Source organism: Gemmatimonadaceae bacterium (assembly GCA_036273715.1).
In the GTDB taxonomy this organism is placed as follows: domain Bacteria; phylum Gemmatimonadota; class Gemmatimonadetes; order Gemmatimonadales; family Gemmatimonadaceae; genus JADGGM01.
On sequence record DASUHB010000064.1, the window covers coordinates 1 to 57,671 of the forward strand.

At 66.5% G+C, this 57,671-nt stretch carries 51 protein-coding genes and 1 riboswitch (1 of these 52 running past the window's edge); of the genes, 23 read left to right on the forward strand and 28 right to left on the reverse strand.

The genetic code is table 11. The annotated features are described in order from the left end of the window. The 3 genes from VFW04_13725 to VFW04_13735 all read right to left on the reverse strand — a co-directional run. On the reverse strand, positions 1 to 710 hold a 710-nt coding region (locus VFW04_13725), incomplete at its 3' end, for a hypothetical protein (protein ID HEX5180389.1). 58 nt (positions 711 to 768) lie between these two features. Next, positions 769 to 1,374 (reverse strand): isoamylase early set domain-containing protein, encoded by a 606-nt coding sequence (locus tag VFW04_13730; GenBank protein ID HEX5180390.1) that lies wholly within the window; start codon positions 1,372 to 1,374, stop codon positions 769 to 771. Then, positions 1,371 to 1,919 carry an RNA polymerase sigma factor gene (locus tag VFW04_13735; GenBank protein HEX5180391.1) on the reverse strand — a complete coding sequence of 183 codons (549 nt, stop codon included), beginning with the start codon at positions 1,917 to 1,919 and terminating at the stop codon, positions 1,371 to 1,373. Before VFW04_13735 ends, VFW04_13730 begins: the two co-directional genes overlap by 4 nt. A 556-nt stretch (positions 1,920 to 2,475) precedes the next feature. On the opposite strand from VFW04_13735, the gene VFW04_13740 reads away from it, so the two are divergent. The 3 genes from VFW04_13740 (at position 2,476) to VFW04_13750 (ending at position 7,126) form a co-directional block, all read left to right on the forward strand. After that, on the forward strand, positions 2,476 to 3,831 hold the full coding sequence (locus VFW04_13740) for a M28 family peptidase (GenBank protein ID HEX5180392.1): 1,356 nt from the start codon (positions 2,476 to 2,478) through the stop codon (positions 3,829 to 3,831). Between the two features lie 60 nt (positions 3,832 to 3,891). Further along, entirely contained in the window at positions 3,892 to 5,535 is a 1,644-nt protein-coding gene (locus tag VFW04_13745; protein ID HEX5180393.1) for a D-aminoacylase, read from the forward strand. Between the two features lie 400 nt (positions 5,536 to 5,935). Beyond that, positions 5,936 to 7,126 (forward strand): serine hydrolase domain-containing protein, encoded by a 1,191-nt coding sequence (locus tag VFW04_13750; GenBank protein HEX5180394.1) that lies wholly within the window; start codon positions 5,936 to 5,938, stop codon positions 7,124 to 7,126. Positions 7,127 to 7,131: 5 nt separating this feature from the next. On the opposite strand, the gene VFW04_13755 is transcribed toward VFW04_13750, so the two are convergent. The 3 genes from VFW04_13755 to VFW04_13765 all read right to left on the reverse strand — a co-directional run bounded on the left by VFW04_13755 (position 7,132) and on the right by VFW04_13765 (position 9,486). After that, positions 7,132 to 7,716, reverse strand: a complete 585-nt coding sequence (locus tag VFW04_13755; protein ID HEX5180395.1) for a hydrolase — start codon at positions 7,714 to 7,716, stop codon at positions 7,132 to 7,134. A gap of 11 nt (positions 7,717 to 7,727) precedes the next feature. Then, positions 7,728 to 8,351, reverse strand: a complete 624-nt coding sequence (locus VFW04_13760; GenBank protein ID HEX5180396.1) for a ferric reductase-like transmembrane domain-containing protein — start codon at positions 8,349 to 8,351, stop codon at positions 7,728 to 7,730. A gap of 79 nt (positions 8,352 to 8,430) precedes the next feature. Then, positions 8,431 to 9,486 (reverse strand): class I SAM-dependent methyltransferase, encoded by a 1,056-nt coding sequence (locus VFW04_13765; GenBank protein ID HEX5180397.1) that lies wholly within the window; start codon positions 9,484 to 9,486, stop codon positions 8,431 to 8,433. 209 nt (positions 9,487 to 9,695) lie between these two features. Here VFW04_13765 and VFW04_13770 point away from each other — a divergent pair, with 209 nt between their 5' ends. The 5 genes from VFW04_13770 to VFW04_13790 all read left to right on the forward strand — a co-directional run bounded on the left by VFW04_13770 (position 9,696) and on the right by VFW04_13790 (position 14,205). Continuing rightward, complete coding sequence (locus VFW04_13770) at positions 9,696 to 10,397, forward strand: hypothetical protein (GenBank protein HEX5180398.1); 702 nt, start codon at positions 9,696 to 9,698, stop codon at positions 10,395 to 10,397. Positions 10,398 to 10,410: 13 nt separating this feature from the next. After that, on the forward strand, positions 10,411 to 12,171 hold the full coding sequence (locus VFW04_13775; protein ID HEX5180399.1) for a PQQ-binding-like beta-propeller repeat protein: 1,761 nt from the start codon (positions 10,411 to 10,413) through the stop codon (positions 12,169 to 12,171). Next, positions 12,168 to 12,782 (forward strand): c-type cytochrome, encoded by a 615-nt coding sequence (locus VFW04_13780; GenBank protein HEX5180400.1) that lies wholly within the window; start codon positions 12,168 to 12,170, stop codon positions 12,780 to 12,782. Before VFW04_13775 ends, VFW04_13780 begins: the two co-directional genes overlap by 4 nt. Next, complete coding sequence (locus VFW04_13785) at positions 12,783 to 13,199, forward strand: c-type cytochrome (GenBank protein HEX5180401.1); 417 nt, start codon at positions 12,783 to 12,785, stop codon at positions 13,197 to 13,199. Positions 13,200 to 13,296: 97 nt separating this feature from the next. Next, positions 13,297 to 14,205, forward strand: coding sequence for an SDR family oxidoreductase (locus VFW04_13790; GenBank protein ID HEX5180402.1), 909 nt, complete (start codon positions 13,297 to 13,299; stop codon positions 14,203 to 14,205). Between the two features lie 589 nt (positions 14,206 to 14,794). Here the strand turns inward: VFW04_13790 and VFW04_13795 are convergent. Together VFW04_13795 and VFW04_13800 are read right to left on the reverse strand one after the other, a co-directional pair. After that, entirely contained in the window at positions 14,795 to 16,243 is a 1,449-nt protein-coding gene (locus tag VFW04_13795) for a RagB/SusD family nutrient uptake outer membrane protein (protein ID HEX5180403.1), read from the reverse strand. Between the two features lie 2 nt (positions 16,244 to 16,245). Then, positions 16,246 to 19,218: a SusC/RagA family TonB-linked outer membrane protein gene (locus tag VFW04_13800; GenBank protein HEX5180404.1), complete on the reverse strand. Its 2,973-nt coding sequence runs from the start codon at positions 19,216 to 19,218 to the stop codon at positions 16,246 to 16,248. 283 nt (positions 19,219 to 19,501) lie between these two features. On the opposite strand from VFW04_13800, the gene VFW04_13805 reads away from it, so the two are divergent. Further along, positions 19,502 to 21,178 carry an alpha/beta hydrolase-fold protein gene (locus VFW04_13805; GenBank protein HEX5180405.1) on the forward strand — a complete coding sequence of 559 codons (1,677 nt, stop codon included), beginning with the start codon at positions 19,502 to 19,504 and terminating at the stop codon, positions 21,176 to 21,178. A gap of 299 nt (positions 21,179 to 21,477) precedes the next feature. Further along, positions 21,478 to 21,990 (forward strand): DinB family protein, encoded by a 513-nt coding sequence (locus VFW04_13810; protein ID HEX5180406.1) that lies wholly within the window; start codon positions 21,478 to 21,480, stop codon positions 21,988 to 21,990. 42 nt (positions 21,991 to 22,032) lie between these two features. Here the strand turns inward: VFW04_13810 and VFW04_13815 are convergent, their stop codons facing one another. Then, complete coding sequence (locus VFW04_13815; protein HEX5180407.1) at positions 22,033 to 23,538, reverse strand: S8 family serine peptidase; 1,506 nt, start codon at positions 23,536 to 23,538, stop codon at positions 22,033 to 22,035. A gap of 139 nt (positions 23,539 to 23,677) precedes the next feature. Here VFW04_13815 and VFW04_13820 point away from each other — a divergent pair, with 139 nt between their 5' ends. Beyond that, positions 23,678 to 24,394: a hypothetical protein gene (locus tag VFW04_13820; protein ID HEX5180408.1), complete on the forward strand. Its 717-nt coding sequence runs from the start codon at positions 23,678 to 23,680 to the stop codon at positions 24,392 to 24,394. An 85-nt stretch (positions 24,395 to 24,479) separates the two neighbouring features. Here the strand turns inward: VFW04_13820 and VFW04_13825 are convergent, their stop codons facing one another. After that, positions 24,480 to 26,141 (reverse strand): M1 family metallopeptidase, encoded by a 1,662-nt coding sequence (locus VFW04_13825; GenBank protein ID HEX5180409.1) that lies wholly within the window; start codon positions 26,139 to 26,141, stop codon positions 24,480 to 24,482. Between the two features lie 109 nt (positions 26,142 to 26,250). Between VFW04_13825 and VFW04_13830 the strand changes: the two genes are divergently transcribed. Next, entirely contained in the window at positions 26,251 to 27,231 is a 981-nt protein-coding gene (locus tag VFW04_13830; protein HEX5180410.1) for an amidohydrolase family protein, read from the forward strand. Between the two features lie 326 nt (positions 27,232 to 27,557). On the opposite strand, the gene VFW04_13835 is transcribed toward VFW04_13830, so the two are convergent. From VFW04_13835 to VFW04_13850, 4 genes are all read right to left on the reverse strand, one after another. Next, positions 27,558 to 28,346, reverse strand: coding sequence for an ATP-binding cassette domain-containing protein (locus VFW04_13835; GenBank protein ID HEX5180411.1), 789 nt, complete (start codon positions 28,344 to 28,346; stop codon positions 27,558 to 27,560). Further along, on the reverse strand, positions 28,339 to 29,433 hold the full coding sequence (locus VFW04_13840; protein ID HEX5180412.1) for an iron ABC transporter permease: 1,095 nt from the start codon (positions 29,431 to 29,433) through the stop codon (positions 28,339 to 28,341). Before VFW04_13840 ends, VFW04_13835 begins: the two co-directional genes overlap by 8 nt. A gap of 1 nt (position 29,434) precedes the next feature. After that, positions 29,435 to 30,205 carry an ABC transporter substrate-binding protein gene (locus VFW04_13845; protein HEX5180413.1) on the reverse strand — a complete coding sequence of 257 codons (771 nt, stop codon included), beginning with the start codon at positions 30,203 to 30,205 and terminating at the stop codon, positions 29,435 to 29,437. A 311-nt stretch (positions 30,206 to 30,516) separates the two neighbouring features. Then, the gene (locus VFW04_13850) at positions 30,517 to 31,110 is read right to left on the reverse strand and encodes an arsinothricin resistance N-acetyltransferase ArsN1 family B (protein HEX5180414.1); all 594 of its coding nucleotides are present in this window, start codon (positions 31,108 to 31,110) and stop codon (positions 30,517 to 30,519) included. Between the two features lie 97 nt (positions 31,111 to 31,207). On the opposite strand from VFW04_13850, the gene VFW04_13855 reads away from it, so the two are divergent. Then, a complete protein-coding gene (locus VFW04_13855; protein ID HEX5180415.1) occupies positions 31,208 to 34,006 on the forward strand; it encodes an ABC transporter permease in 2,799 nt (932 codons plus the stop codon). Between the two features lie 27 nt (positions 34,007 to 34,033). Here VFW04_13855 and mscL read toward each other — a convergent pair whose 3' ends face one another. From mscL to VFW04_13870, 3 genes are read right to left on the reverse strand one after another with little or no spacing between them, the layout of a single operon-like run. Continuing rightward, positions 34,034 to 34,486: a large-conductance mechanosensitive channel protein MscL gene (gene mscL / locus VFW04_13860; protein HEX5180416.1), complete on the reverse strand. Its 453-nt coding sequence runs from the start codon at positions 34,484 to 34,486 to the stop codon at positions 34,034 to 34,036. Between the two features lie 32 nt (positions 34,487 to 34,518). Further along, positions 34,519 to 35,577, reverse strand: a complete 1,059-nt coding sequence (locus VFW04_13865; protein HEX5180417.1) for an FTR1 family protein — start codon at positions 35,575 to 35,577, stop codon at positions 34,519 to 34,521. A 52-nt stretch (positions 35,578 to 35,629) separates the two neighbouring features. Beyond that, the gene (locus tag VFW04_13870) at positions 35,630 to 36,589 is read right to left on the reverse strand and encodes a helix-turn-helix domain-containing GNAT family N-acetyltransferase (GenBank protein ID HEX5180418.1); all 960 of its coding nucleotides are present in this window, start codon (positions 36,587 to 36,589) and stop codon (positions 35,630 to 35,632) included. Between the two features lie 71 nt (positions 36,590 to 36,660). Between VFW04_13870 and VFW04_13875 the strand changes: the two genes are divergently transcribed. Continuing rightward, a complete protein-coding gene (locus tag VFW04_13875) occupies positions 36,661 to 37,527 on the forward strand; it encodes an SDR family NAD(P)-dependent oxidoreductase (protein HEX5180419.1) in 867 nt (288 codons plus the stop codon). A gap of 12 nt (positions 37,528 to 37,539) precedes the next feature. On the opposite strand, the gene msrA is transcribed toward VFW04_13875, so the two are convergent. Further along, positions 37,540 to 38,235, reverse strand: a complete 696-nt coding sequence (gene msrA, locus VFW04_13880) for a peptide-methionine (S)-S-oxide reductase MsrA (protein ID HEX5180420.1) — start codon at positions 38,233 to 38,235, stop codon at positions 37,540 to 37,542. A gap of 176 nt (positions 38,236 to 38,411) precedes the next feature. On the opposite strand from msrA, the gene VFW04_13885 reads away from it, so the two are divergent. Continuing rightward, positions 38,412 to 39,149 (forward strand): DUF481 domain-containing protein, encoded by a 738-nt coding sequence (locus VFW04_13885; GenBank protein HEX5180421.1) that lies wholly within the window; start codon positions 38,412 to 38,414, stop codon positions 39,147 to 39,149. A 52-nt stretch (positions 39,150 to 39,201) separates the two neighbouring features. Here the strand turns inward: VFW04_13885 and VFW04_13890 are convergent, their stop codons facing one another. Genes VFW04_13890 through VFW04_13900 form a run of 3 tightly spaced genes read right to left on the reverse strand, consistent with a single transcriptional unit; the run spans position 39,202 to position 41,164 of the window. Continuing rightward, positions 39,202 to 39,978, reverse strand: coding sequence for a hypothetical protein (locus tag VFW04_13890; GenBank protein ID HEX5180422.1), 777 nt, complete (start codon positions 39,976 to 39,978; stop codon positions 39,202 to 39,204). A gap of 10 nt (positions 39,979 to 39,988) precedes the next feature. After that, a complete protein-coding gene (locus VFW04_13895; GenBank protein ID HEX5180423.1) occupies positions 39,989 to 40,780 on the reverse strand; it encodes an SDR family oxidoreductase in 792 nt (263 codons plus the stop codon). A 3-nt stretch (positions 40,781 to 40,783) separates the two neighbouring features. Next, entirely contained in the window at positions 40,784 to 41,164 is a 381-nt protein-coding gene (locus VFW04_13900) for a cupin domain-containing protein (protein HEX5180424.1), read from the reverse strand. Between the two features lie 249 nt (positions 41,165 to 41,413). Between VFW04_13900 and tatA the strand changes: the two genes are divergently transcribed. After that, complete coding sequence (tatA, locus tag VFW04_13905; protein HEX5180425.1) at positions 41,414 to 41,659, forward strand: twin-arginine translocase TatA/TatE family subunit; 246 nt, start codon at positions 41,414 to 41,416, stop codon at positions 41,657 to 41,659. A 1-nt stretch (position 41,660) separates the two neighbouring features. Then, positions 41,661 to 42,716, forward strand: coding sequence for a HoxN/HupN/NixA family nickel/cobalt transporter (locus VFW04_13910; GenBank protein HEX5180426.1), 1,056 nt, complete (start codon positions 41,661 to 41,663; stop codon positions 42,714 to 42,716). Between the two features lie 30 nt (positions 42,717 to 42,746). Here VFW04_13910 and VFW04_13915 read toward each other — a convergent pair whose 3' ends face one another. Beyond that, positions 42,747 to 43,772: a YncE family protein gene (locus VFW04_13915; GenBank protein ID HEX5180427.1), complete on the reverse strand. Its 1,026-nt coding sequence runs from the start codon at positions 43,770 to 43,772 to the stop codon at positions 42,747 to 42,749. A 212-nt stretch (positions 43,773 to 43,984) separates the two neighbouring features. On the opposite strand from VFW04_13915, the gene VFW04_13920 reads away from it, so the two are divergent. The 4 genes from VFW04_13920 to VFW04_13935 all read left to right on the forward strand — a co-directional run bounded on the left by VFW04_13920 (position 43,985) and on the right by VFW04_13935 (position 48,828). Continuing rightward, positions 43,985 to 45,352 (forward strand): Nramp family divalent metal transporter, encoded by a 1,368-nt coding sequence (locus VFW04_13920; protein HEX5180428.1) that lies wholly within the window; start codon positions 43,985 to 43,987, stop codon positions 45,350 to 45,352. Beyond that, entirely contained in the window at positions 45,352 to 46,077 is a 726-nt protein-coding gene (locus tag VFW04_13925; protein HEX5180429.1) for a metal-dependent transcriptional regulator, read from the forward strand. The genes VFW04_13920 and VFW04_13925 overlap by 1 nt, the downstream gene beginning before the upstream one ends. Positions 46,078 to 46,177: 100 nt before the next feature. Then, the gene (locus tag VFW04_13930) at positions 46,178 to 46,654 is read left to right on the forward strand and encodes a (2Fe-2S)-binding protein (protein HEX5180430.1); all 477 of its coding nucleotides are present in this window, start codon (positions 46,178 to 46,180) and stop codon (positions 46,652 to 46,654) included. Further along, a complete protein-coding gene (locus VFW04_13935) occupies positions 46,651 to 48,828 on the forward strand; it encodes a molybdopterin cofactor-binding domain-containing protein (protein ID HEX5180431.1) in 2,178 nt (725 codons plus the stop codon). Before VFW04_13930 ends, VFW04_13935 begins: the two co-directional genes overlap by 4 nt. A 9-nt stretch (positions 48,829 to 48,837) precedes the next feature. Here the strand turns inward: VFW04_13935 and VFW04_13940 are convergent, their stop codons facing one another. From VFW04_13940 to VFW04_13955, 4 genes are all read right to left on the reverse strand, one after another. Next, the gene (locus VFW04_13940) at positions 48,838 to 49,302 is read right to left on the reverse strand and encodes a hypothetical protein (GenBank protein ID HEX5180432.1); all 465 of its coding nucleotides are present in this window, start codon (positions 49,300 to 49,302) and stop codon (positions 48,838 to 48,840) included. Then, entirely contained in the window at positions 49,299 to 49,688 is a 390-nt protein-coding gene (locus VFW04_13945; GenBank protein ID HEX5180433.1) for a hypothetical protein, read from the reverse strand. Before VFW04_13945 ends, VFW04_13940 begins: the two co-directional genes overlap by 4 nt. Then, positions 49,681 to 50,289, reverse strand: a complete 609-nt coding sequence (locus VFW04_13950; protein HEX5180434.1) for a sigma-70 family RNA polymerase sigma factor — start codon at positions 50,287 to 50,289, stop codon at positions 49,681 to 49,683. Before VFW04_13950 ends, VFW04_13945 begins: the two co-directional genes overlap by 8 nt. A gap of 152 nt (positions 50,290 to 50,441) precedes the next feature. Then, positions 50,442 to 50,981 carry a hypothetical protein gene (locus VFW04_13955; protein ID HEX5180435.1) on the reverse strand — a complete coding sequence of 180 codons (540 nt, stop codon included), beginning with the start codon at positions 50,979 to 50,981 and terminating at the stop codon, positions 50,442 to 50,444. 163 nt (positions 50,982 to 51,144) lie between these two features. After that, a riboswitch (M-box (ykoK) riboswitch) is annotated at positions 51,145 to 51,325 on the forward strand. 103 nt (positions 51,326 to 51,428) lie between these two features. Here VFW04_13955 and mgtA point away from each other — a divergent pair. Continuing rightward, positions 51,429 to 54,155 (forward strand): magnesium-translocating P-type ATPase, encoded by a 2,727-nt coding sequence (gene mgtA / locus VFW04_13960; protein ID HEX5180436.1) that lies wholly within the window; start codon positions 51,429 to 51,431, stop codon positions 54,153 to 54,155. A 19-nt stretch (positions 54,156 to 54,174) separates the two neighbouring features. Beyond that, positions 54,175 to 55,212, forward strand: a complete 1,038-nt coding sequence (locus VFW04_13965) for a proline racemase family protein (protein ID HEX5180437.1) — start codon at positions 54,175 to 54,177, stop codon at positions 55,210 to 55,212. An 8-nt stretch (positions 55,213 to 55,220) separates the two neighbouring features. Here the strand turns inward: VFW04_13965 and VFW04_13970 are convergent, their stop codons facing one another. Both VFW04_13970 and VFW04_13975 read right to left on the reverse strand, forming a co-directional pair. Then, entirely contained in the window at positions 55,221 to 57,026 is a 1,806-nt protein-coding gene (locus VFW04_13970; GenBank protein HEX5180438.1) for a hypothetical protein, read from the reverse strand. A 22-nt stretch (positions 57,027 to 57,048) separates the two neighbouring features. After that, positions 57,049 to 57,671: the 3' end of a beta-L-arabinofuranosidase domain-containing protein gene (locus tag VFW04_13975; GenBank protein HEX5180439.1), read on the reverse strand. It continues 1,315 nt past the right edge of the window; the window shows 623 of its 1,938 coding nt (coding positions 1,316–1,938); its start codon lies off the right edge, out of view — the gene reads right to left on this strand; it ends in the stop codon at positions 57,049 to 57,051.

A 57,671-nucleotide genomic window follows, 5' to 3' on the forward strand; every position in this document is an offset into this window, starting at 1 on the left:
GGCGGATAGAGTCCGGCATCGGCGGAGATCCCGACGCGCGGCGCAACCCAGAACACCGCGCCGGCGGCGCCCCAGGCGCGGCCGTTCGTCACCGCGGCAAGCGCGTGTCCCGCGCGCGCGCCGAGCGATGCGCGCAGCTCGAGGCGTCCGCGCGCCCAACGTGCGGCCGCCTCGAAGTCCGTGTACGTGATGCTGTCGTCGATCTCGGTCGGCGTCGCACTGAGGCTGGCGGTGAGCGCGTCGCGGCTGAGCCAGACGCCGGCGTCGGCCAATGCGAGGCTGTGTCCCGCGAATCCATCCCATGCGCGGCCGGCGCCGCCGCCTAACCATGCGCCCCACGCGGCGTGCACCAGGTCGGCGCGCGCCAACGCCTGCAGCTGGCCGGTGCGCGCGCCGCCCTGGCGGTCCGACCCGGCGGCGTCCACCGCGAGCTCGCCGCGCAGCGCGCCTAACGCCGGGGTGTAGAACGAGCCGCCTAACGAACCCTGCGCCGCCCAATCGCCGCTGTTCAACTGGGCGACGCTCGCTACGGCGCCCACGTCGAGGGCGCGCGTCGCGAGGCGGAGGCTCGGCGACAGCACGGCCGCTGCCGCGTCGATCGAATCGTTATAGCGGATGCCCGCGGCGCCGGCATCCAGGGTGGCGTCGATGCGTTGCGCGGCGGCCGTCCGGGTGACAGCCGCCGCGATGCACACCAGCACGAGCACCACACGCGGGTCTACCCGCGCCGATGCGCCAATCGATATCCGGTGCCGATGGGCGGACCGGTCAGGTCGCGTCACCGACGGCAATGACGGACGTCGTCGTGCCGAAGTCGTCGGTCACGGTCGTGGAGGTGGCGGGATCGGGAGTCCAACGCGTTCCGTCGACGATGAAGGCATACTGGTGGAGACCGCGCGGAAGCGGCAGCGACACAGCCCACACACCGGCGGCGCCGGCTGGGCGGAGCGGCGTGGCGTCCCGCTGCCAGTCGTTGAAGTCGCCGACGATCGAGACGCTCGACGCCGATGGCGCAAGGAGCACGAAGCGCACGATGTGCACCGTGTCTGCCCTCACCGGGGCCGACGCGAGCGTCCGCGCGTCTACGCCCGGGCGCGACACCGCGCGCCCAACGATCGCGCCGACGACTGCGATCACCAGCGCGGCGGCGATGGCGCCGACGGCTGAAAACGAGAGATGGATCGTGCGTCGGCGCGTCCACCACCCGCGGGCGGCCGAGTGCGAACGGCGCGCGTCGAAATGCACGAGGTGCATCACCCGCTCGGTGAGATCGGGGCGCGCCGGCTCGGCCGAACGCAGCGCGTCGGCGACGCCGCGGATGAACGCGTCGTCCCGGCCGCCGTCGTTCAGGTCTCGATCATCGTGATCCGTCATGAATGAATCCCCTCTCGTTTGAGGAGCTTCCGCAGCTGCGCGCACGCGCGACTCACCCGCATCTTGAGCGCCGGAACGCTGGCGCCCGTGAGCGACGACATCTCGTCGTAGCTCAGCTCCTCCACGTACTTGAGCAGAAACGCTTCCCGTTGGTCCAACTCGATCTTGTCGAGCGCGAACTGAATTTCTTCGAGCATCGCCGTTGTCTCGGCGGGTTGCTCGATCGGCGCGTTGTTCAACTCGTCGTCGTCGCGGACGAAGCGCTGTGCCCGCTTGGCGCGGCGACCGGCAATCGTGCGGCACTCGTTGCGCACGATCTGGAGCAGCCACGCCGAAAGGTGGTCGCGGTTCCGACATCCCGCGAGTCCCCGGAACGCACGCACGAACGCAGACTGCAGTGCTTCATCCGCATCGTCGCGATCGCCGAGGAGTCGTACGGCGAACCGATAACAGCGGTCGCGATGACGATCGACGAGGATTGCGTACGCGTCGGAATGCCCAGCGAGCACCTGGGCGATGAGGTCTGCGTCCGAACGTGTCTCCACTAGTAAAGGACTGTCGATGCCCCGGGTCGCGTCACGGGGTCGCCCGCTCTCTGTTGAGGTATTCGGGGACTCCGGGAAACGTGGCCGCAAAGAAAATGGAACGAACGATAGAAAATGGATCGTGAGGCAGCTTGGGCGGGCGGAGTACTACGCTCATGAAGACGCTGACAAAGCAGGACACAACGGACAAAGCACCGAAAAAAAATCAACGCCTTGGTGATGCTGGTGTCGTGTCCGCTGTGTTCGTTCTGTGTCCGCGTCTTCATGAACGGAGATACATGACATGAGAAAACGGCATCCGATCCGCTAGCGCAGGAGAAGAGACCGCCGGTGGTATTATCTTCGACCCTGTGTTAGGGTCCAGCACCGCCGCGCTTCCCGGAAATTCCCGGTATAACCCTTCTTGCAGTATCCGGCCTTGTCCCGCCTTGTCCCGCCTTGTCCCGCCTTGTCCGCCTTCCGCCTTGTCCGCCTTCCGCCTTGTCCGCCCTTCGTGATCGGGAGATTTATGGGTCAGAGTACTCCGGCGCCACTGCGCCTTGGTGGCGCGGGGCGCATGTTGCGCGCCTGGCGCGTGGTCCTCGCAGGCGCGGTGTGTGGGGGGCTCATCTGTGCGGTGCCGGCGGGAGCCGCCGCGCAGGTGGGAACGGCCGGACACGCCATCGGGCGCACGGCGGGCCTGGTGAAAAATCCCACGCTGGCGCTGGCGGTGAAGGACATCTCGGCGGCGAACATCCGGCGCACGGACTCGGTGTTGGCGTCGTTCGGGACGCGGCACACGTTGAGCGACACGACGAGTGAGACTCGCGGCATCGGCGCCGCGCGACGCTACATCTACACGACGCTCAGCGCCATCAGCGCGAAGTGCGGCGGGTGTCTCAGGGTGGAATACGATCCGGCCATGGTGCCGCTGCCGCGGGCGCCTAACCATCCGCCGGTGAAGGTGGTGAACGTTCTGGCGTGGCTGCCGGGGCGCGACACCTCGCGCGTGGTGGTGCTCACGGGGCATTACGATTCGTGTCGCTGCGCGCTCGACCCGATGGACTCGGTGGGCGACGCGCCGGGCGCGGACGATGATGCATCGGGCACGTCGGACGTGATCGAGCTGGCGCGGGTATTCTCGCGCCGCTTCCCGAAAGGCCTGGATGCGACAGTGCTCTTCGCCGCGGTGGCGGGGGAAGAGCAGGGCTTGTTGGGCTCGTCGCACCTGGCGCGGCGGCTGCACGATGCGGGGTATCGCGTGTCGGCCGACATGTCGGACGATCTCGACGGCAATGTCGCGGCGGACAACGGGCGCACGGATTCGACGAACATGCGGATCTACAGCGGCGACCCGGACAACAGCCCGGGCCGCGAGCTGGCGCGCTACGCGGGTGCGTTAGGCGCGCTCTACCATCCGGGCATCGCGATCATGCAGGTGTACCGCATCGACCGCATCGGGCGCGGCACCGACCACGAGCCGTTTGTTGCGTTAGGCGAGCCCGGCATCCGCACCACCGAGCGCATGGAAGCGCTCGATCGCCAGCACACGCCGAACGACGTTTTCTCGCATGTCAATTTCGGCTACGCGGCCAACATCGCGCGGGTGAACGCGCTGGTGTTGGGCGCGGTGGGCGCGGCGCCGGCGCCGCCGGACAGCGTGCGGATCGAGCGCGTGCGTCCGTACGGGCAGACGTGGCGCCTCACGTGGAAGCCCGTGGCCGGCGCCGCCGCGTACGAGATCCTGCTGCGCTCCACGACGTCGCCGGCCTGGCAGCGCGTGGTGGCGGCGGGTGACAGCACGTCGGTGGTGGTGGATGCGCAACTCGATGACCTGTGGGCCGGTGTGCGAAGCATCGGGCCGCACGGCGCGCGGTCGCCGGCGACGGTGGTGCCGGAGCCGCGCCCGCCCCGCCGCGCGGCGCAGCGTTAGGCATGCACGCGTCCGCCTTGGCGGCGCGGCGCGGAAACTCAGCCGGGAGTCGGCTCCCCGTTGCCTAACCGTCGCCAGTTTCTCGTCGAATCGGCCGCCGCCGCGGCGCTGGTGCTCGCCGGCTGCGCGCCGGCGATTCGTGCGCCGGGCCGGCGGCGGTTCGACCTCATCATTCGCGGCGGCACGGTGTTCGACGGCACCGGCGCGGACGGCATCGAGCGCGACGTCGGCATCGCGGGCGGGCGGATCACCGCCGTGGCTCGCTCGTTGGGCGACGACGCTCGCGACCTGATCGACGCGCGCGGGCTCGCCGTCGCGCCGGGCTTCATCGACATCCACTCCCACGCCGACGACGGGCTGTTCGTGGACCCGCTCGCCGAATCCATCATCCGGCAGGGCGTGACGACGGTCATCGTTGGGCAGGATGGCTCATCGCGCGCGCCCACGCGGACCGGCGAAGCGGGCGAACCCGCGTACGCCACGATGCGCGGCTTCTTTGCCGCTATCGACGCACTGCCGAGCGCCGTGAACGTGGCGAGCATGCTCGGGCTCGGAACCGTCCGGCACGTGGTCGTGGGCGACGACGACCGGCCCGCGACACGCGACGAGCTGCGTCGCATGACCGCGCTCGTCGAGGCCGCGCTCGCCGACGGCGCGTGCGGCGTGTCGTCGGGCCTCGAGTACATCCCGGGACAATTTGCTCCGTTAGGCGAGCTGATCGCCCTCTCGCGCCCGTGCGCGCGGCGCCGGCTGCCGTACGCCACGCACATGCGCAACGAAGACGACCGATTGCTCGAGGCGCTGGACGAAGCGATCGCCGTGGCGGGCGGCGCGGGCTGCCCGCTCGAAGTGTCGCACCTCAAGACGGAAGGCCGGCGCAATTGGAACAAGATCGACGAAGTGCTCCGGCGCATCCACGGCGCGCGCGTGTCGGGTCTCGACGTCACGTTCGATCGCTATCCGTACATCGCGTATCAGACCGACTTGGGCAACCTGTTCCCGGCCTGGAGCAAGGACGGCGGCAACGATGCCTTCGTTGGGCGGCTGTCGCAGCCGGATCTCGCGCCCAAGCTGCGGGCGGCGGCGGCCGAGAAGATTCAATTGTTAGGCGGATGGGACAACGTGCTCATCTCGTCCGTCGCGGCCGACGACGATCGCAAGGTGGAAGGACAGCGCATGGGCCAGTACGCGTCTTCGATCGGACGGGATCCGTTCGACGCGGCGGTGGGGCTGCTCGTGCGAAGCCATGGCGACGTGGGCATGGTGGGTTTCGCCATGAGCGAGACGAATCTCGAACGCTTTCTCGCCGATCCGTTGTGCACGATTTGCAGTGACGGCGGCGCAGTCGCGATTTCCGGCCCGGGTCGTTCCGGTCACCCGCACCCGCGCTCGCTCGGAACGTTCGCACGCATCCTCGGCCACTACGTGCGCGAGCGCCACGTGCTCACCCTGCCGCAGGCGATTCACAAAATGTCGGCGCAAACAGCGGCCCGCATGCGACTGCCGAATCGCGGACGAATCGCGCCCGGATACGCAGCCGACGTCGTGGTGTTCGATCCATCGACGGTGAGCGACCGGGCAACGTTCGCTGATCCGTTTCAGTACGCAGTCGGGGTCTCAGCGGTGGTCGTGAATGGCGGAATAGCGCTTCGCGACGGACAACGCGGGCCGAGGACGGGTCGGTCGATAGCGCTCCGGGCGTAGCCGAGCCGGCGTTTGGAGGGGCCAGTCCTATACTATAGATGGTTGGCCTGTGTGAGGCGGCTGGAAGGTCTCTACGCTCATGAAGACGCGGACAAAGCACGGACAGAACGGACAAAGCACGGGTCGCTCGGCTGCACAGGAACAACGCCTTGTTTTTTTGTGAAACAGAACAGTTTGTTCGTTCTCTCACAACAGAGCCATCCTGTTCAGCCGAGCGATCCGTGCTTTGTCCGTTCCGTCCGTGCTTTGTCCGCGTCTTCATGAGCGTAGAGACCCGCACGCGAGCCTCCCGCTCTTCCGCGTATTGACACCGATGCTATTACAAGGAGTGACCTCTCTGATTGATGTCGCGCGGTGCCGGGCGATGCCGCTTTCGCGGTCCAGCGTCAGTCGCGCGCTGGTGACTGCTCTCGCCGCGTCGGTCGTCGCCGCGCCTGGAGCGCGCGCCCAACACAAGGAATCGGTCGCCGAACCGGCCGCGTGGCGCGGGTTCGCAAATCTGTTCGACAGCGCGGCGCACAGCGACAGCATCGTCGGAGCCGCGGTGCTGCTCATGCGCGACGGACGCGTCGTGGCGCACCACGAATATGGTTGGGCGGATCGTGCACGCGGTCAGCGCGTCACGCAGAACACGATCTTTCACTACGGATCGATCACCAAGCAGCTCACCGCAATCTCGATCATGCAGCTGCGCGATCGAGGCAAGCTGGCGTTGGACGATCGCGTGACGAGCTACATCCCTGAACTGCGGCAGGTGCACGACCCGTTCGGGTCGATGGACAGCATCACCATCCACATGCTGATGTCGCACTCCGCCGGGTTTCAGAACCCGACGTGGCCGTACAAGCAGGGCTTGCCGTGGGAACCGTTCGAGCCGACGACGTGGTCGCAGCTCGTTGCGATGATGCCCTACCAGCAGATCTACTTCAAACCGGGATCGAAATACAGCTACTCGAACCCCGGTTTCATCTATCTGGGCCGCATCATCAGCGAGCTGACCGACGATCCCTGGGAGACGTACGTCCAGAAGAACATTCTGTCTCCGTTAGGCCTGACGCGCAGCTACTTCAACACGACGCCCTACTACCTGGCTGACGATCGCTCGGCGAACTACACTGTGGTGCACGACACGGCGACCGGCGGCGTGCACGTGCAGGACAACGGGCGCGAGTTCGACCCGGGGATCACGATCCCGAACGGCGGCTGGAACGCGCCGCTGGCGGATCTGGCGACGTACCTGGCGTTCCTCACCGACGCGTCGCGCGGCGATCCGGCGCTCGAGCGGCGATACGGATACGTGCTGTCGCGCAAATCGCTCGAAGAGATGTGGCATCCGCTGTATCTGACGACGCCCGACAGCGCCGCGCACCCGGAATGGATGGGACTCTCGTTCTTCGTGCTGCCGCGCGGCACGTCGACGCTCATCGGCCACACCGGAAGCCAGGCCGGGTTCCTGGCGTTCATGTACTTCAATCCGGCCACCAAGGCGGCCGTCGTGGCCGCGTTCAACACCAACGATGACGCGAACGAGGACGGAAAGCCGAGCGCGTTCGAGGTGATCCGGCAGGCGGCGCTCACGCTCATCCAGTAAGCTGCCTAACCGAGCGCGTCGAGCACCTCGAGCACCTCCCGCGCCGACCGCACGCGGCCGATGGTCGGAAAATACCGAGTGACCGGAAAGGTGTGCAGATCCGCCTCGCGCGCAGCCATCGCATCTTCGACGAACACGAAGTTGTATCCGAGGTCGTAGCCGGCGCGCGCCGTCGACTCGACGCCGACGTTGGTCGAGATTCCGCCCATCACGATCGTGTCCACGCGATGCCGGCGCAGCTGCAGATCGAGATCCGTGCCGTGGAACGCACCCGGCTGATGCTTGGTGATGCGGACGTCCGACTCGGCGGCATTGAGCTCGGGCACGATCTCAGACCAGTCGCGCGGCGCGTCGAATGGCGGACGAGGCCGGTCGACGATCGGTCGCGGAAACAATACGCCGTGCGGTCCCGGGTCCACGTTCACGAGCACGACCATGGAACCGCGCTTCCGAAATCCGGCTGCGAGCTGCGCGGCGCGCGCAATCACGTCCGCTGCGGCGTGCGGCTGGGTGGCTGTGGACGCGATGCCGCGCTGCAAGTCGATGAGGACGAGCGCGGTGCTCGATGGATCCAGCGTGAGAGACGTCATATCGGGTTCCGTCAGGAGGCGCCGGCGCCGGACGCCGAGACCGGCGCGGCCGGGAGCGCGCGCGCGCTGCCTAACGACCGACGCTTCGCGTGCACCATGCCCCACTTCACGCGATACGCCGATGCCGCGGCGATCAGCAGCACGCACAGTTCGATGTACACCTTCTCGCCGTCCAACCAGTCGACCGGTTGGCCCTTGAGCGTCGGATCAGAGAACAGCGAGTGGGCGAAGAAAAACGCGGCCGACACGTACGCCACGTAATGCAGCAGCTTCCACCTGTGGCGGGTCATCCGATGCCGGACGTACGATGTGACAACCACCAGCGCCAACGTGTAGAGACCGATCGCGCCCAACGAGTTGACCAGCGGTTGCTTGGGCGACTGCACAGGTACGACGATGTCGAACACGCGGAAGTTCGCGGTGGCGGAAAACAACACGATCACAGGGTGCAGCGCCGAGACCCCGAGCGCGATGTATCCTGTCCAGTTGTGGATGCGAAAATAGTTGAAGCGCCGGTGGGGCCAGTGCGTCCACGGGTTGTACCGCATGGACAGGAGGAGGCCCAGGAGGATGTTGAGCGTGAGGAGGCCGCAGGCCGCGAGACCAACGTCGCTCGATAGGTCGATAGCGCTCACGCGGGGCAGGGAAGCTGGTGGTCGAGGCGTGCCATCCTTGCAATACGTCTTTCAACGGAAGCCTGTTGGAGCGGAGCCGTCAAGGCGCCGCCGCGGCCACCGGCCGGCGGCCGCCCGGCTCGACGCCGCGCTTCGCGTAGAGCTCGACCCAGGGGGCGCGCCAGCCGCGTTCGACGATGCGTTCGAAGGCCTTCACGCCGCGCTCCTCGAGCTCGCCTAACCAGGTGGTCCACCGGTCCGCCACGGGCACCAGCGTGTCGCCGACGACGCGCACGGTGGTGAACCCGGCGCGGTCGAGCAGCAGGGACAGCGAGCGTTCGCTGAACGCCTGGCGATACGGGAAGCTCAGCAGGTTGTTGTGCGCGAGGAGGCGGACCGCGAGGGCGGCGAGCGGGCCGCGCAGGCGGGCGCGCCAGCGCCGGTAGAACGTTCCGTTAGGCACGCGGAGCGACAGCACGCCGCCGGGCCGGAGCACACGGTGTGCCGATCGCAGCACCGCCGCCGGATCGTACAGCTGCTCGAACGTGTTGTACACGACCACCGCGTCGTAGGGCCGCGCCGGACGAATGTCGTCGATCCCGCCGAGCGTGACACGCAGGCCGTGCGCGGCCGCGAAGGCAACGGCGTCGCAACTGATGTCGACGCCCTCGAACGACCACGCGGTGTTCTGCATGGCCGAGAGAAATGCGCCGACGTAGCTGCCCACCTCGAGGCCGCGGCCCGTGCGTCCTGCCGTGTCGACCAGCCGTCGCGCCTGCGTCAGGAAGGCCGCGCGCTGCATGCGATACAGGTGCTCGAAGGAGACGCTCGCGGACTGCGCGTCCTGATACGCGCGCTCCAGCGCTTCGCGCCGCTCCGAGGGATTGCGATACACGTGCGCGCACCGCTCGCACGCCACGAGCCGCAGGGGAGGGCGCTGGGAGAACACGACGCGGTCCAACAAGCGATGCACGGGCGTCTGATCGTCGAGGCGGCGCCCCTGAAACACCCACAATCGTTCGACTTCGGCGCGGATGTCGTCCGCGTCGGCGACCACCGAGGCCGCCACGGCGCCGCAGATCGGGCACGGAGTGAACTCGTACGACACATCGCTCACGATGGACCCGTGAAGCGCAACATCCGATCCCGCGCTCATGTGATCCGCTCAGATCGGACGCGTTCGCCGAGCGCGTGCATAGCGCCGGGGGGCGCGGCGAGCGCTGCGTTGCGGCATCGGCAATTACATGGGACCCCATAAACGTGGCGCGTGGATTGCGAAACAGGGTGGATGTCGTCTGGAATGGGGTTGTTATGGGCTCGGGAGCTCGGACACGGGGTGCGTCGATCGCTCTGTTGGCGGTCGCAGTGCTGGCCACGCGCGCAACTGCGCAAGACTCGACACAGAAAAAGGACACGACCACCTGCAAGGCGATCTGCAAGCCACAGCTGCTGCTTCAGCCCGGGCTCATCCGGACGCACGTCATCAACGGGCCGCGCGTCAAATCGCTGTCGACCGGCGCCATTACGAGAATTCCGGGGCAGACCAGCAGCCTGATCGTGCTCACGGGCACGGCGAAGACGGCGATTCCGCTGACGTCGGTCTTCTTCAACGTGTCGTGGTTGCCTAACGCAACGGCGCACGCCAATCCATACACCCAGTACACGGCCAGCGAAGTCGGCGCGCAGAACATCCGCGCCAACTCACCCGCCGTCGACATGGGCGCCTTCGTCTCCGTGCTGCCCAAAACGAAGACCGACGGCTTGCTGACGATCAATCTGCAGGTGGCGGACCAGTTCAGCGCGGCCGCGCAGCCGAACGATCAGAGCGGCTACACGCACAAGCTCGATCTCACGGCGATCGGGGATTGGAGCCTCTTTTCGAGGCTCGGCATCCCGTATCTCAAGAACGTGGACGTGTTGACGGTGTTCGACTACGTGGCGACCGGCCTGCCGAAGAAGGGCGACGAAGTGCCGCTCGGCGAACGCGTCTTTCTCGACAATGCCCACTCGGCGTCGCTCGAGCTCCAGTTGTCGTTCCCGTTAGCACCGCTCTTCCCCAAGTCATGACGAGGCTCGAGCGATGACACGATCGGGACCGGGACTTCCAACGAGTCGTTGGGCAGCCGCCCTGGCCATCGCGTCCCTGTTCGCGTGCTCGAACAACACGCCGCAGAAGGCCCACGCGGGCGAGACGTCGCACTTCGATGCCGCAGGCGCCCAACGGACCAAGAATGCAAGAATGCGCGATTCGACGCAATGGGCGGCGTACGGGAAGGACTACACGAACCGGCGCTGGTCCACGCTCGCGTCGATCAACACGACGAACGTCTCGAAGCTGCGTCCGGCGTGGATCCACCACTCGGGCATTCCGCACGCATCGGAAACGAATCCGATCGTCATCGACAGCGTGATGTATTTCACGACCGCGCTCAACAACGTGTTTGCCGTCGACGCGCGCAGCGGGAAAACGCTGTGGCACTACGCGTATCCGTACCTCGGACACACGGTCGTCGATTGCTGCTCGACCAACAACAAAGGCGTAGCCGTGTACGGCGGACGCGTGTTCATGGCGACGCTCGACGCCCGGCTCGTCGCCCTCGACGCGAGAAACGGTCATCCGATCTGGACGGTGCAGGTGGGGAACAATGAAGCCGGCTATCACATGACGGGTGCGCCGACGGTGGTGAACGGATTGGTGATCACCGGCGTGAGCGGCGGCGAACAAGGATGCCGGTGTTACGTGGACGCGTACGACGCAGGCGATGGGCATCGCGTGTGGCGGTGGTACACGGTGCCGAGTCCGCAGGAAGGCGGGTGGTGGGGCAAGTGGCGCGCGACCGATGACTGGGGGATGTCGTTCGCGCGCGACTTGAAGCGCGAGCACGCCGACAGCGCCAAATACGCGGACTCGTGGCGTCACGGCGGCGCGCCGATGTGGCAGCATCCGGCATACGACCCGGAGACAGGCTTGCTGTTCCTCGATATCGGGAACCCGGCGCCGGACATCGACGCATCGATACGGCCGGGGGACAATCTCTACAGCGACTGCATCGTCGCGCTCGATGCGAAAACGGGCAAGCTCAAGTGGTATTTCCAGGAAGTGTCGCACGATGTATGGGACTACGATGCAACGACGCCGCCCGTGCTGGCGGACCTGCCCGACAGCAGCGGCCACGTGACGAAGGTGGTCGCCGAAGCGGGGAAGGATGGATACGTGTACGTGCTCGACCGCGAGACCGGGAAACCGATCCGCAAGAGCGCCCCGTTCGTGCCGTTCCTCAACTACATGAAGCGGCCCGATACCGCCGGCGTGGTGGTCAACCCCGGTCCGTTAGGCGGCTCGGACTGGAGCCCGACCGCGTTCAGCCCGGCGACGAACTACCTGTACGTGGACGGCAACTACCTGCCGCACAAGTACTGGTTGCAGCACATGACGCTCAAGCAGCCGGCGCAATGGTGGGGCGGGACGGTGGAAGCGAAACCGACGGGCGTGTACGGCGTGTTCAGCGCCGTCGATCTCCGCACCGGGAAGATTGCCTGGAAGGACAGCGTCTCGAAGCCGATCATCAGCGGTGTGTTGGCCACCGCGGGCGGCGTGGTGTTCACGGGATCGTCAGACAAGCAGCTCCTGGCGTTCGATGCTCGCACCGGACGCAAGCTCTGGAGCTACAAGACCGATGCCGCGATCAACGCGCCGCCGATCAGCTACGCCGTCGACGGCAAACAGTACATCGCCGTCGCCGTCACGGGGAGCCAGACGCTCGACACGCCGCGCGGCGACGAGATGATCGCGTTTGCATTGCCTAACGATTCATCGGCGGCGGGAGCGCCGGCCCGATGAGACGCCCCGCGTGGTGCATCGCAGCGGCGGCGGCCGCCGCGCTCTGGCTCGTGTCGCCGCTGGACGCGCAGGCGGGACACAACGCCCCGCACGAGAGCAACCAGCCGCCGGCGTCGAAGATGCCGAAGGTAAAAACGCACGACGATCTGCAACCGGACACGCTGCCCACGCTGCCCGCGGGCATGACGACGCAGATGCTCGTCGAGGGCGACAGCATCTTTCACAACCAGGGGCACTGCTTCGCCTGTCACGGGCAGGAGGCGGAAGGCATGCCGGCGATGGGCGACGCATTGACGGCCGGCCTCAACTGGGCGCAGCCTAACTGGCAGTCCATCGATTCGCTGATCAAGACGGGCATGCCGCAGGATCTGACCCGCAGCCCCATCGCCATGCCGCCGCGCGGCGGGCGATCGGATCTCACGGATGCGCAGGTGCACCTCGTCGCCGCGTACGTGTGGGCGATCAGCCAGGCGCGCGGCGAACCGTGGCCGGGCGGGCACCAGTCGCACAATCCTCTTGTGCCTAACGCAATGCCGGCGACGGCCGCCAAGACAAAGCCGGCGCACGGGGCCGCGCACGCCGCGCACCGCGGCGCCCACTCGGAGGAATGAATGCGTACTGTCCAACGATTCGCCGCGACTCGTAGCCGCCGGACGCTCGGCGTCGTCGCCCTCCTGGCGGCGGCCGCGATCGTGTCCGCGTGCAACAAGACCGCCGACGCCGCCGAACCGTCGCAGACCATCGTCGGCGCCGATCCGCAGCGCGGCGCACAGGACATCGTCGCCGCGGGGTGTGGAACGTGTCACATGATTCCAGGCATCAAGGACGCGCAGGGACTCGTGGGACCGCCCTTGATTCACTGGTCGCGCCGCACGTACATCGCGGGCGAGGCGCCGAACACGCCGACGATGCTCATTCGCTGGATCGAAACACCGCAGGCGATCGAGCCGAGCACCGCCATGCCCAACCTCGGCATCACGGAGCAAAAGGCGCGCGACATCGCCGCATATCTGTACACGCTGCGATAGGCTGAACGACGCGGGCTGACTGACCCGGGCACGCGAGGACTGCTTCTTGCCCTGCACGCGAATTCCCGTTGCGTGCAGGTGGACCGTGCCGAAGTCGATGAAGAAAACGAAGCGCGCCGCGCCCAAGATGCAGGCGCATGGCGGCAAACGACCCAAGCCGCCGTTCCCCAAACAGAGTCAACCGCGGCCGGGCATCGAGGCGAAGATGAAACCTCGTCCGGCGTTCATGGCGCCGGCCTATCACGGAGCCGGTCGCCTCGACGGCAAAGTCGCGCTGATCACGGGCGGCGACTCGGGCATCGGACGATCGGTGGCAGTGCTCTACGCGCGCGAGGGCGCTGATGTCGCCATCGTGTACACGCAGCCCGAGCAGCAGGACGCGGAAGAAACCAAATCGGCCATTGAACACGAGGGCCGCCAATGTCTGCTCATTCCGGGTGATGTGCGCGATTCCTCGTTCTGCGAACGGGCGGTCGAGCGTACGGTTCGCGAGTTAGGCCGGCTCGACGTGCTCGTCAACAACGCGGCCTACCAGGAGCATCAGAAGAGCATCGGCGACATTACCGACGAACAGCTCGAGCGAACCTTCCGCACGAACATCTTCGGCTATTTCTACATGGCTCGCGCGGCGATCCCGCACCTCGAGCCGGGCTCGGCCATCATCAACACCGGGTCGATCACGGGACTCGAAGGCAGCGGACAGCTGCTCGACTATTCGGCCACCAAAGGGGCGATTCACGCATTCACGAAGTCGCTCGCGCGGATGCTGGTCGACAAGAAGATCCGGGTGAATTGCGTGGCGCCCGGTCCGATCTGGACGCCGCTCAACGTGGCCGACAAGGGCGGCAGCGAAGTCGCCCAACACGGCGAAGACACGCCGATGAGCCGTCCCGGCCAGCCCGAAGAGGTGTCGCCGAGCTACGTGTTCTTCGCGTCTAACGCAGACTCGAGCTACATCACCGGAGAAGTGCTGACGCTCCTCGGCGGCTCGACGACGGCCGGTTAGGCGCGCGCGTGCCGTTACAAGGTGCGTGCGCATCGTCGCCGGGAGCGCTTTCGCCTTCGTGTAATCGGCCGGCTGCAATGAACGCCGCACCGAGGCCAGGTCTCATTTTCGACTCTTCGCGGATTTGTGCGGGTGGTGCCGGGAAGTGCAGCCTCGGCCCTGGTCCGGCGGTGGTGAAAGGCCGCGCCGGTCAACACGCGGCCTCCCATGCAGGCGGGCCCGCTCTGCCTGGAGAGATCTACGACAAAGGTTCAAAAGGATAAAAAAAGGATGTAAGAGATGGGGTCGGTGCATATCCAACCGCAACGACGCGTCGTTAAGCGTGGAGCAGGACACAACGGGCACAGCCCGAATAACAATCAAAGACGTTGTTTTGTCCTGTCGTGTCCGCGCCGTGTCCGCGTCTTCATGAGCGTATCACTCTCCTCGGCCGGGCCCAGCCTCACGATCCAGGGATCAGCCCATTGAGAGGGCCCAAACCACCACAGCTGTCGTGTCCGGTTTTGCCGTGTCCAGAGGAGTATACCACGATGCGCGACGGCGGGGACCGTTCGGCCCCCGCCGTCGTCATTGCTCGTCCAGCTCGCGATCAGGTGCCTAACGGATCGCAATTGGTGGGCAGGTTGCGTGCGCTGCATTCGTCCTGCGGAATCGGCATGCGCTGCGGAACCTGACCACCCGGAACCCCCGGCTCGATGGTGCCGAGCAGGTTGTAGCGCCGTGCATCGATCCAGCGGGTGCCCTGCTCCCACATGAGTGAGAACCAGCGGTTGTACAACAACTCGTTGATGCGCTCGGCGTTGGACATGGACGTCCAGGTGCCGGACGAGATCGCCGGGAGATGTCCGGAATTCGTTCGGATGAAGTTGATGTCCGTGAGCGCGTCGGTGAGATCGCCGGTTTGGATCTCGGCCTCTGCACGCAACAGGATCAACTCTTCGTCGCGAATGATCGGAACCGGCTTGCCGAGATCGGGCTGGCCGCCGGTGAAATAGATGACGTACTTGAGCACGCCCGGCAGCGGCACGGCGGGAATCGACCAGACCGGATCGCGGGTCGCGCGCGCGGTCTTGGCGAGGACACGCGCGTCCAGCTCGCCGCCGGCCTGACGTTGCGCGTGCACCAGCATGAACGTGTCGGCGAAGAACGTGGTGCCATCGAGCGGCTCGGCGAGTCCGTTCTGTTGGTCGCCGGATGCGGTCGAGAAATCGAACTGCGGTCCGATGCCTAACGACGAGGGCGTCGGGTCGATGAAGGTTTGCGGCAGCGTGGCCAGCGCGGCCTGGAAGCACGGTTGACCGCACCCCGCCGTGCCCCGCAGGATCTCGGCTTTCGCCTTGAGCGCGCGGTTGAACAGGAGGAACGTGGATGGTTGGTCGAAGCCGGTGAATCCCGGTGGAATCGGGAACGGGAACGACGTGCCGTCCGCGTTCTGCAGCGCCGTCTGCGCGCTGTCCAACAATCCGATGATGTAGCCGTACACGCTGTCTTCACTCACGAAATCGGCTGGCGGCGCCGTCACCGGGCGATCGACATCGACTGGTGCGCCGAGGCCCGCGCGCGTTTCGATCACGTACATGAAGGCGAGCGCTTCCATCGTTTTGCCGAACCCCTGCGACGCCGAGAGCTCCTGGGGCGAGAGGTCCTTCGCCTTGGGCGCGGCATCGAGGTAGACGTTGATCGTGCGAATGTTGGCGTAGCGCCCGGCCCACTCCGAGCCGCCGAATTGCGTGGACGAGAGCGGACCGAAGTACGGCTCCTGGTAGTCCGGCTGGTTGTTGCCGGAGAGATTGATGCCTTCGCGGCCCATCGAGCCCACCTGCCAGATGAAGCCCGTGATGTCCGAGCGCGCGCCCGAGAAAATGCCGGTCGCGGCCGCGGCCAGCTTGGACTTCGTCGGATTGTTCTCGAGGTCGGTTTGGGTGGGCTGGTTGGTGTCGGTGATGTTGAACCCGCCGCAGGCGCCTAACGACAGCCCGGCGGCGAGGCACAGCGCCGCCGTGAGCGCGGATCCAACCCGGTGCACAGTGCGTGTCATGGTCAGAACCCCGCGGTGATGGAGAACATGAATTGGCGCGACGGCGGATACGGTCCCAGATCGATGTTCCGTGTGATGGCCTGCTGTCCGAAATTGCTGGACTCGGGATCGTATCCCCAATAGTTCGTGAAGATGAGCAGGTTGCGTCCCGTCAACTCGAGCTTGACGTCGCTCGATCCGAAGAACTTTTTGGCCATGTTCTCCGACAGCGTGTAGCCGATGCTCACTTCACGCAGCTTGAGGAACGACGTGGATTGCACGTATGGCGTCGCGATGCCGTCGAAGCAATCCTGGATGCGCGCCTGTCCGGCCGGCGTACCGGCGTCCGACGTCAACTCGTTGCAGTCGTAGAGCGACAGCGTCTGGTTCTGCGCGAGGCCGCCGTACTGCCAATCCCACAGCGACGTCAGGAAAAATCCCTTGTACGTGAAGTCGTTGCCGAGGGCCCAGTCCCAATTCGGCGAGGCGGTACCGAACGATTTGACCACGAATGAGCCGTCGGGATTGATCGCGGTTTGACCGATGATCTGGTCGATCGGATGGCCCTGTTGGACGAAGAATTCGCCGAACGCGAGGCCGAAACCCGCGGACGGCGGGCTGAAGCCGGTGCCGGGCAGTTTCAGCACGAGCGACCGGGTGCGGCTGAAAGTGGAGTGCACGGTCCAGGTGAAGTCGTGGTCCTGGACGGCGGCGATGCCTAACGCTGCCTCGATGCCGGTGTTGCGGAGCTCGCCGCCGTTGGCGATCACTTCGCTGTAGCCTGTGGATGTCGCGGGCGTGACCGGGAGCAGCAGGTTCGTGGTGTGGCGCAGGTACCAGGTCACCTCGAGGGTGGCGCGTCCGTGGAACGGCGACATGTCGATGCCGGTCTCGAATTCGCGCACGCGCTCGGGTTCGATGGTGGGCGAGCCGGCGACGCCGCCGACCACTGTCCCGGCGCTGCCGCCGATGTTCTGCCCGCCGATCAGCGTCGTGAACTTCTGGCCGAACAGGGGCTGGTTGCCGGTTTCGCCGTACGCCGCGCGGATCTTGAAGTCGCTGCCGCTGCCTAACAGATCGGGGAAGCGGTAGGCGCCCGAGATCTTCGGATAGATGAAGTACTGGTCGGTGTTCCCGAACACGCTGCTGCGCTCGGCCCGAAGTCCGACTTCGGCCAACAGCCGTTCGTCGAACGCCTGCAGCTGTTCCTGCGCGTACATGGCGAACGTTTTCTCGTGCGTGTTGAACTCGAACGGCTGGCCGAAGATCGCGCCCTGATCGATGTTGGATTGTCCTTCGAGCAATCCGTTCGCGGTGGTGCGCGATTGGTCGAGCTGCCGATCCTCGAATTGCAGGCCGGCCGACGTCGTGAACGACATCGTCCCGGAGGAGGATGGCGTGAAGACGTCGATCGCATTGAGGTTCCAGTTCACCTGGCGGCTTTCGGCATTGCCTAACGTAGAGACGCCCGGCGCCGTCTGATTCGCCTCGAAGTAGAGGTCGGGCGGGGCGAACACCGAGTTGTTCTGGTTGAAGATGTCGGCGCCGGCGCCGCCCACGATCTTGAGGTCGTGCCTGCCGCCCGACAGCGCCTGGAACGTGGCCGTCGCGCCGCCGGTGAAGCGGTTCACGGTCTGCTCGTTCGACGCCAGAGCGATCGTCTGCAGCGGATTCGAGTTGAGGTACGTGAATGCCGGCAGCGGGAAGACGCCGTTCACGGGTTTGAGCGGCACGAAACTCGGGATGTACGCCAGCGCGTACGTGATGCCCGCGCCCGCGTTGTCGTTGTTCGTCATGCCGTTGTCGGTCGTGGTGCGCGTGAACGCGTTGCTCAGCGCCAGCGTGAGCCTGTCGCCCAGGCGCTGATCGAGGTTCACTCGCAAATTCTGACGGCCGGCATCGGTGTTGTTGATGATGCCGCCGGTGTGCGACCAGTCGCCCGACACGAAGTACTTCGTGTTGTCGTTGCCGCCGCTCACGTTGAGCGACGTTTCGTACGCCAGCGGATGGTTGCCCGCGGCTTCTTGCAAGTGATCGAACACGGGCAATTTGCCGTTAGGCAATATCAGCGAATCGATAGTGGCGGTGTCCGATGGCGAGTTGTACAGGTTCATCGCCTCCGCCGGCGTGAATACTCGGGATGCCGGCCCGCGCAAGAGGTTCGAGTATCCGATCCGTTGGGTGATGCTCGCCTTCGGCGTGCCGCCTAACCCGCGCTTGGTGGTGATGATGATGACGCCGTTGGCCGCCTTCGATCCATAGATCGACGAGGCCGCCGCGCTCTTGAGCACTTCCACTGAGGCGATGTCGTTGGGATCGAGGTCCGCGAGCCGGTTGCCGGCATCGTCCTGCTCGGGGCCGGTGCCCGACGCGCTGCCGCTGCTCGTCACCGTGTACAAACCCGACGCGACCGACACGTTGCTGTAGATGACGCCGTCGACGACGATCAGCGGATCCGATGCGCCGATCACCGTGTTGATGCCGCGAATCTGGATCTGTGCGCCGCCGCCCGGTGCGCCGGAGTTGGTCTGGATGTTGGCGCCCGCGATTTTTCCTTGCAGCGCCTTGTCCACCGACGCCGCCGGCACGGTCGTCACTTGATCGCCGGTCACGAGCGATGTCGACGTCGTGGCGAGGCGCCGCGAGACGTTCGTGGCTTGCCCCGTCACGACCACGGCCTGCAACTGCAGCGGATCGCTCTTGAGCGTGAAGTTGACGAGGGTGTCGGTCGCCGCCACCGGGGCCTCCGATGGCGCGTAGCCGAGTGCGCGCGCCAAAAGCCTAACGGCGCCGCCATCCACGGTGAGCGTGAACTTGCCGTCATCTCCGGTTTGCGCGAGGCCGCGGCCTTCGCGCACGGTGACCACGGCGCCGGAGATCGGATGGCCGTCCGCCGCGTCAGTCACCGTTCCCCTGATTCGTCGCTGTTGCGCCAACAGCGTCGTTGGCGTGACGAGCGCCGCGAGCAGGGCCCATCGGACCAGGCGTGTGTGCATTGCTCCTCCCGGCAGAACTATGGATGAAGGCGAACGAAAGACAGCGCGGGACGGGGAACGTGCGCCGACTCGAGGCGCCGCGTCACCGCGCGGGAACACAGAGTGGGATGCGGTGCTGTGTACTGTGCGACCTTTGGCGCGAGCATACGATGCAGTCCCGAGACGCGCAAGCATGATCACGCACTCCTGACGTCGGCTCACGATGCTCTTGCGGTGCATCGAGCCCGGACGCAACATCGACGGCTCGATCGACTGTCGTTGACGCGCTCACAGACAAATCATCATGAACCGGACTCTGCTGCTCTTGGCGTGCGCTGTCGTCGCACAGCCCACCACGCGCACCGTGTCGTGCCAATCCACGTCCGGGCTTCGCTTCGAGCTCGCCTTTCCGAACGCGACCGGGCCGCGCACCGGGCGCGCGTACGTCGCCGTTGCCCGGGACGGCACGCCGGAGCCGCGACTGCAAGCCGGCGAGCTCGCTCGCAGCACGCCGTTCTTCGGCACCGACGTGCGCGCCCTCGCGCCCGGTCAGACGGTCATCGTGGACGCGAACGCAGCGGGATATCCGCTGCGGAGTCTGGCGTCGCTGCCGGCCGGCGACTACTGGGTGCAGGCGGTGTTCAACGTGTACACGGAATTCCACCGCGCCGATGGACGCACCCTCTGGCTGCACCAGGACCAGTGGGAAGGCCAGAAGTGGAACGAATCGCCGGGCAATCTGGTGAGCGAGCCGCAGCGCATCCACCTGGATCCGCACCGCACGCAGACCGTTCGCCTAACGCTCTCGCGCACGCTGCCGCCGATCGCGCTGCCGCCCGACACCAAGTGGGTGAAGCACGTCAAAATCCAGAGCCGCCTGCTCACCGCCTTCTGGGGCCATCCGATGTACCTGGGCGCCACCGTGCTGCTTCCGGCAGGATACGACGAGCACGCCGATCAGCACTATGCGGTGATTTACGAACAGGGACACTTCACGCTGTCGCCGCCCTTTGGGTTCGATCCAAACGGCACGCCCGAGACAGCGGAGCACGCGGCGCGGCGGCGCATGAATACCGAGCGAGAACCCGGTTACGAATTCGCGCGCGCCTGGATGAGCGACAGTTTTCCGCGCGTCATTGCCATCACGTTCCAGCATCCGACGCCGTACTACGATGATTCGTATGCCATCAATTCCGTGAACGACGGGCCCTACGGCGACGCGATCGTGCAGGAGCTCATCCCGTATCTCGAAAAGCAATTCCGCATCGTCGCCAAACCATATGCGCGGATTCTGATCGGCGGATCCACGGGCGGGTGGGAAGCGCTGGCGCTCCAGATCTATCATCCCGACTTCTTCGGCGGCGCCTGGGGTCTCTATCCCGACCCGGTGGATTTCCGGCGGTATCAGTTGAGCAACATCTACGAGGACACGAGCGCGTTCGCCATAGCACGCAGTCCGTGGCTCGCGTCAGAGGTGCCGGCGGAGCGCGAGAGCAGCGGCATGCCGACGATCACGATGCGCCAGGAGAGCCAGCTCGAGGATGCGTTAGGCACGCACGGACGCTCCGGGGAGCAGCTCGAGGCGTGGGAGGCGGTGTGGGGGCCGACGGATGCCGACGGCTATCCCGCCGCCTTGTGGGACAAGCGGACCGGGCACATGAATCGCCAGGTGGCCGATTACATGCGCGACCACGGCTACGACCTGCGCGCGTATCTCCAGAATCACTGGAGCACGGTGGGCCCCGAGCTACAGGGGAAACTCCACGTCGTGGTCGGAGAGATGGACAGCTACTATCTCAACCTGGCCTGCTATCTGTTGCAGGATTTTCTCGACAGCACGACGGCGCCCCACTCGGATGCGACGTTCACCTACGGCCGGCCGCTCAAGCCGCACGGGTGGCAGCCGTGGACGGACGCGGCGTTCGTGCGCATGGCCTTCGACACGATCTCGGCGCACGCCTCCGCGGACGCTGGCCGTTAGGCAAGAACCTCGATCGCCGAGGCCGCACGGCGACGGCGGATGCGATCAGTCAGGAATGCGATCCGGAGGACCGCCGGCGAAGAGCCGTTCTCTTGACGACGGATCGGTGCGCTCGATGCCGACGCGCAAGGCCGGCCCTGGAGCGGCGGGACGGTGGGCCCCCAGGCGCCGCGTGCCGGCGCGGGCCGGCGCGGGCCGGCGCCACGACCCGGTCTGGACATCGTTCGCGATGTCAACCAACATCAACCTCCCCCCAAACACGAGCGAGATCCATGCGTGTCCGTATTTGTCTTGCGACTGTGGCTGCCGCCATCGTGCCGGGACTTGTGGCGGCGCAGTCGTCGTCGAGCCCGGTGGCCGACGCATTCCGCGAAAATGCCAGCCGTGTCGGCAAGAACTTGATTGCCGCCGCCGAAACGATGCCGGCCGACAAGTACAGCTTCAAGCCGACGCCCGCGCAGATGAGCTTCGGCCAGATCGTGGTGCACCTGTCCCAAGGCAACGATTATCTGTGCGGCACGATCGGCGGCGAGAAGGCTCCGACGCGCACCAAGGTGGCGGATACCGCCAGCAAGGAGGTGCTCGTTGCGCGCCTCAAGGAGACGTTCGCCTTCTGCGATCAGGCGCTGGCGAAGCTCGACGACTCGAAGTTGAGTGAGCAGCTGCCGTTCTTCGGCGGGCGGACGCGGTCGCGTGCTGCGATCATGACGCTGACCACCGGCGACTGGGCCGACCACTACAGCCAGTCGTCAGTCTATCTGCGGCTCAACGGCGAACTCCCGCCGACCGCGAAGGGCAAGCAGGCCGAGTAGCGCGGCCCATCGATCGGGCGGATCGATGTCGTCGCGGACGCCTTACGTGCACTTCGAGTGGAGCGCTCCGTTGACGACGTCGATTCGTCCGAAGTTGTAGTTCACATCCGGCTTCGATTTTCCCTTCGGAGCATCGGCCGAATTGAGGACACACGACTCGAGCTGGGCCGGACTCGGTGCGCTCGCGGCGTGCGCCTTGATGACCGCGGCTTCTGCGGCCACGAGCGGAGACGAGAAGCTCGTGCCGGCACCCGAGAGGTAGGAGCGTTCGTTCGCACACTCGACAAAGACGAACTGGCTGCAGGCGCCGATCACGAGATCGCTGAGATTTGTCGAGTCGACGGTGTTGCCGCCCGGCGCGAACACCGCCACGTCGACCTTCCCGAAATTCGAGTACACGGCGATCGAGTCGAAGTTTTTCTGATCGACCGGACCGGTGGCGCCCACGCTGACCACTTGCCGGATACCGCCGGCGAGCACGTGCAGGCTGTCGCTATAGCTGCCCTTGGGGCTCGTGGCCGTATTGGAGTTGAGCGACTCGTTGCCGGCGGCGGCGACGACCAGCGCGCCGCGTGCGACGGCGTAGTCGATGGCGCGCTGGATGAGATCCGAGATAGCGAGGTCGAACGCATTGGAGCGGCTCAGGTATCCGCCGAGGCTGACGTTGATGACGTCGGCGCCGTTGTCGGCGGCGTAGATGATGCCGCTGATGACGGCGAAGTCATCGCCCGCGCCATTGTCATCGAGCACGCGGACCATGACCAGGTCCGTCTGTGGGGCGACGGCGGCGATGCCTAACGAATTGGTCGCGATGAGCGACGAGACGAACGTACCGTGTCCGGCGACGTCGTGGTAGAACGGCAGCGGCAGCGTGTCGGTGGTGTCGCCGGCGGCGAACGCGAACGACGTGCTGAGGGCGGCGTCGACGCGGCCTTCCAGGTCGATGTGCGCGGTGTCGACGCCGGTGTCGAGAATGAAGACCTTGGTGCCCGCGCCCTGCGTGGTGACCTGCCAGGCCGAATCGGCGCGGATCACCGACATGTTCCACTGATCGCTGAAGAATTCGGCGGACCGCGGGTCGACGGCGCCTAACGGAGTGAGGCGCCGCGCCGACGCGCCGGCCGCGATCCGGGGACTGCCCAACACGACGTGCGATGCCGCGAGACGCTCGCGCACGTATTGGCGCCTGGCGTTGGGCAGGATCAGGGTCGCCGCTCCGGACGAACGGAGCGCGGTTGCCGCGGCGGGCGTGAGTCCGGTGACCAGCGCCAGTCCCATGCGCTTCTGGACGCGGACGATGCGTCCGCCCGCGCTCGCGATGGCTTGCTGGAGCGCCTGCGGCACCACGCCGTCGTTGCCGAACTGGATGATGTAGCTCGGCGCCGCCGGCAGCTGGAGCTTGGCGACTTGTTTGGCCGACGGGGCGAGCGGCATCGGTTCCCCGCATGCCACCAGCTGCGCGGCAGCGAGCGTCGCCGCGAACATCAATGCCCAACGAACGGCGGGCGCCCGTCGGGCGCGATGCGAGCCTAGCGCGGAGTTGTCCATGGGCCGAAGCTCGCTCCCCGGGTCGCACGAGTCAAGGCTTTCGTGGCCGGCGTCGTGCGCGCCCAACACTCGCATTTCGTCCCGCGACACCGCATACTTGCGGGGGTCGCGTCTTTCACTCGCCTTCGAGGTGTTCTGGATGCCCAAGCCTTGGACCTGTCTCGCTCCGTTCGCAGCCGTGGCCGCAATCTGCGGTCTGTCGGCGCTCACCGCGTGCGGCAGCTCCACCGCCCCATCGGCGCCATCGTTCAACGAGGCGCGCCACCTCGATACGCTCGCCCAACAGGCGGCGAGCGCGGGCGAGTTCGATCGCTTCCGGCTGCTCCAGTACCCGATCGCGATTCTCGCGCACGGCGTGAGTCCGGAATCGGTGACGGTGAGCGTGAACGGATCGGATCAGACCTTCGAGGTGGCGGCTGCGGAGCTGGTCGGCACGACGGCCGGCAAGACGCCTACGCCTAACGATTCGGTGTTCGTTGTCGTCGCGTGGCAGGGGAGCGCGGTGTCGCAGCTCGTGTATTCGGTGATCGACGTGCAGTCCGATCTCATCGATGTCGCGCTCCTGCAGGACACCACTGCCGACATCGACCTCACCACGCAAGCCGTCGGTGCCTCGCTCACCAGTTCCGCGGGCGCCTGTCCGACCTTGCGGCTCTCCTCCCCGTCGAACCTGATCAGCGCCAAGTGCACCAAGGCGACGGTGACCGGCGCCTTCGATCTCACGTTCGCCACGGACGCCGGCAACACCGAGTTCGTGCTGTCGTCCCAGGCCATTCCTGCGGTGCGCCTGCTGATGACGTCATCGAACGGCGGGCAAGATCTGATCTCGAGGTTCGTGCCGAAGCCGGTTCGATAGCGAGCAGCGGAATACGCGCGTCGTCCATGGCGCAGCCAGACGACCGCTCCTGCACTCGAGCCAATGCCGGTGTTCCCCGGCGGTGTCAGTCGCCGCTCCCCACCTCGGCGCCAGCGACGCGGGCCGTCACGTAGTAGTTCTGATCCACCTTGAACGCGGCGGCGCTGGCGAGCTTGACGCGCTTCGTCTGCCACGATTCCGTTGGGCGGATGACGGCGTACGTGTCGGGCGCGACGGTGACCCTCACCGGCATCGCGAATCCCGCGACGACGTTCGCCCAACGGTACTTGAGCGTGCCGCCGTCGAGCGAATACTCGAGCACCGGCACCTGCGTGGTCGTCAGATACTGCTCGAACACCTTGCTCAGATCGATGCCCGCGGCGCGGCTGATGTAGTTCTCGATCTGCGTCCCGCTGACCGTCTGGTGCCGGAACGTCGTCTGCAGGCCGCGTAAAATGCTGCGCCATTTCTCGTCGTTGCCGACGATCTGACGAATGGTGTGCAGCATGTTGCCGCCCTTGTAGTACATGTCTTCCGAGCCTTCATCGTTCACGCCGAAGTGCCCAACGATCGGGCGGTCGTTCTTGATGAGCCGCCGGGTGCCGATCACATACTCGGCGCCGGCTTGTTTGCCCTGCTGGCACTCGGTGTACAGCGACTCCGAGTAGTTGGCGAAACTTTCATGGATCCACATGTCGGCGTGGTCCTTGTCCGTTAGGCTGTTGCCCCACCACTCGTGCGCGCTTTCGTGCACGATGATGAAATCCCACTTCAGTCCGTGGCCGGTGCTCGACAGGTCGCGGCCCAGGTAGCCGTTCTTGAAGTGGTTGCCGTAGGCGACGCCGCTCTGATGCTCCATGCCTAAATGCGGCGCCTCGATGAGCTTGTATCCGTCGGCGTACCAGGGATACGGGCCGAACCAGTGCTCGAAGCACGCGAGCATCGACGTCGCCTGCTGCCACTGGACCTTGGCCGTGTCGAGATGGTAGGCGAGCGGCCAGAAATCCATGGTGAGATTGCCGCTCTCGCCGTGATAGATCTGCTGCCAGTGGGCGTAGGTGCCGGCGTTGACCTCGACATCGTAGTTGTTGATCGGGTTCGTGACGAACCATTCGTACGTCGTGGTGCCGTCGCTGTGGCGCGTGGTGCTGCGGAGCCTTCCGTTAGACACATCGGTCATCGAGTCGGGCACGGTGATCGCGATGCGCTGGCTGTCGGGCTCGTCGGCGGGAATGTCCTTGTTGGGCCACCACACGCTGGCGCCCAGTCCTTCGTTGGCGGTCGCAACCCAGGGGTGTCCGAGGCTGTCGTGCTGCCAGATGAAACCGCCGTCCCACGGTGGATGCTTGGCGACGCGCGGATGGCCGTGGTAGTACACGGTGACCGACTTGGTGTCGCCGATGTTCTGCGGCGACGGCATCGTCACGAACAGCGCATTGCCATCTCGGCGCGACGTGAGCGGGTGGCCATCCTGGATGATGCTGTCCGCTTCCATCGGAACCTGCAGGTCGATCTGCATCTCTTTCGCCGGCGCGATCACGCGATATGTGATCCCGTTGTAGCCGCGAATGCTGCTGTCGGCCAGGTTCACCGCGACGTGCAAATCGTAGAACGTCGCGTCCCACCAGGACCGGCCTGGTCCGTTGGTCCCGCGCAGCGTGTCGGCGTGCGTGAACGTCGTCTGCTGCGCCGGGAGGGTCCCGGCGCACAGGGCAACGAAGCAGAGTGCGAAAGCGAGACGTCGCATTGCGAGCACGCGAGAGGAATGAGTGGGTCTGCGGGCGGTATGTGCGGTCACCCTACTATAATAGTGGGACGCCATGCTGTGAACGCTCGCGGCCTCCCTTGAACAGCGCATGCTGATCGACATCCACAATCACTACTATCCGCCCGCCTATCTCGACGCGCTTCGCGAACCCGATAGCGTGGTCCGCCTTACGGAAGACGACGCCGGCAATCCGGTCGTGCACTATCCCGGCGATTACAACGTCGCAGTGCGCGGCCATCGCGACATTGCGTATCGACAGTCTGTACTCGAGCGAGACGGTGTCGACACGCAGGTGATCACGCTGACGACGCCGGGCACTCACGTCGAAGCGCCGGCGCGCGCGGTGCGGCTCGCGCGCCTGGTGAACGATGCGTTCGCGGAGGTCGTGCGCGAGCGCGGTCCGCGATTCGCGGCGCTGGCGACGCTGCCGCTGTGCGACCCGGCTGCGTCGGCGACGGAGCTGCGGCGCGCGATGGCGGAGTTAGGCTTTGCCGGTGCCATGCTCTTCAGCAACGTGAACGGCGTGCCGCTTGCCGACCCGCGCTTCGAGCCGCTGTACGCCGAAGCCAATCGGTTAGGCGCGGTGTTGCACATCCATCCGACGAACCCGGCGAGCGTGACCGGCATGACGGAGTACTGGCTGACGGCGCTCGTCGGTTTTCTGTTCGACACGAGTCTCGCCGCGGCGCATCTCGTGTTTGCCGGCATTCCCGAGCGATATCCGCGCATTCGCTGGGTGCTCGCGCACCTGGGCGGCGCGATTCCGTATCTCGCCGAGCGTCTCGATCGCGGCTGGCGCGCGTTCCCCGAATGCCGCGAGCACGTGAAGCGTGCGCCCAGCGAGTATCTGCGCGAATTTTATTTCGACACGGTGAACTTCGACCCGGCGGCGCTCCGGCTCGCGGTGGATTTCGCGGGGGCGGATCATGTACTGGCGGGAAGCGACTACCCGCACATGATCGGCAGCATTACGCTGATGAAAGAAAGCCTAACGGCGCTGCGCGTCTCGCCCGAGGAGCGTGCGAAGATTCTTGGCGGCAACACGGCAGCATTGCTGAGGCTGTCGTGAGTTCTGCCTGAGGCGGGCACAGCATTCGGCGTGAGCCCTTGCACTACCGGTCTGCGTGGCGGCAACTGGCGACGCCTCGAACAACCCCACTTCCGGACGCCGTTCCCGCCCAGTAGAATCTTCTTCCCCGCGATTCACACCGTTGGTCGCCCACGCGCACGGCCCCGATGGTCTCCCGTTAGGCATTCCGGTTACGCACCATGTACACGCGCTTCGAAACTTGACCGCACGGAGCACTACGGTACTACGTGCCCGCCGATGACATAAGTTCGGCCCGTACGCGTGCCGCCGCTTCCTTCGACTAACGGAAGCTGGCTTTCTGCTAACTACAGACTGAAGCGCCAGGTCGTACGCCCGCCCTCACCCACCCGCGTCGCCCGCACACGAAACACGCGCTCGACGAGCTCCGCGGAGATTGCCGATGCATCCGACGTCTCGTACGCGATCCGGCCGCCGTCGATCACGAACAAGTGCTCGCCATACTGAAATGCGACGTTGAGGTCGTGAAGCACGGCGATCACCGTGCAGTTGTGCGCGAGCAAGTCACGAGCGACATCGAGCAGGTGCAGCTGATAGTGCACGTCGAGGCTCGATGTCGGTTCATCGAGGAACAGGTACTTGTGCTCGTGTGAGTCGTCGAGATTCCAGATCTGCGCGAGCACGCGTGCCAACTGCACCTTCTGCTGCTCGCCGCCGGACAACGTCGGATACGGCTGTCGCCGCTTCTCCGTCATGCCGACGATCTCGAGCGCGCGCGACACGATCTCGCGATCTCGGCTCGTCGGTGCTGCGCCGTAGTGCGGGTAGCGCCCTATGAGCACCACCTCCTCGGCGGGAAGCGGGAACGCGAGCTCCACGTGCTGCGACAACACCGCGCGCGTCCGCGCGAGCTCATCGGCGCCGAACGCGGTGACGGGGCGATCACCATATCGCACGTCGCCGGCCGATGGGCGCAGCAGGCCGGTGGCCACGCGCAGCAGCGTCGACTTGCCGGCGCCGTTAGGCCCGAGAATGACGTTGAACTTGCACGCGTCGAAGCGCGCCGTCACGTCGTCGAGAATGCGCGGGCCGTTCGGGCCCCCGACACGGTACGTGACGCCTTTCACTTCAACCATAGAATCCGGCGCCCGCGCCCGACTCGACACTCGTTCCCGTGCCGCGCTGGGGCTGCTGGCGGAGCAGGATCCACAGGAAAATCGGCGCACCAATCACCGCCGTGATGATGCCGATCGGCAGCTCGGCCGGCGGGATGATGATACGCGCGACGATGTCCACCAGCTCCATGAGCACCGCGCCTAACAATGCCGACCCGGGAAGGAGAAACGTGTAGTCGCTCGACTTGAGGATGCGGAGGACGTGCGGCACGATCAGTCCCACGAACGCGATCACACCCACCATGGCGGTGGCGACGGCCACCATGATCGTATTCACGACCAGCAGCCGGAAAATCAACCTCCGCGAATCGACGCCGAGGAACGCTGCTTCGTCTTCGCCCAACATCAGCGCGTTGAGCGCTTTGCCGTAGCGCAGCGACCACGCGAAACAAACGGCGAAGAACACGCCCACGAGCATCGTGCCGTGCCAGTCGGCCGTCGTGAACGTGCCGAGATTCCAGAAGGTGATGTTGCGCGCTTGCGGGTCGCGCGCCACATAGGAGAGAAACCCCGTACCGGCCGCGCACACGGCGTTCACCGCGATGCCGGCCAAGAGCAGCGTGAACACGTTCACTTTGCCGAACGACGTCGACAGCCGGTACACCAGCATCGTCGCTGCGAAGGCGCCGATGAACGCGAGCACCGGCACCGCGATCGACCCCAGCGGCGCCGTGAAAGACAGCGCCGTGCTGCCGCCGAACACGAACACGAGCGCCGCGCCTAACGCAGCGCCGGCCGAGGTGCCCGCCAGTCCCGGCTCGACAATCGGGTTCCGGAACAAGCCCTGCATCAGCGTGCCGGACACGCCTAACACGGCGCCGGTGAGCCCCGCGAGCAGCACGCGCGGCAGGCGGAGGTCGAGAAACACATTCCGGCTCAGCGCATCGGCGCTCGTTGCCGGCAGCCACCCGGCCGCCACGCCGAGGTGCCGGAGCATTTCCGCCGGCGTGAACGAGAAGGCGCCGATCGCCGCGGATGCGATAACCAGAACGATGAGCAGCGCGGCGAGCAGCAGATACGTCTGACGGTACGAAAGACGCCGCAGCATCTCAGGCGTGGAAATCCGCGCGCAACTGCCGCACCGTCCCGGGCGTCCGCGGCCCGAAGTACAACAGCTCCTGCTCCGTGATCCGGTAGATGCGCAACGACTTTCCGGCCGGCGTCAACGCGATGCCGGGCATCGTCGCGAACTTGGCCGCGCTCCCGTACCGGTCGAACCCCAGGTCGGTCGCCACGATGATGTCGGGCGCGATCCTGGCGATCAGCTCCGGCGTTAGGCGCATCATCCCGCCCACCGAGTCCACCGCGTTCTCGCCGCCCGCCCATCGGATCATGTCGTCAGCGGGTCCGCCCGCCTTTAGCGCCAGGTAATCGTTCGCGATCTGCCCGAAATGAATGATCAGCACGCGCGGCTTCTCCCTGCCGGCGTATTGCGCCGTGTCCTTCCAGATGTCCTGCATCCCGGCCTTCCACTGCGCGAGCACGCTGTCCGCCGCCTGCCGCCGGCCGAACCTGTCGCCTAACTGAACCAGCAGCTGCTGCGCGCTGTCGAGCGTGTTGCCGGGCGGCATCACGGCGATCGGGATGCCGACCTGCTTCAACTGCTCCAGCACGGCGCTCGGCCCAACGTTGCCGTCGGTCAGAAACAACGTCGGCTTCATCGAGATGATGCCCTCCGCGCTCAACGCCCGGTGATACCCCACCGTAGGAAGCTTCTTGATCTGCGGCGGATAAATCGACGTGAGATCCACCGCCACCAGGTGCTGCTCCGCACCGATGGCGTACATGAACTCGTTGATTTGCTTGGAGACGCAGACCACGCGATCCGTGCCCGAGGCCTGTGTCGACTTCTCTACGAATCGCCCGCACGCGCTGACGCCAATCATCACGCAAAGCACCAAAAGACCGGACACGGAGGGACAAAGCCGGACACGACCGGCCGATGCTGGCGCACCGGAGCATCCACGTCGATTGCCTGGCTGAGATGCGGGCGTTCGTGGAAACAAGTACATGGACTTTCATCCGCTTGCGATGAGGTTTGTTCGCGAGCCGAGCCGTCCGGCAGTGTCCGGCTTGTCCGGATCCTGTCCGCCTTTTACGCGGGCGCTCGCTGCAACGCTGGCGAGGAAGATCATGAACGCAGTACGCGCTCTCCAGCGTCGAGAGCCGCGACGAACATCGCGGTCCCCGCCAAAGCGCCTATCGCGAGCGGCGGATCCATGCGTGCAGGAAGATCGCCGAGCGGGCGCTCCCACCATCCGACGTCGTGCCAGCGTCCGAGCTTGTAGCCGACGCGGTGAAACACACCCACGGGCCGAAAGCCGAGCGCTTCGTGAAGACCGACGCTCGCCGGATTGGGCAGCGTGATGCCGGCATATGCGTTCGCATATCCGAGTGCGCGAAGCAAGGCAAACAGCGACGTGTACAAGGCGCGCGCCACGCCGCGTCGACGTGCGTCTTCGTGCACATACGCCGACACCTCGGCGGACCACTGATAGGCGGGACGAGCGCGATGCGTCCCCGCGTACGCATAGCCTCTTGCGACGCCGCCGTCGTCGAACGCGAGCCACGGAAACCGGGCGAGTGCGGCGCTCACGCGGCGTGACATTTCCGCGGCATCGGGCGGCTCGATCTCGAAGGAGATCGGACTGCTGACAACCGCCGGCCGGTAGATCTCGGCGAAGGCAGCGCCGTCGTCGGGTGTCGCTAGTCGAATGTGCGGCATCCGACGAACGATGTACGGTTGTCCAAGGGATGGACAGGCAAGGGTGGGGCGTCGCCCTCCCATTGCGTGGCGATGGGAGAGCGTGCATCGTGCAGCCATGACGCCGGATCGACGGTTCCGCATCGACACCGGTCCGCACCGCGTGACCCGCGACGTCGATGACGAGATCGATTTTCATCTCGCGATGCGCATCGCGAAGCTCGTCGCGGCGGGACTCGACCCCGCCGCGGCGCGCGTCGAGGCGCTGCGCCAGTTCGGCGACGCCTCGGCCGTACGCGCCGAATGCCTAACGATTGACCGGGACCGGGAGCGAACGATGCGACGGGCGAACCGCATGTCCGACCTGTGGCAGGACGTGTCCTACGCGTTCCGCACGATGCGCAATCATAAGAGCGTGATGGCGGTCATGATCGTGATTCTCGCGTTGGGCATCGGCGCCAACACCGCGATGTTCACGCTGATCGACGCCATCATGCTCCGGTCGCTGGCGGTGCCGCACCCCGAGCAGCTGGTGACGATCGGCGACGAGTGGCGCACGGGCGGTCTTTCGCAGGGCACGCCCGATGAGAGGCTCGCGTCCTATCCGGCATACGAGGACCTCAGGGATCAGAACACGGTGTTCTCGGGCCTGTACGCGACCGGGCGCGTGGACTTTCTGAATGTGACGATCCCGCGCGCGGGAGCCACGGCGGCCGGTGGCACGGGCGACGCCGAACATCCCTCGGCCCGCTACGTGTCGGGAAATTTCTTCACGGTGTTGGAAGCACGGCCGCTTCTCGGCCGCACGTTCGCCGCCGACGAGGACAGGACGCCCGGCGACGACCCGGTGGTCGTGATCAGCTACGCGTACTGGCAGAATCGATTCGGCGGAGAGCGATCGGCTGTCGGCTCCACGATCACCATCAACGGCACTCCGATGACGATCATCGGCGTCATGCCGCGCGACTTCTGGGGAGATGTGGTGGGACAACTCCCCAACCTGTGGTTGCCGATGATAATGCAACCGATTCTCGACCCGCACGAGGCGTCGCTCAAAGACCGGACCATCAGCTGGCTCCTGCTCATGGGCCGCCTCAAGCCCGGGGTGTCGTTAGGCCAGGCGCGCGCGCAGATCGCGACGATTTACGCACGCACGCTCCTCGAGCATGCCGGCAAGGATCGGGTCAGCATCGAACGCAACATCCGGATGAAGCCCGCACGCGTGCTGGGCGGGGCGCGCGGCTTCTCGTACTACCGGCGGGCGCTGGCGTCGTTTCTCTACACGCTCATGGCGGCGGTGGGACTCGTGCTGCTCGTGGTGTGCGCCAACGTGGCCAATCTGATGCTCTCGCGCGCCGCGGCCCGCGGGCGCGAGATGAGCATCCGCATGGCGTTGGGCGCCGGCCGCGGCCGGTTGCTGCAGCAGCTGCTCACCGAGAGCGCGATGCTCGCCGCGATCGGCGGCGCGTTAGGCCTGCTCGTCGCCTACTGGGGCAGCACCGTGCTGCTCAAGATGGCGGCCGGGGGACCGCACCCGATTCCCGTCGACATCCGGCCCGACGGCCGCATCCTCGCGTTCACCGCCGCCGTTGCGTTAGTCACGGCGCTGCTCTTCGGCCTCGCGCCGGCGCTGCGCGCGACGCGCATCCAGCTGGCGAGCGCGCTCAGGGCGCAGGGCCGTAACGTCCTCGGCGCGGGAAGCGTGCGTGTGCTGTCGCCTGGTAAAGTGCTGGTGATCGCGCAGGTGGCGCTGTCCGTGTTGCTGCTCGTCACCACCGGCCTGCTGGTGCGCACCACGCTGAGCCTGTTGCGCGCCGATGTCGGCATCGCACGCGACCAGATTCTCATCGCCCGCGTGAACGCGGCGCGCAGCGGGTATGCAGACGCGCGGCTGGTCGCGCTCATGCGCGGTCTCATCCAGCGCACGTCGCAGGTGCCGGGCGTCGCATCGAGCACCCTATCGGAGAATGGCATTTTCAGCGGCACCGAATCGGGGACCACCGTCGAGGTGGAAGGATTCACACCGCGGGTCGACTCGGACACGGTGGTCGCGTACGATGACGTCGGACCCGGATACTTCACGACCACCGGCGCGCATCTGCTCCGCGGCCGCGACATCGAGCCCCGCGACAACGAAACGGCGCCCAAAGTGGTCGTGCTGAATCAGACGATGGCGAACTACTATTTCCCGCATGGCGACGCCGTGGGCCATCACCTCAGTGTTGACACCACGTCGTTCGACATCGTCGGCGTCGTGGCCGACATCGAGGAGCAGAACGTTCGCGCGCCGCATGTGCGCCGATTCTACACGGCCACCATGCAGCTCGGCTGCGAGCCCGACATGCGGTCGGCTTGCACGTCGGGCCTTCCCGGTCAGTTCTATCTCGAGATGCGCGCCCGGCCGGGTGTCGATCCCGCGCGCCTGGTCGAGCCGGTGCGTCGCGCGATCAGGTCCGCCGATCCGTCGCTGACCATTCTGAGCGTCGATCCGCTCAACGAAAACATCAGCGATTCGATCAGCGCCGACCTGCTCGTAGCCAAAGTGGTGAGCGCGTTCGGCGCGCTCGCGCTGGTGCTGGCATCGCTCGGCCTCTACGGGGTGATGGCGTACGCGACAGTTAGGCGGACGGGGGAGTTCGGGCTGCGCATGGCCCTCGGCGCCCAGTCGGGCGCGATGACGCGCATGGTGCTGCGCGAGTCGATGCTGCTCGTGGTGATCGGCGCCGTCATCGGCATTCCCGCAGCCCTCCTGGCGGCGCCGCTGCTCAAAGGCTTGCTCTACGGCGTGAGCACGTTCGACCCGTCGTCGATCGGCATTGCGCTCGCCGCCATGACGCTGACCGCCGCGGTCGCCGCCGCGCTGCCGGCGCTGCGCGCGTCGCGGGTGTCGCCCATGGAGGCGCTCCGCGAGGAGTGACGCGGAGCGCCGCCATCCGTTAGGTCGTTAGGCAGCCGCCAGCTGCGACGTGCAGTTCGGGCACCGCTTGGCCGCCAGCGGAATGTCCGTCGCGCAGTACGGACAGGGTTTGGTCGACGGCGGCGGCGCCGCCGGCGCCTTGTGCAGCTTGCTCACCAACCGCACGATCAGAAAGACCGCCGCGGCAATGATGATGAACGAGATGACGGTATTGACGAAAGCGCCGTAGTTGAGCGTCACCGCGCCGGCAGCCTTGGCGTCGGCGAGCGATGCATACGGCGGCGGAGCCTTCGTCCCCTCGTGCAGCAGCACGTACAGGTTCGAAAAATCCACCTTGCCCAGCAGCAGTCCGATGGGCGGCATGATCACGTCGTCGACCAGCGACTTCACGATCGCGCCGAACGCCGCGCCGACCACGAAGCCGACTGCCAGGTCGATGACGTTGCCTCGCATGAGGAACGCCTTGAAGTCCTTCCACATATGGCCGCCTCCGGTGAAGGTCTGAGGGCGCCTCAGCGCTCCCGGTCCAACGTCGCGGACTGCGAGGATATTGAGGAGGAATGAACCGGATCGCCAGTACGCGCCGCCGATTTCGAGCGCACGCGGCCGCGCGCGACGAAGTACGACCCGATCACGAGCGCCGCGGCGGCGAGCTGTGCGACCAGCGACTCGACGGTTGGAAAGACCGAGAACCAGAGTCCCATCCAATCGGGAATCCGGCCCTCGAGCCACGAGATGTTCGTCGTGGACACCCAGTGCGCGAGCTGCATCTCCTGCACCTGCTCGCCGACCATCACGAGCAGCACCAAGCCCAGCAGCGTACCGGTGAGCACCAGCATCTTTTTGTACGGGAGACGCCGGTGCGCGACGAACGTGAGCAGCGCCACCAGCACAGCCGCCGCGGTGCCGACGAGCACGCCCTCGAGGACGATCTTGCCACCCATCTGAAGCCGGTAGCTCTGCAGGAACAGCACGACCTCGAATCCTTCGCGATAAAGCGAGGTGAAGCCGAGTAGCCCGAGTCCCCACAACAAGCCGCTGCGCGAGGCGATTCCATCGGCCTCGTCCATGAGCTTCCGCTTCTTGCGGGTATGCAGCGAGATCCAACCCGTCCAGTAGACCTTGTGGAAGAACCAGTTCATCACCACGAGCAGCACGACGATCGCGAGCAGCCCGGTGGCCGCCTGGATGTCGAGGGCGGGAAGACTTGTGGTGAGGTTGTCGACGATCGCGATCACGATGCTCCACGTGAGCAGCGTGGCCACGAGTCCGGCGCCGACGCCGGCAGCGATGGGCCGTCGGAAGGTTCGCTGGCCGTCCACCATGCTGGCGGTGATCGCCGACAATACGAGGATCGACTCGAGCCCCTCGCGGAAGACGAGCACACCAATGTCGAGCACGGCGACCGCGGCCGTGGCATGGCCGGCCGTCGGGTTGGGGACTCCGCCGCTCGTGACGCCTTGCCAGACGAGCAGGGCGAGCACGAGTACCGCAGCCACCGCGATGCCGATCGGTGCGCCGACGCGCGTGAGGCGGTGCGGCGTCCGGGCCGCGGAAAGCGTTCGATCCATTACTGAAAGCTTGAGCCGGTACGCGCGAATGACAACGTGTCGCGGCCAGGCGTCAGAGCGCCAACTCCCATGTTTGACCGACGAGATCCTCGCCGAAGTCGTTGTGCGGCGCTTCATGCACGAGTCGAAATCCTGCTGCTTCGTAGATGCGCCGCGCGGAAAGCAGGACGCTGTTGGTCCAGAGCGTGAGCGTATGGTAGCCGCTTTGCCGCGAGAAGCGAATGCATTCGTCCACCAGTCGCCGGCCGATGCCGAGTCCTCGGGCAGACGGCTCGACGAGGAGCAGTCTGAGCTTGGCCACCCCTGGCCGCTCGGGATGCTTGACGGCCATGACGGACCCGACGTTCTCTCCGTCGCGTTCGGCGATCCAGCACCGTTCGTGCGCCTGGTCGAAGTGCGCGACGAAGTCTGACGCGATGCGGGCGACGAGGGCTTCGAATCGCTCATCCCAGCCATATTCATCGGCGTAGAGCACGCCGTGGCGCCAGACCATCCAACCGAGGTCGCCGGGTCGGTGGGTGCGGAGCAGGTACGGAGTTCTGGCGGTGTCCGGTTGGCTGTCGTCGAGGATGGACTGGATGGCGTCCATGGCGGCGACGAGGCGCCGTTGCGGTGTGCCGCCCAGGGGTGCGAGGAGGGCGGCGATGTCGTCGGAGGCGCGGGTGTCGAGCACGGCGTAGCGCTCGCGTCCGCGAGCCGTTAGGCGGATGCGGCTCACGCGGGCGTCGTCGTGGGCGCGCTGGCGGGTGACGAGGCGGCGGCGGCCGAGGTCGGCGAGGAGGCGGGAGAGGTAGCCGGCATCGAGGTCGAGCTCGCGGGCGAGGTCGGCGGCGCTCACGGCGTCGCGGTGGGCGAGCTCGTAGAGGACGCGGACGGTGGCGAGGGGCAGGTCGCTCTCGAGGTGCGCTTCATCGAGAATATGGATGCGGCGCGTATAGAATCGGTTGAAGCGGCGGACAGCATTTACGGTGTCGGACGAGGCGCGGGTCGAGTCGGCGGCGGTCGCATGCACGGGAGAGCTCCGGATGGCTTATTGATGCCAATGTCAACTTTATCTTTGTCACTGTCAACTATCTGGTCCGCGTGTTGACCGGCGACCTGCGCGGACGGACGGTCGTCGTCACCGGCGCCAGCTCCGGACTCGGACGCGCCTCCGCCATCGCGCTCGCCCGGCGCGGCGCCACCGTCGTTCTCGCGGCGCGGTCGGAAGAGCGGACCAACGCTGTGATCGACGAGATTCGCCGACTCGACGCGTCAGCCGACGTCCAGTTTCTGTCGCTCGACCTGGCGAGCTTCGCGTCGATTCGCGCCGCCGCACAGCGGCTGCTCGATTCCGGCCGGCGCATCGACGTCCTCATGAACAACGCCGGCGTCGCCGGGACCCGCGGCCTAACGCAAGAGGGGTTCGAGATCACGATCGGCACCAACTACATCGGCCCGTTCTATCTCACATCCCTGCTGCTGCCTCGCCTGCTCGAGGCGCCGCAGGGACGGATCGTCAACGTTGCCAGCGTCGCCCACGAGCGTGTGCACGCCTTCGATTGGTCGTGGCTCGACCGCCGCACCGTCGGCGCACGGAGCGGATTCAGCATGTACGCCGCGTCCAAGCTCATGAACATCCTGCACGCACGCGAGCTCGCGCGGCGCCTCGAGTCGACGCGCGTCACCACCTACGCGGTGCACCCGGGCGGCGTCGCTTCGAACATCTGGCGATCGCTGCCATGGATCGTCCGGCGCGCGCTGATGTTGTTCCTGATCTCGAACGAGGAAGGAGCGCGCACGCAGGTCTGGTGTGCCACCGCGCCCGAGCTCGCGTCGAGCTCGGGCCGGTATTACTACGACCGCAAGGAAGCGCGCGGGTCGTCGCTCTCGCGCGATGCAGCGCTCGCCGGCGAGCTCTACACCCGGACCGAGCGCGCCATCGCGGACGCACTCGATCCAACTGCCTAACTGACTAACGGATCAGCTGGTCGCCTGCACCATCTGGTCGCGGTACAGCGCCGGCAGCTGCTCCCGCAGGCTCGCCACCTTCGGCAGGTCGTTGATCACGATGTACGGCTGATCGGGATGGTGCACCGCGTAGTTCTGGTGATACTTCTCCGCAGGGTAGAAGCCCTTGAGCGGCACCACCTGCGTGACGATCGGACTGTCGAACGTCTTGTCTTTGTCCAGCTGTGCGATGTACGCCGTGGCGATTTGCTGCTGCTCGCGCGTCGTGTAGAAAATCGCCGACCGATATTGCGTGCCGACGTCAGGCCCCTGCCGGTTGAGCTCGGTGGGATCGTGCGCAACCGTGAAGTACACCTGCAGGATCTGCCGATACGTCACCTGCGTGGTGTCGAACACGATGCGCACTGACTCGGCGTGTCCGGTCTGACCCGTCTCCACCTGCGGGTAGGTGGCCGTGTTCTTGTCGCCGCCCGCGTACCCCGCGGCGACGGCGGTGACGCCCTTCACGTGCTCGAACACGAGCTGCATGCCCCAGAAGCATCCGCCCGCCAGCACGGCCGTTTCGAGATTGGCCGGACGCGGCGTCTGCACCACTCGGTTAGGCACCGGGTCGTCGCCGGCGTCCGCGGCCGTCGGCCGGGCGACGAATACGGCCGCGCCCAGCGCCATGCCCAACAGAGATGTCGTGCGAACGAAGGCAGCGTACATAGCGGTGGACCTCAGGTATCGGGCGTCGGATGAGCACGCCGCAGCCGCAACGCGCGCCGTCGACTCCCTTGTCGAACATGATACACCTAACTAATGAACGAGATTCGCGCACGGGAAGTGCCCGCGTCGTTGGCGCTCACAGCCCGCCAGATTCACCCTCCGATCAGGGATCGTCCATGAGGCTTCGACACGTGTTCGGCGCGACGCTCGCGCTCTGCCTTTTTTCTACGGCCGCGGTTGCCGCGCAGCAAGCCGACACCACGAAGAAAACGATCAAGTTCACCGGCAACGTCGGCCTGGTGAACGCGGCGGGCAACTCCAGCGTCACCACGCTGAATACCGACGAGCGCATCGATTGGACCGCCGGTGTCTGGGGCATCACCCAAAGCTTCTCCGTGATCTACGGGAAGAACGATTCGGCGACCACCGCCAGCACGTGGAGCGGATTGCTGCGCGGCGACCGCGCCCTTGGCTCCCGGCTGTCGCTGTATGTGTTGGGCACGTACGACCGAAACACCTTTGCCGGATTCGACCGCCGCTTCGAGGAAGGGCTGGGCCTCGGCGTTCAGGCGCTGAGCACGCCGCGCGATTCGATCAACGCGGAGCTCGGCGTGTCGTACACGGAACAGCACAACACGGACAGCACGTCCAACGATTTCCCGGCCGCGCGCGTGGCGGGCGCCTACACGCACACGTTCAGCAAGACGGCGTACTTCAAGCAGGGCGTGGAGGTCCTGCCGGATCTCAAGGTCGGACGCAATCTGCGCTTCAACACCGAGACTGCGTTAGTCGGATCCCTCTCGGCGAACATCGCGCTCAAAGTCTCGTACGTGGTCCATTTCGACAATTTGCCGGAGCCCGGATTCAAGAAGAGCGACCGGTTGCTGACCACGGGCGTGCAGGTGACCTTCTGAGCTGATGCGACGACGGCGCCCGGCATCGCGCCGGGCGCCGTCCGCCGCACATTTACTTCATCGACGGCGGCGTCGAGCCCGGCGTGAACGTGTTCGCCGGGATCTTGGGATCTGCTTTGATGTCCGAGTATTCTTCGCGCTGCATCAGCTTCCCGCCCGAATAAGACTCGACGAGCGCCGAGATCCATCCGTGGCCTAACGGACGGTAGTCGTCGAAGCGCGTGTCTCCTTCCTTGGAGGAATCGCGCGGCGACGGCTCGAGCAGGCGCACGAACAGCAGCCGATCCTTGTCCACCCAGAACTGCTTCGACGTCGTATCGCCCTTGGCCGCGCCCACGACGTACACGGGACGTCCCTCCCACGTGTCCTCGTGCACGGGACCGAGGTTGAACCCTTCGTCCTTGAGGACGTCGATGGTTTTCTCGGCCGGCTGCCCGTACACATCGAAGCCCAGTATGAGCAGCGGATTGCGGCCCGGCAGGCGACGCAGCACGCTGTCTTTGTTGGTGACGTAGACGCTGTCGTTCGCGTAGATGTACGACGTGCCGCCGCGCGGTGCGATGTCGATGCGCAGCCGTCCCGGGACTTCCGCCGTCTCGTACCACGTCTGGATTTCCATCGTGTCGGCCGGCGTGCGTCGCGTCGTCTTCTGCTGGAACGTGAGCGTCTTGTACCACTTGCCGGCGTACCGGTCGTGCATTGCGCGAATCACCTGATCGCCCGACGTCGGCGCTTGGGCCCGGGCGGATCCCGCCGCGGTGCCGGCCAATGCCAGCACGGCCGCGGCGGCGGCGGTGGCGGCGACCCATCGGACCTGTCCGGTTCTCATGCGTCCTCCGTTAGTAAAGTGCGCGGATCCATCCGCCGTCGACGGCGATCGACTGCGCCGTGATGTACGCGGCGCGCTCCGATGCCAGGAACGCCGTGAGCGCGGCCAACTCGTCCGGTTCGCCTAACCGGCGCGCCGGAATCTGCTTTTCCCAGTCGGCGAACGCCGCCTCGCGGCTGATGCCCTCACCCTTGCTGCGCGCCGCCGCCAGCGCCTCCATGCGTTCGGTGCGCGTATAGCCCGGCAGCACGTTGTTCACCGTGATGCCGAACGGCGCCACCTCGGTGGCCAGCGTACGCGCGAATCCCGTCACGGCCGCGCGCAAGCTGTTGGACAGGATCAGATAATCCACCGGCTGCTTCGCCGCAATCGATGTCACGTTGATGATGCGTCCCCAGCGGCGCTCTTTCATTCCGGGAAGCACACGGCGCGCCAGCTCGACGGCCGACGCGAGCGTCAAACGGAACGCGTTCTCCCATGCTGCGGCGTCGTGCGCCTCGAAGAGACCCGCGGGCGGACCACCCGCATTGGTGACCAACACATCCACGCGTCCGAATCGCGCGAGCGTCTCATCAACGAATCGCACGACGTCGTCGGATCGCGACACATCTGCCGTGACTGCGAGAACCGGTCGCCCCGTTTTCGACTCGATGTCGTGTCGAGCGCGTTCGAGGGCGGCGGCGTCGCGAGCGCACATGGAAATGGCGGCACCCTCGGCGGCCAGCTCCGTCGCGATCGCGCGTCCCAATCCTCTGCTGGCCGCCGCGACCAGCGCCACCTTTCCATCGAGACCAAGGTTCATGGGTCAGCGCTTCTCGCGAAGGTATGCGTCGGTTTTGTCGAGCCAGTCCGCGCGGGGCGGTGAAAACACGTCGACGTCGAGCGTGTCGTGCAGGGCTTCAGCTTTATGCGGAAGATTGGACGGGATGTACAGGACTTCACCGGCTCCGACGACGAGCTCGCGTTCGCCGTTGTCGCCCAGCCAAAATTTGAGCGCGCCCTCGAGGATGTACGTGAGCTGCTCGTTGTCGTGCGAGTGTTTGGGCACGACCGCGCCCTTCTTGAGGTAAACGTGCGCAAGCATCATGCGCTCGCCGGTCACCAGGCGCCGTTCGAGCGTATCGGACACACGTTCTTTGGGCATTTTGTCCCAGCAGTACCACACGGCCTTGCTCGCGTCGTTCACGGCGATTCTCCGTCAAAGTGTGTTGGTGCGGTGCGTCCGGGAGAAATAGCAAACGGTGCGGCGCGGCGCGAGCGCGCCGCGCCTCCGACGGCAGGGAGATTCGGCGGCATCACAGAGTTTTTGCCTACAAAGTAGGCAAAAACTCTCTGATGCCGCCGAAAACGACCCGTGGCGCCGGCGGCTCGCCGCCGACGCCCACACCATTAGATTGAGCGTGTCCGATCGGCTTCCCACAGGCATGGAGGCACAATGGGGTTCGGCGGATTTGGCATCGAAAAACTGCTCCTCGTTTTCGTCGTCGTCCTCCTCTTCTTCGGCGCCAAACGGATTCCGGAGATCGCCGGCTCGATGGGCAAAGGCATTCGCGAATTCAAGAAGAGCGTGAGCGAGCTCCAGTCGGGATCCGCGCACGACGAGATTCCCTCTGGAAGCGAGCCCGCCGCGCCTGTCGAACGCAGCGCGGAATCGCCGCGCGAGGTCAGGCGGCTGATGTAGCGTGCTGTACCACCTGCGGCGTCTCTTTTCCGATGACGCGGCCCAAGTGCGCGGCCGCGTCATCGGCATCTACACTCTGCTCGTCGCGTTCAACCTGGCGGCGTGGGCCTGGGCGCTCTCGGCGTTTCACGCGTATCCGCTGCTGCTCGGCACGGCGCTGCTCGCGTACGGGTTCGGGCTTCGCCACGCGATCGACGCCGATCACATTGCGGCCATCGACAACGTCGCGCGCAAACTCATGCACGATGGCAAGAAGCCGCTCACGGTCGGCTTCTTCTTCTCGCTAGGACATTCCACCGTGGTCGTGCTGGCGTCGGTGGCCATTGCGGTCACGGCGATGGCGCTCGAGTCGCGGATGTCGACGCTGCACGCAACGGGCAGCTTCATCGGCACGCTCGTGTCGGCGTTGTTCCTGCTCGCGATCGCGGTGATGAACCTGTTCATTCTCGCCGCGGTGTGGCGCGCGTTTCACCGCGTGCGCGCGGGCGGCGCCTTCGGCGACGAAGATTTGAACGTGCTGCTCGCAGGCCGTGGATTGATTGCGCGCATCCTGCGCCCGTTGTTCGGCATGGTGCGCCGGAGCTGGCACATGTATCCGCTCGGCCTGCTCTTCGGACTGGGCTTCGACACGGCCACCGAGATCGGTTTGTTAGGCATCTCGGCCGCTGAGGCGGCGAAGGGAATGCCGATCTGGTCGATCCTCGTGTTTCCGGCGCTTTTCACAGCGGGCATGAGCCTCGTCGACACCACCGACAGCATACTCATGATCGGCGCGTACGGGTGGGCGTTCGTCAAGCCGATCCGGAAGTTGTACTACAACCTCACCATCACGTTCGTGTCGGTGGTGGTGGCGTTGCTGGTGGGCGGGATCGAGGCGCTGGGCCTCGTGGGTCGTCGGTTCGCGCTCGACGGCGCGTTCTGGCGCGCCGTCGGAGCGCTCAACGAACACTTCGGCATGCTCGGCTACCTGATCGTGCTCGTGTTCGTGGTCAGCTGGGCCGCATCGGTGCTCATCTACCGTCTCAAGCGCTACGACGAGCTGGAGCCGAGCGCCTAACGGTACGCACAACCGTTAGGCGCCGGTTCGTCAGCGGCCCAGGATGAGGAGCGTGAACGAATCGGGCAGCATCGGCGGGCGGCGCCGCGGATTCTGCGCCGTCGACTCGGCCGGCGGCGGCCCGAACTTCGCCGACACCGTGAACACGCGGTGGTGCTGCTCATCGATCTCCATCGTGCGCGCGCCGCGCATCGTGGTGTCGGTCTCGACCACGCTGAATTTGTCCGGCGAATCCTCGTGGATCACCGTGAGCGTGCCGTCGCCGGTCGAGGCGAACGCGTCTCCCGTTCCCGCGTCGTACCGCGTCGCGTCGACGCCGGCGCCGATCGGCAGCGTGGTGATCAGCTTCCCCTCGGTCGCGTTCGAAATCGCCATGACCTTGGTGCGGCATCCGCTGAACAGAATGTGGTGTGCGCGGTCGATCGCCAGTCCGGTCGCGCCCTTGCAGGAACCCAGCGGCCACTTTCGCGTCACCTTGAGCGTTTTTGCGTCGATCTCTGCGACCTCGCCGTCCTCCTCGAGATTCACGTAGACCTTACCCGCGCCATCGGACACGCCGAATTCCGGCCCGGCGCCGAGGTCGACGGTGCCGATCTTCTTGCCCGACTGGCCGTCGATCGCCGATGAGGATTTGGAGTCGCCGTTGAACGTGAAGACGCGGCCCGTCGCCGGATCGAACAGGATCGCATCGGCGTCCGGCGCGGCGGTCGTCCTGCCTAACACGCGCAGCGTCCTGAGATCGAACATGATCACGGAGCTGTCGCCGCCCGACGTCGCGAATCCGTGCCCGGTCTTGTAGTCGAACGCGATGCCGTGCGAGCGGTCGAAACCCTGAATTTCGCCGAGCTGCCGGCCGGTCGCGGGATCCACCACCATCACGCGGTTCTGCCGCGAGATGAACAAGCGGTGACCAACGGAGTCGTAGGCGAGATAGTCCCAGCCGCCGTCGCCGCCTAACGTGTACGTCTTGATGATGTGGTAGCCCGGGCCGGGCGCCGGGACCGCCGCCAGGGTCGCGATCGCCGCCGCGGCCAGTGCGAATCGGTGCAATGTCATGTGGACGAGCCTCGCGCGTGCGTGAGAGGTCGATGCTCGGGCCGCGCGCCGCTCGACGCGTGGCCGCGCAGGGAATAGTAGAAGCAGCACCTGTCACGCCGATTACACGACGCGCGCGACGGGCGCCCGATGCCGGCCGGGTGTTTTGCGCGAGCCGGATTTGCGTTTTCGTATACACTAAATTATTGATTAGCCATGCGAGAAATACCGCCGTGGCGACCCGGCTGACCGAGCGAGAGCCCGAGGCTCCCGACGTACGGGCGGCCGAGCCCGGCTGGCGTCGCGCGCGCGTCACGCCGAGCCTCGCCGAGGCGTATCGCACGGTCGCGATTCCCGGGGTCAGCCGGTGGCGCAAGGCGCTGGCGTTCGCCGGCCCCGGCTTTCTCGTCGCCGTCGGCTACATGGACCCGGGCAACTGGGCCACCAGCCTCGCCGGCGGCTCCGCTTTCGGCTATTCGCTGCTCAGCGTCATCGTCATCTCGAACCTGTTGGCCATCCTGCTCCAGGCGCTGGCGGCAAAGTTAGGCATCGCCACCGGACGCGACCTCGCTCAGGCGGTCCGCGACAGCTATTCCCGGCCGACGGTCATCGCGCATTGGCTGCTCTGCGAAATCGCCATCGCCGCGTGCGACCTGGCCGAAGTCATCGGATCCGCGATTGCGCTCAATCTGCTGTTCCGGATTCCGATCGTCGTCGGCGTGCTGCTCACGGGCCTCGACGTTCTCATCATCCTCGTGCTGCAGCACCGCGGCTATCGCACGCTCGAAGCGCTCGTCATCGCGCTCATCGGCACGATCGGCGTGTGCTTCGTGTTCGAGATCGTCGTGTCGCGGCCCGATCTCGGCGCGGCCGCGCGCGGCCTGCTGCCGTCGCCGGAGATCATCCGCAACCCGGCCATGCTGTACCTCGCGATCGGCATCCTCGGCGCCACGGTCATGCCGCACAACCTCTACCTGCACTCATCTATAGTGCAGACGAGACGGTACGACGAAACATCGCGCGGCAAGCGCGAAGCGATCCGGTACGCCGTGCTCGACTCGACGGCGGCGCTCATGGGCGCCCTGTTCATCAACGCGGCCATTCTCGTCGTCGCGGCGGCGACCTTCCACCGGTTCGGCCACACCGAGGTGGCCGAGATCCAGGACGCGTACAAGCTGCTGACACCTCTGTTAGGCGTGGGCGGAGCGAGCACCGTGTTTGCGCTCGCGCTGCTCGCGTCGGGGCAGAATTCGACGCTCACCGGCACGCTGGCGGGCCAGATCGCGATGGAAGGCTTCCTCGACATCCGCATGCGGCCGTGGCTGCGCCGCCTGCTCACACGAGGCATTGCCATCGTGCCGGCGGTGATCGCGGCGGCGTACTTCGGTGAGACCGGCACCGCCAAGCTGCTCATCCTGAGCCAGGTGATCCTGAGCATGCAGCTGTCGTTCGCCGTGTTCCCGCTGGTGATCTTCACGTCGAACAAGGCGAAGATGGGCGAATACGTGAATCCGGCGTGGCTCAAGCGGCTCGCGTATGCCGTGGCATTGGTGATCGCGGGGCTCAACGTCTGGCTGCTCGCCCAGCTGGTGAGGCGCTGATGGCCGCGCGCGCGAAGGGCCGGAAGACCGGCGGATCGCCGGCCGGCGAGGCCGCGAAGCTTCCCGATCTCACGGCGCCGGTCGAGGACTACCTCAAGGCGATCTACGAGCTCGAGCGCGCCGGCGAGCCCGCGGCGACGACCGACCTCGCGGCGCACCTTGGCCTAACGCCGGCGTCGGTCACCGGCATGGTGCGGCGGCTCGCCGGCCACGGCCTCCTGACGCACGAGCGCTACCGCGGCGTGCGCCTAACGCAAAAGGGAAAGCGCAGCGCCCTCCGCACCATCCGCCGCCACCGGGTCATCGAGGCGTATCTCGTCCAGGCCCTGGGGTACGCCTGGGACGAGGTCCATCCGGAAGCCGAGCGTCTCGAGCATGCGGCGACCGACGCGCTCGTCGACCGCATGGCGCTCGCCATCGGCGAGCCCACGGTGGATCCGCACGGCGCGCCGATTCCGAGCCGCGAAGGCGCCGTCGACGAAGCGAGCTATCACGCGTTGGCCGACCTCGGCGCCGGTACGGCCGCGACGGTGATGCGCGTCGCCGACGAAGACCCGATGCTGCTGCGCTATCTCGCTGATCTCGCGCTCACGCCGGGCTGCACGGTGCGCGTGGTCGAGCGCGCGCCCTACGGCGGCCCGATCACGATCGAAGTCAACCGACGACGCAGGCTCATCGGTCCGGCGCTCGCCGAGCGCGTGCTCGTTCGCGCGGAACGCGTCTAGACGGCCGGGTCCGTCGCATGCCGTTGCGGGACGCGCGGAGCACGCGATATGCTTGCGATGACGCATCACACACGCGGCGGTTCTCTCAGAGACACTACGCATGCGCATCGACATCGACGTGAACGGCCACCGGCACTCGGTGGACGTGGACCCATCGCAAACGCTGCTCGAGGTGCTGCGCGACGAGCTCGGCCTTACGGGAACGAAATACGGGTGCGGGGAAGGGCGGTGCGGCGCCTGCACGGTGCTCGTGGGGTCACACGCCGTGGCGTCGTGCACGATCCCGGCGCAATCCGCGGCCGGCCAGCCGATCACCACGATAGAAGGATTGGAGCGCGACGGTCGCCTGCACCCGGTGCAGCAAGCGTTTCTCGACGAGCAGGCCTTTCAATGTGCGTACTGCACGCCAGGGATGGTCATGGCGAGCGTCGCGCTGCTCCGCGCCAACGCGCAGCCGAGCCGCGAGGACATTGCGCACGCGCTCGAGACGAACGTGTGCCGGTGCGGCACGTATCCGCGGATCGTCGCCGCCGTTAGGCGGGCGGCCGCCTCCGGCGGTGGGGAGACGCCGCGATGAACCCCGCCGATCGACCGGAAGGCGCCTCGCGCCGGGAGTTTTTGAAGATGCTGGGTGGCGGACTGCTGGTGGTGCTCGTCTCGCGCGATGCCCTGGCGAGCCCGGCGCTCGGCGCGCGCCTAACGGAAGGACAAGCGCCCGGCCGGCCGCAGATGCCGGAGAACGTGAGCGCGTGGCTGCACATCGATCAGAACGGCGACGTGACGGTGTTCACCGGGAAGGTCGAGTTCGGCCAGGGCATCCGCACGTCGCTGGCCCAGGAGGTCGCCGAAGAGCTGCGCGTGCCGATGGCGTCGATCCGGCTCGTGATGGGCGACACCCTGCTCACGCCGTTCGACATGGGCACGTTCGGCAGCCGCTCGACGCCCCAGATGGGCACCCAGCTCCGCAAGGTTGCCGCCACGGCGCGCGAGCGCCTCGTGGCCCTCGCCGCCGAGCGGTGGCACGTCGATGCGGGCCGCCTAACGACAGCCGATGGGCGCGTCACCGATCCGCAGACGCACAAGTCCGCGCGCTACGGCGATCTCACCGCGGGCCGCACGATCACCGCCGACGTCAAGGAGGATGTCGCGCTCACTCCCGCGGCGCACTGGACGATCGCCGGCGCGTCGGCGCCGCGCGTCGGCGCCCGGGACCTCGTCACCGGACGCCATCAGTACACGTCGGACATGCGCGTGCCGGACATGCTGTACGCCAAGATCCTTCGACCGGCGTCCATCGGTGCGACGTTGGCCTCGCTCGATTCGAGTGCCGCGGAGTCGATGCCGGGCGTCGTGGTGACGCGGGATGGCGATTTCGTGGGCGTCACGGCGCCGTCGCCGGTGCTCGCGGCCAAAGCGTTAGGCGCGCTGCGCGCGGCCTGGACGCCGGCGCCGGGTCCGGCGCCGTCCTCGCGCGACATCGACGGCTATCTGCGCCGCACGCCGGCGCCGGAGGCCGGTCCGGGACACGAAGGCGGCTCCACGGAACCGTTCGAGCGCGGGAACGCGACCGGCGCGCTGGCGTCGGCGCGGCACCGCCTCACGCAGTCGTACACGGTCGCGTACATCGCGCACGTGCCGCTCGAGCCGCGCGCCGCGCTCGCGCAGGTCACGCATGAACGCGACGGCGACCGGCTGACGGTCTGGACGGGCACGCAACGCCCGTTCGCCGTGCGCGACCAGGTGGCGCAGGCGGTCGGGATGCCTAACGATCGCGTTCGCGTCATCGTCCCCGATACGGGATCGGGCTACGGCGGCAAGCACACCGGTGAAGCGGCCGTCGAAGCCGCGCGGCTCGCCAAGCGGCTCGGCAAACCGGTCAAGCTCGTGTGGACGCGCGAAGAAGAATTCCGTTGGGCGTACTTCCGGCCGGCCGGCGTGATCGACGTCGATGCCGGCGTCGATGCGGACGGCACCATCACCGCCTGGACCTTCGACAACTACAACTCCGGTCCAGCGGCGATCCGTCCGCCGTATCCCATCGCCAATCAACGCGTCACGTTCCACCCGTCGGTGTCACCGCTGCGCCAGGGCTCGTATCGCGCCCTGGCAGCGACGGCCAATCATTTCGCGCGCGAGTCGCACGTCAGCGAGCTCGCCCACATGGTCGATATGGATCCGGTGGCATTTCGCCTCAAGAACATCGATGATCCGCGGCTCCGCGACGTCGTGCAGAAGGCCGCCGACAAGTTCGGTTGGCAGGGCACGAGTCGTCAGCCGGGACACGGCATCGGTGTGGCCTGCGGATTCGAGAAAGGCGGCTACGTGGCCACGTGCGCCGAAGTGTCGGTCGACCGCGGATCGGGCGACGTGCGGATCGTGCGCGCCGTGACGGCGTTCGATTGCGGCGCGATCGTGAATCCGGATGGCCTGCGCAATCAGATTGCCGGCGCGCTCGTCCAGGGCGTGGGCGGTGCGCTGTTCGAGGCCATCGAGTTCGATCACGGAGTGATTCGCAACGCGCACCTTGCCGACTACCGCGTGCCGCGGTTCAGCGATGCGCCGGCGATCGATGTCGTGCTGGTCGATCGCCCCGATGAACCATCGATGGGTGCGGGTGAGGCGCCGATCATGGCGCTCGCGCCGGCGGTGGCGGCGGCGATCTTCGAGGCGACCGGCGTCAGGCTGCGCAGCCTGCCCATGGCGCCGAGCGGCATCAAGCTGGCCGCTGCATCGGGCGCCGGCTCCAGTTAGGCGAAAGCCTTACGGCCGGCCCCCGGCGCTGTCCGGCCGGAAGCGGCGCCCGCGGCGGTGCTGCCGGAGCGATCGGAACTTGTCGCGCTGCTCCGGGGTCAGCACGCTGTCGATCTGGGCCCGGGTCGCGCCGATGAGCGCGCGAACCTGCGGGCTCGTCGCTTTGCGGATCGAGTCCAGCATCGCCATCCGGCGCATCATGATGGTATCGATGCGCGCCTCCTGATCCGGCGTCAGGCGCAGCTGGCGGGCGAGCCCGGCGAGCATGTGCGCCCGGGCGCTGTCCGCGTTCGGCCTAACGGGGTTGCGCATCACCCCGAATGCCCCGAACGGAGGGCGGCGAGGCCGGAAGAAGGCACGGTCGAGGCCGATGCCGACGAGAATGCCGGCAATCAGCGTCACGGCCACGACGACCGCCGCCATTGCGCGCGGCGAGAAGGCGCCGTCGGGTCGATCCCCACGCGGAGCCGTCATTGCGCGAGCACCTCGGCGGCGAACGATTCGGTGGTCGGTTGGCCGACGATGGAGACTGACACGTCCTGGTCGGGCGCGGCGCCGGTGACCGCCTCGATGAGCGTTGGCGCGGCCTCGCTCGATTCGGGCACCGACCGATCGTGCATGATGAGCGCGAACGCCGCGATCGCCGCCGCCACGGCCAGCGGCACTGCCGCCCGCGTCCAGCGTGCCGCGTGCTCCCACCAGCGCCGCGGCCGCGCCACCGCGCGGCTGCCTAACGCAGCGACGTGGATCCGGCGCGCCAGCGCGTCCCAGTCCACCTCGTCGTACGGCGGCTCGCCGGACACGCGCTCGAGCTGCGCCCTCAGCTCCGACTCGAGTCGGCCGTGCTGTTCGTCACTCATCGTTCCGTTCTCCGCGCAGCGGCGCGAGCGCTTTTCGCAACGCGTGCCGCGCCATGTGGAGGTGCCAGCGCACCGTCCCTTGTGAAACGCCTAACATTGCCGCGATCTCGACGCCCGACATGCCGTCGATGTCTGCCAACTCCACGATCAACCGCTGACGTTGCGACAATCCGCCCAACGCGGCCTGGAACCGCTCGCGGATTTCCGTGCGGTCGTACAGGCCGGCCGGCGATGGCTCGGCGGCCTCGAGCGTGTCCAGCGGCATCGCTTCCGTCCGTCGAATCGCTCGCGACTTCCGCGCATTGAGACCGCGATTCACGACGATGCGGAAGAACCACGGTCCGAACGGGCGCGACAGATCGAACGATGCGATCCGCTCGAGGGCCGTGAGAAACGCGTCCTGCACCAGATCTTCGGCGTCCTCGCGATGGCCTAACACACGATAGGCGATCGCGAACGCCCGGCGCATGTAGCGCCGCACCACGAGATCGAACGCCGCCACATCGCCGCGCTGCACGCGCGCGAGCAGCGCCGCTTCTTCCGCGAACGCGCGCGCGCGCTCCGACGACTCGGGGACGCTCGATTCCACGACCGCGCTCACGCGGGTCGCAACGCCCCACACGGGCGCGGATTGGACATCCACCGGACACGACACGATCGGCGCATTCCTCTCACGGGATGACGCTCACCGGGCGAACCGGACAGCCAGACCACCCGCTACGAATACCGGCTGGCGAGCCAGACCGTTGGGCGTCAGGGGCCGTTCCCGCCACCCATGCGCGAGCGCATCTGTTGGTCGCGCTTCTCGTCCTCATCGTGAATCTTTTGCACGTTGGCGTCGAACTTGGGCTGCTGATCGGGCGTCAACAGGGCGCGCGCATCGCCGAACTCCTGATCGCGCAGCTGTCGCGCGCCGGTGCGCAGCGACTTGGCCGAGTCCGGATCGGCGCTGCCGTCCTGCATCAGCGTCCACAAAGCACGGCCGTAGTCGCCCAACTGGGGCCGGAACGCCTTCTCGAGTTTGTCGAGCGTGTCCTTCTGCGCATTCTCGAGCTTGATGTCTTTGAGCGCGGGTTTGAGCGCGGCCATGTCTTCGAAGCGCTTCTGGGTATCGTCTTCGGACATCTGATGGCGCTGGCCGCCACGGTTGCCTCCGAATCCGCGCCGTCCCATGCCACCCATTCCGCCCATGCCGCCGCCGCCCGGATATCCTTGTGCGGCGGCAGCCCCGGGTCCGAGCGCAAGCGCGGCTGCCGCGGCGCTCGCGAGTGTCAGCAGGGTCATCCGTCGCATCGATCATCTCCGGCTCGAGGCATGCGAGCGACGCACGCGCGTCGCGGTGAGCATGCATCATACACCGACCGTGCGCGAGTCGTTGGATTCTTTGCGCCGTTGACACCCCTCGGGGGCGGGGTTATGCTGCGCGCCGGCGCACGGCGCAAGCGTGCCGCGCCGCCATGCAGCTCGGTAGGCGAGGTTCCCGCGTCACACACAGGCCACTGCCCGGCGGTCTCGAGAGAGGCTTCGACCGTGGTAGAGCAGGCACTCCCGAGCAAGGGTTTGCCTAACGTGGCTGGGATTCCAGATGGAATCTCTCACGGGACGCGGTGCCAAAGCTCAAACGAGTGAGAGCACGGGCTTCCCGACCTCGGGAGCCCGGCTGGCGCCGATCGGCCCCTTCGCTCACTCCCGGGCGATGGGGCCGTTGTGTCGGAACGGGAGGACGCGATCGCGATGCCGATGACGTCGCTGCGCCCGGGGGCGCGCGGGACACAGTGGACGGACCAGGCGCTCGAGCTCCTGCGCCTGCGCCCGGGCGGCCGCACGCCCAACGACCCCGGCGCCGGCGCGGGCGACCCGCGGGCGCAGGCGCTGTTCGTCTATGCGGGCGCAGACTGGACGGCCGCGCTCGAGCGCCTGGCCACCACCCGCCACGGCCTAACGACGGCCGCGGCTGATCAGCGCCGCGACGAGATCGGCCTCAACGAAATCGCGCACGAACGGGCGCCCGCGTGGTACATGCAGCTCGTCCACGCGTTCATCAATCCGTTCATCGGCGTGCTCGCCGTGTTGGGCGTCGTGTCGTACGCCACCGGAGACGTAAAAGCCGTGATCGTCATCTCGGTGATGGTCACGATCAGCGCGCTGCTGCGATTCGTCCAGGAGTTCCGGTCGAACCGCGCCGCGCTCGCGCTCAAAGCGATGGTGCGCACCGGCGCCACGGTCGAGCGCACCGACGAGCCATCCGAGGACGACCCGTCGCCGCGGCCGCGTCGCCGCGAAGTGCCGATCGAGGAGCTGGTGCCCGGCGACGTGATCGCGCTCTCAGCCGGCGACATGGTGCCTGCCGATGTGCGGTTCCTCTCGGCGAAAGACCTGTTCGTTAGTCAATCGGCTCTGACGGGCGAAGCGGTGCCGGTCGAGAAGGGCGACGCGCCGGTCGACGTCGCCTCCGGCCGCGTCACGTTAGGCGAGCTGCGCAACATCGGCTTCCTCGGCACGTCGGTGGTCAGCGGCACCGCCGCCGCCGTCGTCGTGGCGACCGGCGATCGGACCTACTTCGGCGCCATGGCCCGCAGCCTCATCGGCCGCCGCCCCGTCACGTCGTTCGACATCGGCGTCAACAAGGTGAGCTGGCTGCTCATCCGGTTCATGCTGGTCATGGTGCCGATCGTCTTCGTGATCAACGGCGTCTCCAAAGGCGACTGGCTGGAGGCGTTTCTGTTCGGCGTCGCGGTGGCCGTCGGCCTAACGCCGGAAATGCTGCCGATGATCGTCACCGCGAACCTCGCCAAGGGCGCGGTGGTCATGGCGCGCCACAAGACCATCGTCAAGCGCCTCAACGCCATTCAGAATTTCGGCGCGATGGATGTGCTGTGCACCGACAAGACGGGCACGCTCACGCAGGATCGCATCATTCTCGAGCGACACTTGAACGTCGTCGGCGAGGACGACGAGTCGGTGCTCGCCCTCGCCTACCTCAACAGCACGTATCAGACGGGCCTGCGCAGCCTGCTCGACCGCGCCGTGCTCGAGCACAAGGATCTGAGCGACGAACTGCGCGTCGAACGGGATTTCCGCAAAGTCGACGAGATTCCGTGGGACTTCGCGCGGAAGCGCATGTCGGTGGTGCTCGAGGAAAAGCAGACCGCGCACGTGCTCATCTGCAAGGGGGCCGCCGAAGAGATCCTCGCCGTCTGCTCGCAGGTCCGCGATGAAGACGTCGTCACGCCGCTCACCGACGACGCCGCGGAAAGCGCGATCGATCTCGCGCGCGAGCTGAATGAAGATGGATTGCGGGTCGTCGCCGTGGCCTATCGCGAATTCCCCGCGCAGGATCGCGCCTACACCGTTGGCGACGAGTCGTCGCTCATCCTCGCCGGCTTCATCGGCTTCCTCGACCCGCCCAAGGAAACCGCCGGGCCGGCGCTCACCGCGCTCCGCGACCATGGCGTCACCGTCAAGATCCTCACCGGCGACAACGACGTCATCGCGCGCAAGGTGTGCCACGACGTCGGCCTCGAGCCCGGCGACATTGCGTTAGGCGCGGACCTCGAAGCGCTGTCCGACGACGAGCTGGGCGACCTCGCCGCGCGCACGACGATCTTCGCCAAGCTCACGCCCACGCAGAAAACGCGCATCGTCGGCGCCCTGCGCACCCGCGGCCACACGGTGGGTTTCCTGGGCGACGGCATCAACGATGCCGGCGCACTGCGCGAGGCCGATGTCGGCATTTCCGTCGACTCGGCCGTCGACATCGCCAAGGAATACGCCGACATCATCCTGCTCGAGAAGAGCTTGATGGTGCTCGAAGAAGGCGTCATCGAAGGACGCAAGACGTTCGGCAACATCATGAAGTACATCAAAATGACGGCGAGCTCGAACTTCGGGAACGTGTTCAGCGTCCTCATTGCCAGCGCGTTCCTGCCGTTCCTGCCGATGCTGCCGATTCAGCTGCTCATCCAGAATCTGCTGTATGACATCTCGCAGATTTCGATTCCGTTCGACGACATGGATGCCGACTACCTCGCGCGGCCGCGAATCTGGAAGGCCGACGACATCGGCCGATTCATGGTCTGCATCGGGCCGATCAGCTCCATCTTTGACGTCGCGACGTTCCTCCTCATGTGGTATGTGTACAAGGCGAACGCCGTGCCGCATCAGGCGCTGTTCCAATCGGCGTGGTTCGTCGAAGGCCTGCTCTCGCAAACGCTGATCGTCCACATGATCCGCACCGCCAAAGTCCCATTCCTCAAGAGCCGTGCGGCGTGGCCGGTGCTCGCGCTCACGGCCACGATCATGGTGATCGGCATCGCGCTTCCGTTCATCACGTTAGGCGAACGCGTCGGCCTCGAGCCGCTTCCCGGCAGCTACTTCCTGTGGCTGCTCGGCATTCTGTTGTCGTACGGGTTGCTCACCCAGGTCGTGAAGACCTGGTACATCCGCCGCTTTCACGCCTGGCTGTAGCGCGATGCGATTCGCCTCCATGATCCACGCCGTCGACGCACACGCGTGCGGCGAGCCCGGTCGGGTGATCGTCGGCGGCGTGCTCGACGTGCCAGGCGCATCGATGTTCGAGAAGATGTGCCATCTGCGCGACCATGCCGACGCACTCAGGCTGCGCATGCTGCGCGAGCCGCGCGGCTATCCGGCCGCCAATTGCAATGTCATTCTTCCGCCGACGCATCCCGAGGCCGATGCGGGCTTCGTGATCATGGAGCAGGTCGAGTATCCCGGCATGTCGGGCACCAACACGATCTGCGTCACCACCGTCCTGCTCGAAACCGGCATGCTTGCGATGCGCGAGCCGGTGACCGAACTGACCCTCGAGACGCCCGCGGGTCTCGTACGCGTGCGCGCCGATTGTGCTAACGGCAAGGTGCAGCGAGTCACGTTCCGGAACGTGCCGTCGTTCGCCGTGCACCTCGATGCGCCGGTCGAAGTGCCGCACCTGGGCACGGTGCCGGTGGACGTCGCGTACGGCGGGATGTTCTACGTGATCGCCGATGCCGGCCGCTTCGGCCTCCGCCTAACGCCGGACGAGGGGCGCGACATCGTGCGCCTGGGCGAGATGATCAAGGCGGCGGCCCGCGAGCAGTTGCCCGTGTCGCATCCCGAGCAGCCGGGCTTCAGCGGCATCACCATCGCCCAACTGTCCGGCGCGCCATCGTCGCCGAGTGCGCACGCGCGCAATGCGGTGGTGGTGTCGACGGGCACGCTGGACTGGAACCGGCCGGCCACCTGGACCGGCGCGATCGACCGCTCACCGTGCGGCACGGGCACCTGCGCGAAGATGGCGACGCTGCACGCCCGCGGCCTGCTGCCGCTGGAGCGAGATTTCCAGCACGAGGGCGTGTTAGGCACCGTGTTCACCGGGCGCCTCGTGGCCGAGACGATGGTGGGAGCCTATCGGGCCGTCGTGCCGACGCTCAGCGGGCAGGCCTGGATCACCGGGTTCAGCTCGTACGTCGTCGACCCGACCGACCCGTTTCAGGAGGGCTTTACCGTCGGCGATATCTGGTGACCCGTGCGTTAGGCGCCGGCCATCTCCTTCGCCCTCGCAACCACCGCTTCCATCTCGCTTCTGTACCTGGAGAACGTGTCGTCGACGATGGCGAGGGTCGGAATCTGCCCCTCGCGAAGCGACAGCGTGTGCGGGTTCCACGCGTTGAATCCGGATTCGTGCACACCGCTGCTGCCGCGCCCGGGCGCCGGATGACTCAAATGCTGGAAGAACCGCGCATACCGCTCGACCTGGTCGCGAACCTCCCATTGCGAGAACGACTGGTAGAGCGGCAGGAACGAGAGCAAGGCATCGTAGTGCATCTCGCCGCAGGCGAGCACGTGCGGATGTGCGCGCGCAATGTCGTGCACCAGCCGGCGCGTGCCCTCGTGCATGTCGGCGTGCGGGTTGTTCACCCATCCGCCAGCGATGTCGAGAAAGTACGCGTCCACATCGTATCGCTCGATCGCATCCAGAATCCGGGCGGACAACCAGCTGCGCCATGCATCGATGCCGAGATTCATGTACGACAGCCATCCTTCCTGATGACGGTCGTTGTCCCAGTCGACCCAATTCACGTCGAGTGGGTCGCCGTCGATCTTTGCCGTCGCGGCGCCGGCGATCCGGGCGAAGTGTTCCGCGTGCCGGTTTGCCGCGTTCGCGCCGAACATCGGCATGAATTTGACGCCGAGCGCGTGGCCTTCCGCCACGAGACGCCGCAGTCCGGTTTCGCCGCCTAACCGATCGGCCGCGCGGTACCGCGGATAATCCCAATAGTACCGGCCGTCCCACGATGGCAGAAACGCCAACATGCGTTCGCCGGGAATGCGCGCCGCTGCCCAACGCACGATCTCGAGCATGCGCGCGAAATCGTTGAACACATAGCCTGTGTAATGCATGCCGTGCAGCGTCAGCACGAGCGCCGTGCGGCGGAGCCAGTCGGGCACGTCTCGACGCGCATCCCACTGCGTTAGGCGATAGGCCTCGCGCAGGTGCGCGAAGTGAGGCGTCACCGCCGCGGCGAGCGTCGTCTCCCGCGCCAAGCGCCACGTCGGTGTGGTCACATCGGATTGGGGAAGCCAGCCCTCGGTCTCGTGCACGGCCTCGACGCGATATGCGCGTTCGCCAGGCTGAAAGTAGAAGCGTTTAGTCCGCACGCGATCATCGAGCGAGGACATCGAGATGAAGGATCCGTCGCTCGTCTGGATGATCGCGAGCGGCGTGGGCATGCCGCCCGCCTCGCCCGGGCCAAAGAGATCGCCGCCGCTGAACGGATAGCCAAGCAGCATTTCGTCGTCGTGCGGATCGAAAAACGGCGCGCCCGATGCCGAGACGCGCCCGCGCGGCACGCCGCGCACGATGGTCGTGATCGCCTTGATGCGCTTCGGCATGGACGCGCGCACGGTCCACGTCAGCGCGCGCTCCCCCTCTCGCCGCAGGTCGAGCGTCACGCGGCCTGACGTGTGCTCCTGTCCGCCCGCCCAGACCAGCCGATCGCAATCCACGCGCATTCCGTCGCCGACGGATGCTGCGTGCATTGCGCCGCCGTCCAGCCCGTAGACGTTCTCGTACGTGAACACGAGCACGCCGAAGCGGTAGCCCTGAAACGCGACCGACGGCTCGGGGAAATCCAAGCTGAACTTGTCGTAGGCGCGTCCGCGCGGCGGAACGAATACCTCGCTCGTGGACGTGAGCGGGAGCACCTCGATGGGCGCCGCGGCCCGCGCCACGGCCTCTGCGCCGCACAACCCACCGTTAGGCGCGCCGAGGAGCGCGCCTGCGGAGGTCGCGCCAAGAATCTTGAGGGCGTCCCGCCGCGAGACGGGACCCGTCACTCGGCCCCGCGCCGTCGGCCGTTCATGCGCCGCGCGGCGTCACGTTCCAGTACACCGCGTACCGCTCGTCGATGACCGTGTTGAGCGGCACCAGCGTCACGTCCGTCGCCTGCCCAACGGTGTGGAATTCGAGCGGCGCTCCGGCGGCCGACCGCTTCGTGATCCACGCCGACGGATCGGCGTCCAATGCCGTGAACGACGGCGCCGGCACGGGATCGGCCTTGTACTCGGGGACGGTGCGGGGCTTCGTGGGCTCGGCGCGCAGCACATCGGGTGTCAAGCCGGCGCTGCCTAACCGGCCGGCGAGCACCAGCGGCCCGTACATCAGGGCCTGCACGGCCGGATTGTCCGGCGTCGGATCCGCGTGCAGGCCCATCGGCAGCGCCATCTCCAGCCGATCGCCATCCTTCCACGTGCGGTCGACCACCAGATAGCTGCTCGGACCCGCGAACGCGTCCAGCCGCCGGCCGTTGAGCGTCGCCGAACCGGCGCGCCCAACCCAGTAAGGCACACGCACGCGCATCGCGAAGCGCGTCGGGCGCGCGCAGTGCACGGTGAGGCGCGTCGATTCCTCGAGCGGAAACCGCGTCTCTTGCGTGAGGCGCACGCCCCGCTCCCGATCGTCCAGCTCCGACGCGATGAACA

Excerpts from the sequence above, each read along its gene's own strand:
- VFW04_13740 (HEX5180392.1), top strand. The coding sequence starts at position 2,476 with ATGTTGCGCGCCTGGCGCGTGGTCCTCGCAGGCGCGGTGTGTGGGGGG.
- VFW04_13865 (HEX5180417.1), bottom strand. The coding sequence starts at position 35,577 with ATGGATCGAACGCTTTCCGCGGCCCGGACGCCGCACCGCCTCACGCGC.
- VFW04_13765 (HEX5180397.1), bottom strand. The coding sequence starts at position 9,486 with ATGAGCGCGGGATCGGATGTTGCGCTTCACGGGTCCATCGTGAGCGAT.
- msrA (HEX5180420.1), bottom strand. The coding sequence starts at position 38,235 with ATGTACGCTGCCTTCGTTCGCACGACATCTCTGTTGGGCATGGCGCTG.
- VFW04_13780 (HEX5180400.1), top strand. The coding sequence starts at position 12,168 with ATGAGACGCCCCGCGTGGTGCATCGCAGCGGCGGCGGCCGCCGCGCTC.
- VFW04_13925 (HEX5180429.1), top strand. The coding sequence starts at position 45,352 with ATGGCCGCGCGCGCGAAGGGCCGGAAGACCGGCGGATCGCCGGCCGGC.
- VFW04_13835 (HEX5180411.1), bottom strand. The coding sequence starts at position 28,346 with ATGGTTGAAGTGAAAGGCGTCACGTACCGTGTCGGGGGCCCGAACGGC.
- VFW04_13825 (HEX5180409.1), bottom strand. The coding sequence starts at position 26,141 with ATGCGACGTCTCGCTTTCGCACTCTGCTTCGTTGCCCTGTGCGCCGGG.
- VFW04_13815 (HEX5180407.1), bottom strand. The coding sequence starts at position 23,538 with ATGGACAACTCCGCGCTAGGCTCGCATCGCGCCCGACGGGCGCCCGCC.
- VFW04_13730 (HEX5180390.1), bottom strand. The coding sequence starts at position 1,374 with ATGACGGATCACGATGATCGAGACCTGAACGACGGCGGCCGGGACGAC.
- VFW04_13895 (HEX5180423.1), bottom strand. The coding sequence starts at position 40,780 with ATGAACCTTGGTCTCGATGGAAAGGTGGCGCTGGTCGCGGCGGCCAGC.
- VFW04_13885 (HEX5180421.1), top strand. The coding sequence starts at position 38,412 with ATGAGGCTTCGACACGTGTTCGGCGCGACGCTCGCGCTCTGCCTTTTT.
- mscL (HEX5180416.1), bottom strand. The coding sequence starts at position 34,486 with ATGTGGAAGGACTTCAAGGCGTTCCTCATGCGAGGCAACGTCATCGAC.
- VFW04_13850 (HEX5180414.1), bottom strand. The coding sequence starts at position 31,110 with ATGCCGCACATTCGACTAGCGACACCCGACGACGGCGCTGCCTTCGCC.
- VFW04_13785 (HEX5180401.1), top strand. The coding sequence starts at position 12,783 with ATGCGTACTGTCCAACGATTCGCCGCGACTCGTAGCCGCCGGACGCTC.
- VFW04_13955 (HEX5180435.1), bottom strand. The coding sequence starts at position 50,981 with ATGCGACGGATGACCCTGCTGACACTCGCGAGCGCCGCGGCAGCCGCG.
- VFW04_13775 (HEX5180399.1), top strand. The coding sequence starts at position 10,411 with ATGACACGATCGGGACCGGGACTTCCAACGAGTCGTTGGGCAGCCGCC.
- VFW04_13790 (HEX5180402.1), top strand. The coding sequence starts at position 13,297 with ATGAAGAAAACGAAGCGCGCCGCGCCCAAGATGCAGGCGCATGGCGGC.
- mgtA (HEX5180436.1), top strand. The coding sequence starts at position 51,429 with ATGACGTCGCTGCGCCCGGGGGCGCGCGGGACACAGTGGACGGACCAG.
- VFW04_13800 (HEX5180404.1), bottom strand. The coding sequence starts at position 19,218 with ATGCACACACGCCTGGTCCGATGGGCCCTGCTCGCGGCGCTCGTCACG.
- VFW04_13890 (HEX5180422.1), bottom strand. The coding sequence starts at position 39,978 with ATGAGAACCGGACAGGTCCGATGGGTCGCCGCCACCGCCGCCGCCGCG.
- VFW04_13795 (HEX5180403.1), bottom strand. The coding sequence starts at position 16,243 with ATGACACGCACTGTGCACCGGGTTGGATCCGCGCTCACGGCGGCGCTG.
- VFW04_13940 (HEX5180432.1), bottom strand. The coding sequence starts at position 49,302 with ATGACGGCTCCGCGTGGGGATCGACCCGACGGCGCCTTCTCGCCGCGC.
- tatA (HEX5180425.1), top strand. The coding sequence starts at position 41,414 with ATGGGGTTCGGCGGATTTGGCATCGAAAAACTGCTCCTCGTTTTCGTC.
- VFW04_13840 (HEX5180412.1), bottom strand. The coding sequence starts at position 29,433 with ATGCTGCGGCGTCTTTCGTACCGTCAGACGTATCTGCTGCTCGCCGCG.
- VFW04_13805 (HEX5180405.1), top strand. The coding sequence starts at position 19,502 with ATGAACCGGACTCTGCTGCTCTTGGCGTGCGCTGTCGTCGCACAGCCC.
- VFW04_13915 (HEX5180427.1), bottom strand. The coding sequence starts at position 43,772 with ATGACATTGCACCGATTCGCACTGGCCGCGGCGGCGATCGCGACCCTG.
- VFW04_13755 (HEX5180395.1), bottom strand. The coding sequence starts at position 7,716 with ATGACGTCTCTCACGCTGGATCCATCGAGCACCGCGCTCGTCCTCATC.
- VFW04_13930 (HEX5180430.1), top strand. The coding sequence starts at position 46,178 with ATGCGCATCGACATCGACGTGAACGGCCACCGGCACTCGGTGGACGTG.
- VFW04_13935 (HEX5180431.1), top strand. The coding sequence starts at position 46,651 with ATGAACCCCGCCGATCGACCGGAAGGCGCCTCGCGCCGGGAGTTTTTG.
- VFW04_13945 (HEX5180433.1), bottom strand. The coding sequence starts at position 49,688 with ATGAGTGACGAACAGCACGGCCGACTCGAGTCGGAGCTGAGGGCGCAG.
- VFW04_13830 (HEX5180410.1), top strand. The coding sequence starts at position 26,251 with ATGCTGATCGACATCCACAATCACTACTATCCGCCCGCCTATCTCGAC.
- VFW04_13820 (HEX5180408.1), top strand. The coding sequence starts at position 23,678 with ATGCCCAAGCCTTGGACCTGTCTCGCTCCGTTCGCAGCCGTGGCCGCA.
- VFW04_13855 (HEX5180415.1), top strand. The coding sequence starts at position 31,208 with ATGACGCCGGATCGACGGTTCCGCATCGACACCGGTCCGCACCGCGTG.
- VFW04_13965 (HEX5180437.1), top strand. The coding sequence starts at position 54,175 with ATGATCCACGCCGTCGACGCACACGCGTGCGGCGAGCCCGGTCGGGTG.